This window comes from Streptomyces sp. NPDC093598, from assembly GCF_044764825.1.
Lineage (GTDB): Bacteria > Actinomycetota > Actinomycetes > Streptomycetales > Streptomycetaceae > Streptomyces.
Map to the genome: position 1 here is coordinate 509,283 of NZ_JBIWIV010000001.1, position 56,476 is coordinate 565,758.

Annotated in this window: 51 protein-coding genes (2 of these 51 only partly in view); 34 read left to right on the forward strand and 17 right to left on the reverse strand. The window is 71.0% G+C overall.

The genetic code is table 11. The features are described from left to right. Positions 1-290: the 3' portion of an NAD(P)/FAD-dependent oxidoreductase gene (locus tag ACIRDU_RS02340; RefSeq protein WP_403573226.1), read on the forward strand. Its footprint begins 1,117 nt before the window's first position; 290 of the gene's 1,407 nt are visible here — the last part of the coding sequence; its start codon lies beyond the left edge, outside the window; the stop codon is at positions 288-290. An 84-nt stretch (positions 291-374) separates the two neighbouring features. On the opposite strand, the gene ACIRDU_RS02345 is transcribed toward ACIRDU_RS02340, so the two are convergent. Continuing rightward, complete coding sequence (locus ACIRDU_RS02345; protein ID WP_403573229.1) at positions 375-1,853, reverse strand: regulator; 1,479 nt, start codon at positions 1,851-1,853, stop codon at positions 375-377. 238 nt (positions 1,854-2,091) lie between these two features. Between ACIRDU_RS02345 and lipB the strand changes: the two genes are divergently transcribed. From lipB to ACIRDU_RS02365, 4 genes are all read left to right on the forward strand, one after another. Continuing rightward, positions 2,092-2,892 (forward strand): lipoyl(octanoyl) transferase LipB, encoded by an 801-nt coding sequence (gene lipB / locus ACIRDU_RS02350; protein WP_403573232.1) that lies wholly within the window; start codon positions 2,092-2,094, stop codon positions 2,890-2,892. Positions 2,893-2,993: 101 nt separating this feature from the next. Then, positions 2,994-3,959, forward strand: coding sequence for a lipoyl synthase (lipA, locus tag ACIRDU_RS02355; protein ID WP_403573235.1), 966 nt, complete (start codon positions 2,994-2,996; stop codon positions 3,957-3,959). Between the two features lie 261 nt (positions 3,960-4,220). Next, positions 4,221-4,424: a hypothetical protein gene (locus ACIRDU_RS02360; RefSeq protein WP_403573238.1), complete on the forward strand. Its 204-nt coding sequence runs from the start codon at positions 4,221-4,223 to the stop codon at positions 4,422-4,424. Between the two features lie 75 nt (positions 4,425-4,499). Continuing rightward, the gene (locus tag ACIRDU_RS02365; protein ID WP_390980422.1) at positions 4,500-5,201 is read left to right on the forward strand and encodes a DUF4191 family protein; all 702 of its coding nucleotides are present in this window, start codon (positions 4,500-4,502) and stop codon (positions 5,199-5,201) included. A gap of 69 nt (positions 5,202-5,270) precedes the next feature. On the opposite strand, the gene ACIRDU_RS02370 is transcribed toward ACIRDU_RS02365, so the two are convergent. Next, positions 5,271-5,738 carry an RDD family protein gene (locus ACIRDU_RS02370; RefSeq protein WP_403573241.1) on the reverse strand — a complete coding sequence of 156 codons (468 nt, stop codon included), beginning with the start codon at positions 5,736-5,738 and terminating at the stop codon, positions 5,271-5,273. 210 nt (positions 5,739-5,948) lie between these two features. Between ACIRDU_RS02370 and glnA (ACIRDU_RS02375) the strand changes: the two genes are divergently transcribed. From glnA (ACIRDU_RS02375) to ACIRDU_RS02410, 8 genes are all read left to right on the forward strand, one after another. Beyond that, the gene (gene glnA, locus ACIRDU_RS02375; RefSeq protein WP_403573244.1) at positions 5,949-7,358 is read left to right on the forward strand and encodes a type I glutamate--ammonia ligase; all 1,410 of its coding nucleotides are present in this window, start codon (positions 5,949-5,951) and stop codon (positions 7,356-7,358) included. 109 nt (positions 7,359-7,467) lie between these two features. Then, positions 7,468-7,734 (forward strand): hypothetical protein, encoded by a 267-nt coding sequence (locus ACIRDU_RS02380; protein WP_403573246.1) that lies wholly within the window; start codon positions 7,468-7,470, stop codon positions 7,732-7,734. Positions 7,735-7,791: 57 nt separating this feature from the next. Continuing rightward, a complete protein-coding gene (locus ACIRDU_RS02385; RefSeq protein WP_403573249.1) occupies positions 7,792-9,135 on the forward strand; it encodes a HEAT repeat domain-containing protein in 1,344 nt (447 codons plus the stop codon). 11 nt (positions 9,136-9,146) lie between these two features. Then, entirely contained in the window at positions 9,147-9,518 is a 372-nt protein-coding gene (locus ACIRDU_RS02390) for a signal peptidase I (protein ID WP_403573252.1), read from the forward strand. A gap of 98 nt (positions 9,519-9,616) precedes the next feature. Next, entirely contained in the window at positions 9,617-10,534 is a 918-nt protein-coding gene (htpX, locus tag ACIRDU_RS02395) for a zinc metalloprotease HtpX (protein ID WP_403573255.1), read from the forward strand. Between the two features lie 7 nt (positions 10,535-10,541). Continuing rightward, the gene (locus tag ACIRDU_RS02400) at positions 10,542-11,126 is read left to right on the forward strand and encodes a hypothetical protein (RefSeq protein ID WP_403573258.1); all 585 of its coding nucleotides are present in this window, start codon (positions 10,542-10,544) and stop codon (positions 11,124-11,126) included. A 40-nt stretch (positions 11,127-11,166) separates the two neighbouring features. Then, positions 11,167-12,789 carry an alpha/beta fold hydrolase gene (locus ACIRDU_RS02405; protein ID WP_403573261.1) on the forward strand — a complete coding sequence of 541 codons (1,623 nt, stop codon included), beginning with the start codon at positions 11,167-11,169 and terminating at the stop codon, positions 12,787-12,789. A 75-nt stretch (positions 12,790-12,864) separates the two neighbouring features. Continuing rightward, positions 12,865-14,049 (forward strand): winged helix DNA-binding domain-containing protein, encoded by a 1,185-nt coding sequence (locus ACIRDU_RS02410; protein WP_403573263.1) that lies wholly within the window; start codon positions 12,865-12,867, stop codon positions 14,047-14,049. Positions 14,050-14,145: 96 nt separating this feature from the next. Here ACIRDU_RS02410 and ACIRDU_RS02415 read toward each other — a convergent pair whose 3' ends face one another. Beyond that, positions 14,146-14,799: a TetR/AcrR family transcriptional regulator gene (locus ACIRDU_RS02415; RefSeq protein ID WP_403573266.1), complete on the reverse strand. Its 654-nt coding sequence runs from the start codon at positions 14,797-14,799 to the stop codon at positions 14,146-14,148. 103 nt (positions 14,800-14,902) lie between these two features. Here ACIRDU_RS02415 and ACIRDU_RS02420 point away from each other — a divergent pair, with 103 nt between their 5' ends. Further along, positions 14,903-15,958, forward strand: a complete 1,056-nt coding sequence (locus ACIRDU_RS02420; RefSeq protein WP_403573269.1) for an aldo/keto reductase — start codon at positions 14,903-14,905, stop codon at positions 15,956-15,958. Positions 15,959-16,012: 54 nt separating this feature from the next. On the opposite strand, the gene ACIRDU_RS02425 is transcribed toward ACIRDU_RS02420, so the two are convergent. Continuing rightward, positions 16,013-16,327 (reverse strand): hypothetical protein, encoded by a 315-nt coding sequence (locus ACIRDU_RS02425; protein WP_403573272.1) that lies wholly within the window; start codon positions 16,325-16,327, stop codon positions 16,013-16,015. A 228-nt stretch (positions 16,328-16,555) separates the two neighbouring features. Between ACIRDU_RS02425 and ACIRDU_RS02430 the strand changes: the two genes are divergently transcribed. The 9 genes from ACIRDU_RS02430 to ACIRDU_RS02470 all read left to right on the forward strand — a co-directional run bounded on the left by ACIRDU_RS02430 (position 16,556) and on the right by ACIRDU_RS02470 (position 24,960). Then, positions 16,556-16,915: an arsenate reductase family protein gene (locus tag ACIRDU_RS02430; protein ID WP_175432171.1), complete on the forward strand. Its 360-nt coding sequence runs from the start codon at positions 16,556-16,558 to the stop codon at positions 16,913-16,915. Positions 16,916-17,034: 119 nt separating this feature from the next. Then, entirely contained in the window at positions 17,035-17,724 is a 690-nt protein-coding gene (locus tag ACIRDU_RS02435; protein ID WP_403573276.1) for a hypothetical protein, read from the forward strand. Positions 17,725-18,079: 355 nt separating this feature from the next. Then, positions 18,080-19,111, forward strand: a complete 1,032-nt coding sequence (gene glnII / locus ACIRDU_RS02440; protein ID WP_403573279.1) for a glutamine synthetase — start codon at positions 18,080-18,082, stop codon at positions 19,109-19,111. Positions 19,112-19,278: 167 nt separating this feature from the next. After that, positions 19,279-19,401, forward strand: a complete 123-nt coding sequence (locus tag ACIRDU_RS02445) for a hypothetical protein (RefSeq protein WP_403573281.1) — start codon at positions 19,279-19,281, stop codon at positions 19,399-19,401. 117 nt (positions 19,402-19,518) lie between these two features. Next, complete coding sequence (locus ACIRDU_RS02450) at positions 19,519-20,109, forward strand: winged helix-turn-helix domain-containing protein (protein WP_403573284.1); 591 nt, start codon at positions 19,519-19,521, stop codon at positions 20,107-20,109. Positions 20,110-20,203: 94 nt separating this feature from the next. Continuing rightward, on the forward strand, positions 20,204-21,238 hold the full coding sequence (locus tag ACIRDU_RS02455) for an SDR family oxidoreductase (RefSeq protein ID WP_403573287.1): 1,035 nt from the start codon (positions 20,204-20,206) through the stop codon (positions 21,236-21,238). A gap of 52 nt (positions 21,239-21,290) precedes the next feature. After that, positions 21,291-22,556, forward strand: coding sequence for a sensor histidine kinase (locus tag ACIRDU_RS02460; RefSeq protein WP_403573289.1), 1,266 nt, complete (start codon positions 21,291-21,293; stop codon positions 22,554-22,556). After that, positions 22,547-23,200, forward strand: a complete 654-nt coding sequence (locus ACIRDU_RS02465) for a LuxR C-terminal-related transcriptional regulator (RefSeq protein WP_403573291.1) — start codon at positions 22,547-22,549, stop codon at positions 23,198-23,200. Before ACIRDU_RS02460 ends, ACIRDU_RS02465 begins: the two co-directional genes overlap by 10 nt. 203 nt (positions 23,201-23,403) lie before the next feature. After that, complete coding sequence (locus ACIRDU_RS02470) at positions 23,404-24,960, forward strand: DUF1996 domain-containing protein (protein WP_403573294.1); 1,557 nt, start codon at positions 23,404-23,406, stop codon at positions 24,958-24,960. Between the two features lie 76 nt (positions 24,961-25,036). Here ACIRDU_RS02470 and ACIRDU_RS02475 read toward each other — a convergent pair whose 3' ends face one another. Further along, positions 25,037-25,489, reverse strand: a complete 453-nt coding sequence (locus ACIRDU_RS02475) for a hypothetical protein (protein WP_403573297.1) — start codon at positions 25,487-25,489, stop codon at positions 25,037-25,039. A gap of 162 nt (positions 25,490-25,651) precedes the next feature. Between ACIRDU_RS02475 and ACIRDU_RS02480 the strand changes: the two genes are divergently transcribed. The 3 genes from ACIRDU_RS02480 to ACIRDU_RS02490 all read left to right on the forward strand — a co-directional run bounded on the left by ACIRDU_RS02480 (position 25,652) and on the right by ACIRDU_RS02490 (position 28,933). Then, positions 25,652-26,179 (forward strand): tetratricopeptide repeat protein, encoded by a 528-nt coding sequence (locus ACIRDU_RS02480; protein WP_403573300.1) that lies wholly within the window; start codon positions 25,652-25,654, stop codon positions 26,177-26,179. Between the two features lie 48 nt (positions 26,180-26,227). Next, positions 26,228-28,150, forward strand: coding sequence for a hypothetical protein (locus ACIRDU_RS02485; RefSeq protein WP_403573303.1), 1,923 nt, complete (start codon positions 26,228-26,230; stop codon positions 28,148-28,150). A gap of 93 nt (positions 28,151-28,243) precedes the next feature. Then, positions 28,244-28,933 carry a TetR/AcrR family transcriptional regulator gene (locus tag ACIRDU_RS02490; RefSeq protein ID WP_403573306.1) on the forward strand — a complete coding sequence of 230 codons (690 nt, stop codon included), beginning with the start codon at positions 28,244-28,246 and terminating at the stop codon, positions 28,931-28,933. A gap of 6 nt (positions 28,934-28,939) precedes the next feature. Here ACIRDU_RS02490 and ACIRDU_RS02495 read toward each other — a convergent pair whose 3' ends face one another. The 9 genes from ACIRDU_RS02495 to ACIRDU_RS02535 form a co-directional block, all read right to left on the reverse strand. Continuing rightward, the gene (locus ACIRDU_RS02495; protein WP_403573310.1) at positions 28,940-29,296 is read right to left on the reverse strand and encodes a 5-carboxymethyl-2-hydroxymuconate Delta-isomerase; all 357 of its coding nucleotides are present in this window, start codon (positions 29,294-29,296) and stop codon (positions 28,940-28,942) included. Positions 29,297-29,328: 32 nt separating this feature from the next. Then, complete coding sequence (locus tag ACIRDU_RS02500) at positions 29,329-30,954, reverse strand: SpoIIE family protein phosphatase (RefSeq protein ID WP_403573313.1); 1,626 nt, start codon at positions 30,952-30,954, stop codon at positions 29,329-29,331. A 73-nt stretch (positions 30,955-31,027) separates the two neighbouring features. Then, positions 31,028-36,430: a pullulanase-type alpha-1,6-glucosidase gene (gene pulA, locus ACIRDU_RS02505; protein WP_403573316.1), complete on the reverse strand. Its 5,403-nt coding sequence runs from the start codon at positions 36,428-36,430 to the stop codon at positions 31,028-31,030. Positions 36,431-36,535: 105 nt separating this feature from the next. Then, positions 36,536-37,945: a glycoside hydrolase family 30 beta sandwich domain-containing protein gene (locus tag ACIRDU_RS02510; protein ID WP_403573318.1), complete on the reverse strand. Its 1,410-nt coding sequence runs from the start codon at positions 37,943-37,945 to the stop codon at positions 36,536-36,538. A gap of 196 nt (positions 37,946-38,141) precedes the next feature. Beyond that, positions 38,142-39,515, reverse strand: a complete 1,374-nt coding sequence (locus ACIRDU_RS02515) for an alpha-amylase family protein (protein ID WP_403573320.1) — start codon at positions 39,513-39,515, stop codon at positions 38,142-38,144. A gap of 119 nt (positions 39,516-39,634) precedes the next feature. Beyond that, on the reverse strand, positions 39,635-41,335 hold the full coding sequence (locus ACIRDU_RS02520) for a glycoside hydrolase family 13 protein (protein WP_403573323.1): 1,701 nt from the start codon (positions 41,333-41,335) through the stop codon (positions 39,635-39,637). Positions 41,336-41,480: 145 nt separating this feature from the next. Then, positions 41,481-42,389: a sugar ABC transporter permease gene (locus ACIRDU_RS02525; protein WP_403573326.1), complete on the reverse strand. Its 909-nt coding sequence runs from the start codon at positions 42,387-42,389 to the stop codon at positions 41,481-41,483. Positions 42,390-42,404: 15 nt separating this feature from the next. Then, a complete protein-coding gene (locus tag ACIRDU_RS02530; protein ID WP_403573328.1) occupies positions 42,405-43,409 on the reverse strand; it encodes a carbohydrate ABC transporter permease in 1,005 nt (334 codons plus the stop codon). Positions 43,410-43,527: 118 nt separating this feature from the next. Beyond that, positions 43,528-44,796: an extracellular solute-binding protein gene (locus ACIRDU_RS02535; RefSeq protein ID WP_403573331.1), complete on the reverse strand. Its 1,269-nt coding sequence runs from the start codon at positions 44,794-44,796 to the stop codon at positions 43,528-43,530. 390 nt (positions 44,797-45,186) lie between these two features. On the opposite strand from ACIRDU_RS02535, the gene ACIRDU_RS02540 reads away from it, so the two are divergent. Together ACIRDU_RS02540 and ACIRDU_RS02545 are read left to right on the forward strand one after the other, a co-directional pair. Further along, positions 45,187-46,221, forward strand: a complete 1,035-nt coding sequence (locus tag ACIRDU_RS02540) for a LacI family DNA-binding transcriptional regulator (protein ID WP_403573334.1) — start codon at positions 45,187-45,189, stop codon at positions 46,219-46,221. 93 nt (positions 46,222-46,314) lie between these two features. Continuing rightward, positions 46,315-47,214, forward strand: a complete 900-nt coding sequence (locus ACIRDU_RS02545) for a phosphatase PAP2 family protein (RefSeq protein WP_403573336.1) — start codon at positions 46,315-46,317, stop codon at positions 47,212-47,214. On the opposite strand, the gene ACIRDU_RS02550 is transcribed toward ACIRDU_RS02545, so the two are convergent. Continuing rightward, positions 47,193-50,201 carry a bifunctional [glutamine synthetase] adenylyltransferase/[glutamine synthetase]-adenylyl-L-tyrosine phosphorylase gene (locus ACIRDU_RS02550; protein WP_403573339.1) on the reverse strand — a complete coding sequence of 1,003 codons (3,009 nt, stop codon included), beginning with the start codon at positions 50,199-50,201 and terminating at the stop codon, positions 47,193-47,195. The two genes, ACIRDU_RS02545 and ACIRDU_RS02550, sit on opposite strands and share 22 nt — an antisense overlap. Before the next feature lie 333 nt (positions 50,202-50,534). Between ACIRDU_RS02550 and ACIRDU_RS02555 the strand changes: the two genes are divergently transcribed. From ACIRDU_RS02555 to ACIRDU_RS02565, 3 genes are all read left to right on the forward strand, one after another. Beyond that, positions 50,535-50,981, forward strand: a complete 447-nt coding sequence (locus ACIRDU_RS02555) for a VOC family protein (protein WP_403573342.1) — start codon at positions 50,535-50,537, stop codon at positions 50,979-50,981. 65 nt (positions 50,982-51,046) lie between these two features. Continuing rightward, positions 51,047-51,670, forward strand: a complete 624-nt coding sequence (locus tag ACIRDU_RS02560; RefSeq protein WP_403573345.1) for a glyoxalase — start codon at positions 51,047-51,049, stop codon at positions 51,668-51,670. Between the two features lie 39 nt (positions 51,671-51,709). Then, positions 51,710-52,546, forward strand: coding sequence for a class I SAM-dependent methyltransferase (locus ACIRDU_RS02565; protein WP_403573348.1), 837 nt, complete (start codon positions 51,710-51,712; stop codon positions 52,544-52,546). Between the two features lie 224 nt (positions 52,547-52,770). Here the strand turns inward: ACIRDU_RS02565 and glnA (ACIRDU_RS02570) are convergent, their stop codons facing one another. Together glnA (ACIRDU_RS02570) and ACIRDU_RS02575 are read right to left on the reverse strand one after the other, a co-directional pair. Further along, positions 52,771-54,132: a type I glutamate--ammonia ligase gene (glnA, locus tag ACIRDU_RS02570; RefSeq protein WP_033312643.1), complete on the reverse strand. Its 1,362-nt coding sequence runs from the start codon at positions 54,130-54,132 to the stop codon at positions 52,771-52,773. A 24-nt stretch (positions 54,133-54,156) separates the two neighbouring features. Next, on the reverse strand, positions 54,157-54,564 hold the full coding sequence (locus tag ACIRDU_RS02575) for an Rrf2 family transcriptional regulator (RefSeq protein ID WP_403573351.1): 408 nt from the start codon (positions 54,562-54,564) through the stop codon (positions 54,157-54,159). Between the two features lie 208 nt (positions 54,565-54,772). Here ACIRDU_RS02575 and ACIRDU_RS02580 point away from each other — a divergent pair, with 208 nt between their 5' ends. The 3 genes from ACIRDU_RS02580 to ACIRDU_RS02590 all read left to right on the forward strand — a co-directional run. Further along, positions 54,773-55,441 (forward strand): DUF3105 domain-containing protein, encoded by a 669-nt coding sequence (locus ACIRDU_RS02580; protein WP_403573354.1) that lies wholly within the window; start codon positions 54,773-54,775, stop codon positions 55,439-55,441. Next, the gene (locus ACIRDU_RS02585; RefSeq protein ID WP_403573357.1) at positions 55,438-56,058 is read left to right on the forward strand and encodes a DUF305 domain-containing protein; all 621 of its coding nucleotides are present in this window, start codon (positions 55,438-55,440) and stop codon (positions 56,056-56,058) included. The genes ACIRDU_RS02580 and ACIRDU_RS02585 overlap by 4 nt, the downstream gene beginning before the upstream one ends. Before the next feature lie 169 nt (positions 56,059-56,227). Beyond that, a protein-coding gene (locus ACIRDU_RS02590) for a protease pro-enzyme activation domain-containing protein (RefSeq protein ID WP_403573359.1) crosses the window boundary here: on the forward strand, positions 56,228-56,476 show its 5' portion. Its footprint extends 1,692 nt past the window's final position; only the first 249 of its 1,941 coding nucleotides appear in the window; its start codon is at positions 56,228-56,230; its stop codon lies off the right edge, out of view.

The window sequence follows — 56,476 nt, forward strand, 5'->3', positions numbered from 1 at the left end:
TACGGATGCATCTGGCGCGGCTGTACGGGGTGCCGACGGCCCGGTGGGAGACGCTGGCCGTGCATCACACGGCCGAGGCGGTGCCGGCGATGCGGCCGCCGCATGATCTGCGGCGGCCGGTGCGGTTGCTCGCGGGCCTGTACGTGTGTGGGGATCACCGGGACACCAGTACGGTCCAGGGTGCTCTGCACTCCGGGCATCGGGCGTCGGCGGCGATCTTGGCGGACTTGGGGGCGGGGCGGTCTCTGCATGTCGCCGAGCCTGTGCCGACCGTGCCCAGGGCCGCGTAGGTGATTCGGGCGCGGGTGCGCTGTGGCTTGTCGCGCCCGCGCGGCGGAGCCGCACATCGACACAGCTCCGCGCCCCCGGGCTCCTCAGCCAAGGGCCGCCACCTTGTCGCGGTACGTCCGCACCGGGGCCGCGTCCTTGTACGGCTCCAGTCGTCGCTCGAAGTCCCTCACGTACTCCACCGCCCGTACCGAGCGCATCTCGGCCGCCTGGCCTGCCGCTTCCGCTGCGAGCTGGCAGGCCTGGTCGAGTTCGCCGAGGCCCAGGCGGGCGGTGGCCAGGACGATCCGGCAGAAGAGGCGGCTGCGGGCGTAGGAGGGGGCCCGGAGCTGGAGTGAGCGTTCCGCGTGCTGGGCGGCGGCGCGGAACTGCTGCAGGTCGCGGTGGCAGTGGCCGAACTCGTCGGCCAGCTGTGCCTCGTCGAAGAACTTCGCCCAGTGCGGGACGTCGTCGCCGGGCCGGGCCGTCTCCAGGGCGCGTTCGGCGCGGACCAGGGCCGCGGTGCAGGCCCGGACCTCGCCGAGCACCCCGTGCCCGCGCGCCTCGGAGGCGTGCAGCAGGGCCTGGACGACGGGCGGGCCTGAGGTGCCGACGCCCTGCTGGGCCACCCGGGCGAGCTGGACGGCCTCCCGCCCGTGCCCGAGGTAGACGGCCTGGCGGCTCATGGTGACCAGCACATAGGCCCCGTACGTCCGGTCCCCGGCCGCCTGGGCGAGCCGCAGCGCCTGCACGAAGTAGCGCTGGGCGAGTCCGTGCGCGGCGATGTCGTACGACGTCCAGCCCGCGAGCCGGGTCAGGTCGGCCGCCGCCGCGAACAGCCGGCGGCCGGTCTGCTCGCCGTAGGTGCCGCGCAGCATCGGCTCGCACTCGTGCTCCAGGTAGCGCACCAGGGCCTGGCGGGCATGGCCGCCGCCGTAGGCGTCGTCGAGGGTGCGGAACAGCTCGCCGACCGAGCGCAGGGCGGCGATGTCGCCGGCGGTGACCTTCTGGCCGGGGCCGCGTTCGGCCTGGCCGCGCCCGCGGGGCAGGGACGGCACGCCCTGTCCGGCCGGGGCCGTGGGGCGCAGGGCGGGGCGGCCCTGCGCCGGGATCCGCGCGGCGGGCTGCTCGCCCCGGGCGACCTTCTCGTCGGCCCGGCCGATCAGCCAGTCGCGGCTGGGCACCACGAGCCCGGCCGGAGTGAAGGCGATCTTGCGGAGCTCGGCGTGGCTGCCGGAGTCCTTGCGCCACAGCCCGCTGACGATGTCGACGGCCTCCTCGGGGGTGGCGGCGAACTCCAGCCCCGCGTAGACGGGGGCGCAGGCGTCCAGGCCGAGGTCCTGGGCGGTGAGGCGGCGGCCCAGGCGCCGGGTGAAGACCTCGGCGATCAGGGCGGGTGTGGTGCCCCTGGGCTGCTGACCGCGCAGCCACCGGGTGACGGATGTCTTGTCGTATCTCAGATCCAGCCCGTGTTCGAGACCGAGCTGGTCCACGCGACGGGCGAGTCCCGCGTTGGAGAACCCCGCTTCTGCGATGAGCGCGGCGAGCTGTCGGTTGGGGGTGCGCTGCGCGGGTCGTTCCGTCATCTGTGGTGCGGTCTCCTGCCTTCCGGCCTTCGTGATGTGCGCGGATTGCCTGTGAGCAGGCCTTATGCCTTACTGAACGGCGCGAATGTAGCGGAGAGTAAACACCCCATCACACATTTTCGCGGACATTCATCCGATCGTGTGAGGATTGGCCCCGGGACTGACGTGTGCGGGCCGGACGTACAGTGGCTTGGGCGCGCTACGTGCCTGATACACCCGTCCGAGGGAGGCGCTTGCCGTGAGTGAGTTGCGGTTCGTCCGCATGGGGTTCGGTGACGAGGCCGTCGAGTACCAGGAGGCGTGGGACGAGCAGCGCCGGGTGCACGCGGCGCGTTTCGCGGACGAGATCCCCGACACCGTCCTGCTCCTGGAGCACCCTCCGGTCTACACGGCCGGGCGGCGTACGGCGGACAACGAGCGGCCCCTCGACGGCACGCCGGTCATCGACGTGGACCGCGGCGGCAAGATCACCTGGCACGGCCCCGGGCAGCTGGTGGGCTACCCGATCCAGAAGCTCCCGCGTCCGGTGGACGTCGTGGCGCACGTACGCCGCCTCGAAGAGGCCCTGATCCGCGCCTGCGCCGAGTTCGGCCTGGAGACGAGCCGGGTCGAGGGCCGCAGCGGCGTGTGGGTCCTGGGCGACCCGGTCGACGAGCGCCCCGCGCTCGGCGGGCTCTCGCTGGACTTCGATCCCCGGCTGCACGACGAGGAGTTCGACCCGCGCATGAACGGCCCGGAGTACGCGCCGTCCAACGCGGGACAGCGCCGGGAGGACCGCAAGATCGCCGCGATCGGCATCCGCGTGGCCAAGGGCGTCACCATGCACGGCTTCGCGCTCAACGTGAACCCCGACAACAAGTGGTTCGACCGGATCATCCCGTGCGGCATCCGCGACGCGGGGGTCGCGTCGCTCGCCGGAGAGCTCGGCCGGGACGTGACGATCGAGGAGGTCCTGCCGGTGGTCGAGCGGCATCTGCGGGAGGTCCTGGAGCACGCGGAGCTGAAGCCGCGCGAGATCGAGAAGACGCCGGCGGCATAAATCGGCCCGTGGAGGAGCTGGAGGGGTAGCGCCACACAGGCATTCAAATCAACGGGCGTACCCTTGAGGACGCCGAAGAATCAATCGCTAGGGAGCCGGTCGTGTCCGCAGTCGCACCCGACGGACGCAAGATGCTGCGCCTGGAGGTCCGCAACAGCCAGACCCCCATCGAGCGCAAGCCCGAGTGGATCAAGACCCGGGCGAAAATGGGCCCCGAGTACACCGCGATGCAGAAGCTCGTGAAGAGCGAGGGCCTGCACACGGTCTGCCAGGAAGCCGGCTGCCCCAACATCTACGAATGCTGGGAGGACCGCGAGGCGACCTTCCTCATCGGCGGCGACCAGTGCACCCGGCGCTGCGACTTCTGCCAGATCGACACCGGCAAGCCCGAGGCGCTCGACCGCGACGAGCCCCGCCGGGTCGGCGAGTCCGTGGTCACGATGGACCTGAACTACGCCACGATCACCGGCGTCGCCCGCGACGACCTGGAGGACGGCGGCGCCTGGCTGTACGCCGAGACCGTGCGTCAGATCCACCAGCAGACCGCCGGGCGCGAGGCCGGCCGTACGAAGGTCGAACTGCTGGCCCCGGACTTCAACGCCGTCCCCGAGCAGCTGGAGGAGGTCTTCTCCTCCCGGCCCGAGGTCTTCGCGCACAACGTCGAGACGGTCCCGCGGATCTTCAAGCGCATCCGCCCCGGCTTCCGCTACGAGCGCTCCCTGAAGGTGATCACCGAGGCCCGCGACTACGGGCTGGTCACCAAGTCGAACCTGATCCTCGGCATGGGCGAGACCCGCGAGGAGGTCAGCGAGGCGCTGAAGCAGCTGCACGAGGCGGGCTGCGAGCTGGTCACCATCACGCAGTACCTGCGGCCCTCCGTACGCCACCACCCGGTGGAGCGCTGGGTCAAGCCGCACGAGTTCGTGGAGCTGAAGGACGAGGCCGAGCAGATCGGCTTCTCCGGCGTGATGTCCGGGCCGCTGGTGCGCTCCTCGTACCGCGCCGGGCGGCTCTACGGGATGGCCATGGAGAAGCGAGACGGGCACATCGCGGCGCAGGCCGTCTGACGGACCGTCACCGCCCTTCCCACCCCAGGGCGAGACAAGCGTGTGAATTCGCGCACAAGAGACTACCCACCGGTAGTGACCGATTTGACGCGGTCCTGACCGTCCTCGCAGATGAGGGCACATGTCAGGACCGCGTCGGCGTTCCACCACTTCCCGCCAGGGCTTCATGGGTGTTTGACCGGTCGGTCACGCCCTGGTAACACCAATCAGTGACGCTGAACTCACAGCACGTACACCCGTACCCGAGGGGGGACCTCACCCATGCAGGCCGCGCCGCCCGTCCGCGCCACCGCGATCCCGTCCTTCACGACCGCACTGCGTGCCGTCGAGTCGCTGCTGATGAGCAGCGGTCAGCGCACCGCCCGCCGCAACGCCTGGACCTCCGTACTGGAGGACCGCCGTCGCGCCAAGGACCGGGTCGAGGCGCAGCGCGTCATCGAGCAGTCCCTGTCCGTCCGCTCCTGACCCCCGGCCCTCCCCCAGGGGCCTCCGCGGGCACTGCCGTCGTCGGCGCTCGTGGGGCCACGTAGACTTCGGGGCATGGCGAGGAAGGAACCCGCAGCGGACGCTGCGAACCCCGGGCGACTGAAGCAGATCGCTCTGACCTACAAGATGACCCGCAGGGCCGACAAGAAGATCGGTCTTGTACTCGCGGCAGTCGGAATCGTCACCTTCGGTGTCTTCCTCGCGATCGGTTTCTTGATCGGTCACCCCATCTATCTCGGCATCCTGGGCCTCCTGCTCGCCTTCCTCGCGTCGGCGATCGTGTTCGGGCGCCGGGCCGAGCGGGCCGCCTTCGGGCAGATGGAGGGGCAGCCCGGTGCCGCGGCGGCGGTGCTCGACAACATCGGCCGGGGCTGGACGACGACCCCCGCGGTGGCGATGAACCGCAACCAGGACGTGGTGCACCGAGCGGTCGGCAAGGCCGGCATCGTGCTGGTCGCCGAGGGCAACCCGAACCGGGTGAAGACCCTGCTGGCCGCCGAGAAGCGGAAGATGAACCGCATCGTCGCGGACGTCCCGGTGCACGACCTGCTCGTGGGCACGGGCGAGGGCCAGGTCGAGCTGAAGAAGCTGCGGACGACCATGCTGAAGCTCCCGCGCGTGCTGACCGGCCCGCAGGTCACGGCCACCAACGACCGGCTGCGCGCCCTCGGTGACCTGATGAGCAACATGCCACTGCCGAAGGGCCCGATGCCGAAGGGCATGCGGCTGCCGAAGGGCGGGCCCAAGGCTCGCTGACACTCCGCACACGACATGCACGAGGGGCGCCCGGTTGATCCGGGCGCCCCTCGTGCATGTCGCTGCGTGTCAGATGCGGACCTCGACCGTGCCGGCCAGCCGGTCGTGCAGGCCCCGGCCGTCGCGGTCCCAGATCAGGGCCGGGATCGCGAGGAAGAGCAGGACCGTGCGCAGGGCGGCGCGCCAGGGGCTGACCCGGCCGGTGTCCAGGGCGAGCACCCGCAGGCCGAGCAGGCGCTTGCCCGGGGTGAAGCCGACCGTACCGAGCGTGAGGACCATCAGCGCGAACATGATCAGCGGCGCCCAGAGCTGGGCCGCCTCGTTGTAGCTCTGCGTGATGAGACCGTATGCGATCAGGAGGCACAGGCCCCAGTCGACGGCGAGGGCGCCCAGCCGGCGGCCCGGACGGGCGATGGAGCCGGGCCCCTCCTCGGGCAGACCGAGCTGCTCGCCCCGGTATCCGAAGTCGACACCGGCCTCTTCCGCGGCCGCGCGGGGCCCGGAGAGCCAGGATCCGAGTGCTTGCCTGTTGTCCACCCGTCCACGGTACTGCGCCCGTAAATGACCAGGGCACGGCGGGGTGTGTCCGGGCTACGGTGGAGAGGGAGCCGGTTAACTTGTGCGAAACAAATGGGTCACGCCAGAGAAATCACCCGTCCCTAGGGTCGAGGTCAGCGTGTGCCACCCGCACTGGCCGCACGAACGAACTACCACCCCGGCGGGACGGTCGGGAGTAGGAGGAGCTGGATGTTCCAGAACGCCGACGAGGCCAAGAAGTTCATCGCGGACGAGGACGTCAAGTTCGTAGACGTCCGGTTCTGCGACCTCCCGGGCGTGATGCAGCACTTCACGGTGCCTGCGGAGGCGTTCGACGCCGACGAGGAGCTCGCCTTCGACGGCTCCTCGATCCGGGGCTTCCAGGCCATTCACGAGTCCGACATGGCGCTGCGCGCGGACCTCTCGACCGCCCGGGTCGACCCGTTCCGCCGTGACAAGACGCTGAACATCAACTTCTTCATCCACGACCCGATCACGGGCGAGCAGTACTCCCGTGACCCGCGCAACGTGGCGAAGAAGGCCGAGGCCTACCTCGCGTCGACCGGCATCGCGGACACCGCGTACTTCGGTCCCGAGGCCGAGTTCTACGTCTTCGACTCCGTCCGCTTCGCGACCAGCGCGAACGAGTCCTTCTACCACATCGACTCCGAGGCCGGCGCCTGGAACACCGGTGCCCTCGAGGACAACCGTGGTTACAAGGTCCGCTACAAGGGCGGCTACTTCCCGGTCCCGCCGGTCGACCACTTCGCCGACCTGCGTGCCCAGATCTCCCTGGAGCTGAACCGCGCCGGCCTGCAGGTGGAGCGCCAGCACCACGAGGTGGGCACCGCCGGCCAGGCCGAGATCAACTACAAGTTCAACACGCTGCTCGCCGCCGCGGACGACCTCCAGCTCTTCAAGTACATCGTGAAGAACGTGGCGTGGCAGAACGGCAAGACCGCGACCTTCATGCCGAAGCCGATCTTCGGCGACAACGGCTCGGGCATGCACGTCCACCAGTCGCTGTGGCAGGGCGGCTCCCCGCTCTTCTACGACGAGGCCGGCTACGCGGGCCTGTCGGACACCGCCCGCTACTACATCGGCGGCATCCTCAAGCACGCCCCGTCGCTGCTGGCCTTCACCAACCCGACGGTGAACTCGTACCACCGTCTGGTGCCGGGCTTCGAGGCGCCGGTGAACCTGGTGTACTCGCAGCGCAACCGCTCCGCCGCGATGCGTATCCCGATCACGGGCTCGAACCCGAAGGCCAAGCGCGTCGAGTTCCGCGCGCCCGACGCCTCCGGCAACCCGTACCTGGCCTTCTCGGCGCTGCTGCTCGCCGGCCTGGACGGCATCAAGAACAAGATCGAGCCGGCCGAGCCGATCGACAAGGACCTGTACGAGCTGGCTCCCGAGGAGCACGCGAACGTCGCGCAGGTCCCGACCTCCCTCGGCGCGGTCCTGGACCGCCTGGAGGCCGACCACGAGTTCCTGCTCCAGGGCGACGTGTTCACCCCGGACCTGATCGAGACGTGGATCGACTTCAAGCGCGCGAACGAGATCGCGCCGCTGCAGCTGCGTCCGCACCCGCACGAGTTCGAGCTGTACTTCGACGTGTGATCGACGCCTGATCGAGGCATGACGCCCGCGCCCCCGCTGTTGTTCCGACAGCGGGGGCGCGGGCGTATGTTCTATTCTTGGGGCAGGACCACACGGGGGTGGAGCGGGAATGCCCGAGCACGAACAGGACGGCCAGGAGCGCGAGTTCGACCTCAGATGGGCGGACGGAGCCGAGCACAAGGAGCCCTCGGCCCGGGCCCGTATGCTCGCCGCGCGCTGGAAGCACAACCCACCCGGCCCCGTGCCGTTCCGCGCCGCCCCGGAGCACGTCTCGTCCCACCGCCGCTCCTCGTGGATCTCGACCGCCGTGGTGCTCGGCTGCGTGGCCGCGGTGATCGTGCTGCTGGGGTACGTCAACTTCAGGGCGCCGTACTAGCCAGCTCGCGACAATCCGCGTGCCGGTCGCTGTCCGTGCGCCTTACGATCCCCCGAAATGGCAGGTCGAACGGGGGCGGGCGTGAACGAGGACATCCGGGGCGGAGAGGCGGCCGCGGCGCGGCTGGCCGAGGGGACGCCTCTCGACGAGGTGCTGGACGTCGCTGATCCGGCCGCTTGGACCGGGCTGGACGCGGGTGTCCGGGCGTGGGGCTGGTACGGGATCAGGGACCTGCCGGACAAGGCGTGGGTGGACGGGCTGGACGGGGCGGCCCGGTCGAAGGCGCTCGGAATCGGGCGTTGGGTGTTCCGGTCGTCCCGGTGGCGTGCGGAGGCCGCTCACGGGCCCTCGGTCGAGCCCCGGCTCGCCGTGGCGCTCTGCCACCCGGACGGCCACACCCGTGAAGCGGCCCTCGCCCGGGTCGCGGACCGCCCCGCCCTGCTGCCCCTGGTCGTCATACGCGCCGCGGACTGGGCAGCACCGGTGCGCGACAGGGCCCGGGAACTGCTGCGGGCGGGCCTCGACGCGCTCAACGGCATCGCGCTCGCACCTTTGATCCTGCGCATCGGCCGACGCGAGCGGGGAGCGTACGGCGTGGAACTGCTCGGCGCGCTGCTGCGCCGTGCGCCGCACGGACCGCTCTCCACCCTCTTCATCCACCCCGACCGCACCGTGCGACGGTTCGCGTACCGGCTGGCCGCCGAGGAGTCGCTGCTCTCCCCCGCCCGGCTCGCCCGTACCGCCGCCCGGGACGACGACGTCGTCGTGCAGGACCTGTGCGCCGGGGCGGCCCTGGCCGCCCTGCGCGAGGACGGCGACTTCGACGACGTGCTCGAACCGCTGCTCGCCGCCCGCTACCCGCGTGCCCGGTCCGCCGGCGTCACGGCACTGCGGCGGGCCGGGCAGCCCGAGCGGGCACTGGAGTTCCTGGCCGACCGGTCGGCACTGGTGCGGGCCTGTGCGCGGTACGTCGTACGGCAGCACGGGACCGACCCCCTGCCCTGGTACCGGCAGCGATGCGCGGAGGCGGACGATCCGGCACTGCCGGCCGGTGCGGTCATCGGACTGGCGGAGTGCGGGGAGCGATCAGACGCCGAGTTGCTGCGGCCACTGCTCACCCACCGCGTGCCGACAGTGCGGGCCCGGGCGGTTGCAGGCCTGCGCACGCTGGACGTGACGGTCGTGGAAGAACTGCGGCCCCTGCTCGACGACCCCGCCCCCGGCGTCGTGCGAGAGGCAACGGTCGCCTTGTTGCCGTCCGCGGCGCTGCTGCCGCAGGCGTGGCTGGCGGAGCGACTCGCGGCGGAGCGGCCCCGGCACGTCCGGATCGCCGCGCACCGGTTGGTTGCGGCGCGAGGCTGGGTCGCGGGGGTCCCCGTCGGTCCGGGGCGCCGCTGCTAGCGTCCGGCCCCGTGAGCGACAGTGTCTACGTGGGTAACGCCGGGGACGACGCCGCCCTGGACCAGGGGTGGATCCTCGGGCATTTCAAGGACGTCGGGGATCCGCGGCGCAGCGAGGACGTGGAGATCAAGTGGGGTGTGCATCCTCGCGGGGATGAGCGGGCCGAGTGGGTGCGGGGCGAGGAACGTACCGCGCTGCTCGTGCTCGTCAGTGGGCGTTTCCGGGTCGAACTGCCCGGGCGCAGTGTGCTGCTGGAGCGGCAGGGGGACTACGTCGTGTGGGGGCGCGGCGTCGATCACTCGTGGCGTGCGGAGGAGGAGTCGGTCGTGCTGACCGTGCGGTGGCCGTCCGTGCCGGGGTACGCGGTGGCCCGGGGCGGCTGACGGCTTTTGCCGCTCCTGGGGCCGATCGCGACCCGTTCATGGGGAGGGCCGGGTGCACACTGGCTGTGGGACGAGTGCGTGACTGCGAGGTGATGCAGATGCACAGCCGCTTCCGGAGCGATCGGCGGTTGACCACCCGTATGGGGGTCACGCTGTTCCTGCTCGGGTTGTTGTACGTGGGGTTCGTCGCCGCGTTGATCGTGCTGCTCAAGTCGTGGGTGCTGGTCGTGGTGATCGCGGCGGCGCTGCTCGGCGCGCAGTACTGGTTCTCCGACCGGATCGCGCTGTACGCCATGCGCGGGCGGGTCGTGGAGCGGGAGGAGTATCCCGAGCTGCACGCGGTGATCGACCGGCTGTGCGCCCTGGCCGACATGCCGAAGCCGGTGGTGGCGGTGTCCGGTATGGACATGCCGAACGCGTTCGCGACGGGGCGGAACCCCGATCACGCGGTGGTCTGTGTGACGACCGGACTGCTGCGGCGGCTGGAGCCGGCCGAGCTGGAGGGCGTGCTCGCGCACGAGCTGTCGCATGTGGCGCACAAGGACGTCGCCGTGATCACCGTCGCGTCGTTCCTCGGCGTGATCGCAGGGCTGATCGTGCGGTTCGCCTTCTACTCGCAGCTGTTCGGCGGGGGCAGGAGGGACCAGAACACCGCTGCCGTCTTCGCCGCGGTGATGGGCGTGTCGGCCGCCGTCTACGCGATCAGCTTCCTGCTGATCCGGGCCCTGTCCCGGTACCGGGAACTGGCCGCGGACCGGGCGGCCGCGCTGCTCACCGGCCGGCCCTCGGCGCTGGCCTCCGCACTCACCAAGGTCTCCGGCGACATCGCCCGCATCCCGACCAAGGACCTGCGCACGGCCCAGGCCTTCAACGCCTTCTACTTCACGCCGGCGCTGGGCCGCGAACCCGGCGTCGCACGGCTCTTCTCGACCCACCCGAGCATGGAGCAGCGGCTCGACCAGCTGGGCCGGATCTCCGCCGAGCTGGGCGAGGCGGCGGCACCCGGAGGGGTGTGAGCGGGACATGGGGCTGCTGGACATCCTGCTCGGCCGGACGAGACCGGTCGTGGCGGATCTCGACCGGCTCTTCGCGCTGCCCTCGGCGGCCGTGACGCTGGAGGCGGCCGCGGGCTTCACGCCGACCGGGCAGGGCGCGGTGTGCTTCGCCACCGTCGAGGGCGCGGCCTTCGAGCAGTCCCACCGCGAGGTGCAGGCCCTGCTGGACGCCGACACCGACCGCGACGGCCCGCCGGTGCAACTGCGGCAGGACGACTACGGCTACTCCTGGCTGGTCTCGCGCCGCGCCCCCGACCAGCTCTCCGCGCTCGTGAACGATCTGCACGCCGTGAACAGCCAGATGGAGGTCAACGGGTTCGGCCCCCAACTGCTGTGCTCCCTGGCCGGGTTCGAGGACCTCTCCGGTCGGCGGCTCGCGCTGGTCTACCTCTACAAACGCGGCACGTTCTACCCGTTCGCGCCCCTGCCGGACGGAACGCAGCGGCGCGACAACGCACTCGAACTCCAGGTGCGGGCGGCGCTCTCCGGCGAGCTGCGCATCGAGCAGGACCTGAGCCGCTGGTTCCCGGTCTGGGGAGCGCCGGGACTGTGACCGCCCCGCAGGGGCGCGGGCCGCATGAGTGAATGGCCGTATGAATGAGCTGATCCCTTTCACTCACGTCATCGGCGGCGAACGCCTCAGCGGACTGTCCACCGGCGCCGGTGAGCCGGCCCGGGCGACCGCCGTCCTGCTGCACGGCGCGGGCAACGGCAGCAAGGAGCGGCTGGTGCCGCTGCTGGCGGAGTTCGCCGCACACGGCTGCCACGCCCTCGCCTTCGACTTCTCGGGGCACGGGGAGAGCACCGGCCGGCTGCGGGAGCTGAGCCTGCGCCGCCGCTTCGAGCAGGCCGTCTCCGTCATCGACGCGCATGCGCGCCCGGACGGGCCGCTGGTCCTGGTCGGGTTCAGCATGAGCGGCCAGACGGTGGCCGATCTCGTCGGGCACTACGGGGACCGGGTGGCGGCCCTGGGGCTGTGCGCGCCGGCGGTGTACGCGGCCGAGGCGTGGGACGTGCCGTTCGGCGAGGGTGACGGGCGGTTCAGCGAGATCATCCGCAGGCCCGGGAGCTGGCGCGAGGCGCCCGCGCTCGATGTCCTGCGGGCGTTCGAGGGACGGGCGGTGCTCGCGGTGCCCGGCACGGACGAGGTCATCCCGCCCGCCGTGACGGAGGCCTGCTCACAGGCGCTGGCCCGGCGCGCGCAGTTCACCCACCGGGAACTGCCGGAGGCGGAGCACCGGTTGGGCCTGTGGTTTCGCGACCACCCCGAGGACCGGCGGGAGTTCGTCACCGCCGTTCTGACCGGGCTCGGCGAGCAGGGCTGGACGGCGACCCGCGCATGGGTGGCCAAGCAGCTCCCGGAGGACCGTACGGTGGCCACGTCGACATTTCTGAGCGGTGGCTGGAGCGCCCAGATGCGGCGGCTCACTCTCGACGACGGCACCGAGCTGGCGCTGCGGACGTTCGTGAAGCCCTTCTTCCGGCGGCACGCGCCCGGGCTGCTGGCCCGCGAGGCGGAGATTCTCACGCTGCTCGCGGAGCAGGAGGGTGTGCCGGCCCCCGAGTTGATCGGCGTGGACGCGACCGGCGAGCACTGCGACCATCCGTCCCTGTTGATGTCCGTACTGCCGGGCCGGGTCCGCGTCGACGAGGAGGAACTCGACGCGCGGGTGGATCTGCTGGCGGCCCAGCTGGCCCGGATCCACCGGGTCGTCCCCCGGGAGCGTCCGCGCGCGTACCAGCCGTGGACGTCGCCGGCGGCGGTCCCCCCGGGGTGGGAGCGGGCCGTGGACGTCATCCGCCGCCAACCCCCGCCCTACGACGGCTGCTTCCTGCACCGGGACTTCCATCCCGGCAACGTCCTGTTCACGGGTTCGGGGGCCGGCCTGCGGGTCAGCGGTGTCGTCGACTGGGTGGAGACCTCGTGGGGGCCTGCCGACCTCGATGTCGCCCACTGCTCGACGGCGCTCGCGCTGCTGCACGGGCCGGAGTACGGCCTCGGTTTCCGGGAGCGCTACGAGGCCCTGGGCGGGCGGCGCCCGGCCGACGGCCCGGAGCACCTGTACTGGCGGCTGCTCGACGCCCTGGCCTACGTCCCCGACGCGGCGAAGCTGGCGGGGCCGTGGCGGGAGCTGGGCCGGACCGATCTGACGCCCGAGGTGCTGGGCGAGCGGCTGGAGGTGTACGTGGCGGAGCTGCTGAGGCGGTACTCCTGAGGGTTGACGACCTGATTGTCAGTGGCGTCCGCGATGATGCAGTCGGGTCGGGGGACGTGACGAGTGGAGGCCGTCATGGGTGCACAGCGGTTCATCGGCGTGGCGGAGCGGCGGGCCCGGCTCGCGCTGCGGCAGCGGCTGGCCGGGCAGGCCCGGGCGGAGGCGCCCGAGGAGGTCGCCGGTGCACTGGTCGCGCTGCACGGCACGGACCCGGCGACGGTGTATCTGGCCGTGGGCGCGCGGCTCGCGGACCCTGCCGAGACCGTGGAGGAGACCGGGCGGGCCCTGTACGAGGACCGTTCCCTGGTGCGGATGCACGGCATGCGGCACACGGTGTTCGTGTTCCCCACCGAGCTGACCGCCGTCGTGCACGCCTCGACGGGTCTGGCGGTCGCCGCCCGGGAGAGGGCCGCGCTGCTCAAGCACATGGCGACGGCCGGGGCGCCGGACGCGGCCTGGCTGAAAGAGGTCGAGGAGTCGACGCTGGCGGCGCTCGCCCGGCGCGGGCAGGCGACGGCGGCCGAACTCGCCCAGGACGAGCCGCGCTTGCGCGAGCAGTTCGTGTACGCGGCCGGGAAGAGCTACGAGGGGACGCACACGGTCTCGACCCGGCTGCTGAAGGTGCTGGGCGTCGAGGGGAAGGTCGTGCGCGGCCGGCCGCTCGGCTCCTGGACGTCCAGCCGGTTCCGCTGGGCCGTGGCACCCCACCATGCCGAGCTGGACACGGCCGGGGCGCAGGCGGAGCTGCTGAGACGGTGGCTCGCCGCGTGCGGTCCGGCGACCGAGGCCGATCTGACGTGGTGGACGGGGTGGCGCGTGACGGATGTCCGCAGGGCCCTGGCCGCGATCGGGGCGGAGCCGGTGTCGCTCGACGGGGGCCCGGGGTACGTGGCCGAGGGCGACACCAACCCGGTTCCCGCGCCCGACGAGCCCTGGGCCGCGCTGCTGCCCGGACTCGACCCTACGGCGATGGGGTGGCGGCAGCGCGACTGGTATCTCGCCCCGGAGCTGCGGCCCCGGTTGTTCGACGGCAGCGGCAACGTCGGGCCGACGGTGTGGTGGAACGGACGGGTGGTCGGCGGCTGGGCCCAGCGGCCGGACGGGGAGATCACCTGGCGGATCCTCGACGAGGAGGGCATCGGCCGGGAGGCCCTCGCCGCGATCGAGGCGGAGGCGGAGCGGCTGGCCGGGTGGCTGGGGACGACCAGGATCACGCCGCGTTTCCGCACGCCACTGGAGAAGGAGCTGGCGGCGGGCTGAGGAGCGGCGGCAGGCGCCGAGGACGCTGAAGGCCGCCCTCGTCGGCATCGCCCGGCCGCCGCTCGGCCGGCCGGCGTCCGGGACGGGCGACGCCGGTCACGCCCGCCGTGGGCCTCCGTTCCTCAGCCGGGGCTCGCCCGCGTTCCGCACGTACACCCCCGCGCTCGCGGCCGTCGCCGCCGCCTCGGCGGCCCGGTCGGCCGTGGCCTCGTCGAGCCGGCCGCCGCTGATCAGCAGGTGGTAATAGAGAGGGGCGGAGACAGCGCGGACCACCTCGTGCGCGTCGGTGCCCTCGGGCACCTCGCCCCGGTCGACGGCCTGCCGGACACAGGGGGCCCACTCCCGGACGCGGATGTCGTAGAAGCGGTGCAGCGCTGCGGCCGTCTTCCCGTCACCGGTGGCGGCGGCGATCAGCGCCTTGAACAGCGGCCCCTGCCGGGGGTCCGTCAAGGTCCGCTGCACGAGCCGGGCGTTGGCCGTCAGGTCGCCGAGCAGTGAGCCGGTCTCGGTGCGCGGCGCGGACTGCTCGGCCATGTCCTCCAGGAGGTCCGCCACCAGACCGGTCACGGTTCCCCAGCGCCGGTAGACGGTCGTCTTCCCCACCCCGGCGCGGCGCGCGATGTCGGCCAGGTCGAGCCCGGTGAAGCCCTGCTCGGTCAGGGCGTCCTCGGCGGCCCGCAGCACCGCCTCCCGCACCCGCGCCGTGCGCCCACCGGGCCGGACGGTCCCCGGCTCCCCTCCATCAGCCATAACGGCACTCCTGTTCCATTAGCGGCTCCGCCCTGCTACCTTAGTGACAGCTAACAGAACCATAGACCCGTTAAGGCGGGATCACTCCCGAAAGGGGCCCGAGATGGAATACAGGCGGTTGGGCGCGTCCGGACTCATGGTCCCCGCGCTGAGCTTCGGAGCCGGCACCTTCGGCGGGCGGGGCCCGCTCTTCGGCGCCTGGGGCACGACCGACGCGCAGGAGGCGCGCCGGCTGGTGGACATCTGTCTGGATGCGGGGATCACGATGTTCGACACCGCCGACGTCTACTCCGCCGGCGCGTCCGAGGAGGTGCTCGGGGAGGCGATCAGGGGCCGTCGTGACCAGGTGATCGTCTCCACCAAGACGAGCCTGCCGATGGGCGACGGACCGGGTGACGCGGGCTCCTCCCGCTCCCGCCTGATCCGCGCCTGCGAGGCCGCGCTGCGCCGGCTGGGCACCGACTACCTCGACCTGTTCCAGCTCCACGCCTTCGACGCCGGGACACCGGTCGAGGAGGTGCTGGCCACGCTCGACTCGCTGGTGCGGGCGGGCAAGGTGCGCTACACCGGCGTCTCCAACTTCTCCGGCTGGCAGGTGATGAAGTCCCTCGCGGCCGCGGAGCGGCACGGTCACCCGCGCTATGTGGCCCACCAGGTGTACTACTCCCTCATCGGCCGCGACTACGAGTGGGAGCTGATGCCGCTCGCCCTCGACCAGGGCCTCGGCGCGATCGTCTGGAGCCCGCTCGGCTGGGGGCGCCTCACCGGCAAGGTCCGCCGCGGCACACCGCTCCCGCCCGACAGCCGCCTGCACCGCACCGCCGACTACGGCCCGCCCGTCTCCGACGAGCACCTCTACGGCGTCGTCGACGCACTGGACGAGATCGCGGAGGAGACGGGCAGGGCGGTGCCGCAGATCGCCCTCAACTGGCTGCTTCAGCGGCCGAGTGTGTCCTCCGTCCTCATCGGCGCCCGCGACGAGCGGCAGTTGCGCCAGAACCTCGGCGCCGTCGGCTGGAGCCTCACTCCCGAGCAGGTGGCGAAGCTCGACGCGGCGAGCCACCGCCCGGCGCCGTACCCCTACTTCCCCTACGAGCGGCAGGAGGGCTTCGCCCGCCTGAACCCCTCGGTGCTCGCGGCTCCCGGCCGGGCGGCATGAGCGAGCGCCGGGCACCCCGCGGTTCGGGGCACCCGGCGCTCGGCTCGGAGGGGCTCAGCGGGCGTAGCGCATGAACGCCCGCACCATGTGGCACGTCGTGTCCGACGGCGGGTGGACGCCGATCAGTTCCGCCGCGTCGCGGATCGTCTCGTTGCGGGCCTGGTTCGGCATGTAGACGCCCGAGTCGAGCAGGGCGATGGCGAGGCGCATCGCCTTGAGGCGGCGGTTGTGCGTCACGTACCACTCGCGGGGCCGGCCCGGCGGCAACGGCCGCTTCTCCACGGGCACGTAGGGCAGGTCGAGCAGGACGGGACGCTTCGCGGTGGACTGGGTGGGCAACGGCTTCGACTTCAGGGCGGCAGCGGGCACAGGCATCCTCCTGTCGCGGTCGGGCGGCTCACCGAAGACGTCGGCATCTTCGGCGCCACCCTCGAACACTGCTTACAGTTTACCGCCCGGCACTGACAACGGGGAGTGCGAAGAGGCCGACAAACGCGCAGGTAGATCTGGGAATTGACATTGCGTCACGGCAGGTCCGCCAGGGGCGGGAGGGACACCAGGAAATCGAACAAGACGGTCGGTGCGTACCGTGTGCACATGGAGATCTGGATCAATCCCGCGTGTTCGAAGTGCCGCAGCGCCCTGACCCTGCTCGACGCCGAGGGCGCCGACTACACCGTCCGTCGCTACCTGGAGGACGTGCCGAGCGAGGACGAGATCCGCGGCGTGCTCGAGCGCCTCGGTCTCGAACCCTGGGACATCACCCGCACCCAGGAGGCCGACGCCAAGGAGCTCGGGCTCAAGGAGTGGCCGCGGGACGCCGGTTCGCGCGATCGCTGGATCACGGCGCTCGCCGAGCACCCGAAGCTGATCCAGCGCCCGATCATCACCGCGGACGACGGCACCGCGGTGGTCGGCCGCACCGACGAGGCCGTGCGGGACGCCCTGTCGCGCTGACGGTGGGACATCCCCCCTGTGGCGCAGGTCACTTCAGTGACTCCTGTAACCGCTGAGTAACCTCGTTCGGTATCTCGTACATAGCGGCGTACGCTCCCCTACCTCTTCAGGAGGCGCGCATGTCGCGCAGGAGAACTCTCGGCACGAAGAAGAAGATCGCGCTGCTGGTGAGCGCGGCGACGGTGGCGGGAGGCGGGGCCTTCGTCATGGCGAGCACGTCGAACGCCGCGCCGACCCCCAAATCGGCGTCGGAGTCGACGGTCTGCCTGGGCCTGGCCACCGCCCTCGGCAACAACCAGAAATTCATCGCGGACCAGCGGGCCAACCCGGACGCGCAGTCCGGGGCGCGGATCGCCAACCGCGAGGCGGTCGTCGCGGAGATCAAGCGGAAGCAGGAGGCGTCGGGGTGCGCTGTCGGGGAGTCGGCTCAGGACTCCCAGACCGCGCAGCCGTCGCAGCCCGCCCAGCCGGCTCAGCCTTCGGATCCCGCACAGCCGGCGCAGCCCTCACAGCCCCCCGAGTCCGCCCCCGCGGGGAACCAGGGCGGCGGTGCGGCCTCGGGCCAGCAGGTGTGCAACGGCTCCACGGTCACGCTCTCCGGCGAGGGCGGTGCGCCTGCCGCGTCCAGCAACCAGTTCCCGGCCGGCACGAAACTGAAGGTCACCAACCTGGACAACAACAAGTCCACGACGGTGGAGGTCACTTCGGTCTCCGGCAGCTGCGCGCTGCTCAACAACGCGGCCTTCGAACAGGTCCGTGAGCCCGGCAAGTTCCTGATCCGCCGGGCCCTGATCGAGAAGGTGGGGTGAGGCGTACGACCGAGTGAACAGCTAGAGGAGGCGGCGGCCACCCCCTCGGCCGCCCCTCGTACGTGTCACCGGTCCTGCCGCCCCCGGCCAGGGGCGGCAGGACCGGCGCGTCCGGGCCGTGCGGCGCCGGTCACCGGCTCGACGGAGGGGAGCCGGTGACCGGCGCCGCACCGGCAGCACCTCCTCACGGCGTGAAGTGCGGCACAGCGTCACCAGGTAACACGGGGTTCACATTCGAGCAATGGCCGGGAAATCGCCTGTTGCCAGGCTGCCGGGCAGCAGACGCGGCGCATCGGTGCCGCAGCGCCGCAGCACCCGCGATACGCGCCCAGACACACCCCGAAGGATGTGGCCCGTGACCTTCAAGGCTGAGTACATCTGGATCGACGGCACCGAGCCGACGGCCAAACTGCGTTCCAAGACCAAGATCATCGCGGGCTCCCCCGCCGGTCTCGACGCGCTGCCGATCTGGGGCTTCGACGGGTCGTCCACCAACCAGGCCGAGGGCCACTCCTCGGACTGCGTCCTCAAGCCGGTCTTCACCTGCCCGGACCCGATCCGCGGTGGCGACGACATCCTGGTGCTCTGCGAGGTCCTGAACATCGACCTCACCCCGCACCCCAGCAACACCCGTGCGGCGCTGGCCGAGGTCGCGGAGAAGTTCGCGGCGCAGGAGCCGATCTTCGGCATCGAGCAGGAGTACACGTTCTTCAAGGACGGCTACCCGCTCGGCTTCCCCAAGGGCGGCTTCCCGGCCCCGCAGGGCGGCTACTACTGCGGTGTCGGCGCGGACGAGATCTTCGGCCGTGACGTCGTCGAGGCCCACCTCGACAACTGCCTGAAGGCCGGGCTCGCCATCTCCGGAATCAACGCCGAGGTCATGCCCGGCCAGTGGGAGTTCCAGGTCGGTCCGGTCTCCCCGCTGGAGGTCTCCGACCACCTGTGGGTGGCCCGCTGGCTGCTCTACCGCACCGCCGAGGACTTCGACATCGCCGCCACCCTCGACCCCAAGCCGGTCAAGGGCGACTGGAACGGCGCCGGTGCGCACACCAACTTCTCCACCAAGGCGATGCGCGAGAGCTACGACGCGATCATCACCGCGGCCGAGTCGCTCGGCGAGGGCTCCAAGCCGCTCGACCACGTCAAGAACTACGGCGCCGGCATCGACGACCGCCTGACCGGTCTGCACGAGACCGCCCCGTGGGACAAGTACTCCTACGGCGTCTCCGACCGCGGCGCCTCGGTCCGTATCCCGTGGCAGGTCGAGAAGGACGGCAAGGGCTACATCGAGGACCGCCGTCCGAACGCCAACGTCGACCCGTACGTGGTGACCCGTCTGCTCGTCGACACCTGCTGCTCGGCGCTGGAGAAGGCCGGCCAGGTCTGACTCCCGCACGTTCCCGACGAGGCGCTCACCGTTCGCGGTGGGCGCCTCGCTTCGTCTGCCGCGACGTCGTGGCTTGTCGCGCAGTTCCCCGCGCCCCTGACGGGGGCGGTTGTCCAAGCAGTGAGAGGAGGGTCCCCGTGCGGGATCAGCTCTGCTTCAATGGAGCCATGGCCAGCTACCGGAAGTGCACCGCGACGGGTCGCCATGACCTCGAGCCCTTCTGGCCGTCCCGCCAGGACCACGACTTCGACCGGGTGTGTTGCCGCGCGATGAACGCGCCGGCCCTCTAAAGCCGTACACCCGGCCTTCGGCCAGCGCGAACCGCGTACGTCCCTCGGCGAGCCCGACCACGAATCGCGGCCGTCGACCTCCCCGACGAACTCCTCGCGCGAAAGAGCTGACCTCTCATGGCGACCACTCGTTCCCTGTCCACCGCCACTCCCCTCGACTCCCCCGTGCCGCAGAGCCCTCGGCATCGGCTGCGTGCCGTCGACCGGGACGAGGTGGTGACGGTCGCGGACCTGCTGCCGCCGGGTGCCACCTGGCTGCCGGCGCCGCAGCACACCCTGCCCGTCCTGCCGGGGCAGCCGCCGATGATCGGCTACCTGGTCCTCGTACCGGCCGACCAGCAGCCGCCGTTCCCGGTGTCGGCGCCGGACCGGCCACAGGCCGTCGGCCCGGAGCCCCGGGCCGAGCCGGGCGGCGAGCCGCTGATCCGCGTCGACACCGTGCAGCGCACCGCCCAGGTGGCCGGGCGGCCGCTCGACCTCACCTACCTGGAGTTCGAGCTGCTGGCCCACCTGGTGGCGCACCCGGGCCGGGTGCACACCCGCGACCAGCTGGTCGGCACGGTGTGGGGCTACGGGCACGTGGGCGACGGCCGCACGGTCGACGTCCACGTCGCCCGCCTGCGCCGCAAGCTGGGCGTGGAGCACCGCGACACGATCCGCACCGTGCGCCGCGTCGGCTACAAGTACGTGCCGCCGAAGGCGCACTGAGGCCCGCCCCCGCCCCGCCCCGCCCCCTCGCGTCGCGTCTGCTGACAGCAGATCCACGTTCCGTCCCCTGGCCCCATCGGGCACAGTCACCGGCATGAGGCTTCTGATGCTGGGTGGGACGGAGTTCGCGGGGCGGGCCGTCGTGGAGGCGGCGCTGGGTCGGGGCTGGGAGGTGACCGTCTTCCACCGGGGGCGGCACGACGCGCCGCCGGGCGTGCGGTCGCTGCTCGGCGACCGCACCGCACCCGGCGGCCTGGCCGCCCTCGCCGACGACCCGGGCGAGTGGGACGTCGTCGTCGACACCTGGTCGGCGGCGCCCCGCGCGGTGCGGGACACGGCGCGGCTGTTGCGGGGCCGCGCCGACCGGTACGTGTACGTGTCGAGCTGCTCGGTGTACGCGTGGGCCCCGGCCGCCGGGTACGACGAGGACGCGCCCCTGGTGGAGGGGGCGTCGGCGGACGCGGAGCAGACCGCGTACGCGCAGGACAAGCGGGGCGGTGAGCTGGCCGTGCTGGACGCCTTCGGCGCGGACCGGTCGGCGCTCGTACGGTCCGGGCTGATCCTCGGCCCGTACGAGAACGTCGGCCGGCTGCCCTGGTGGCTGGGCCGGACGGCGCGCGGGGGGCCGGTGCTGGCGCCGGGCCCGCGTGAGCTGCCCCTCCAGTACGTGGACGTCCGTGACCTGGCCGAGTGGATCCTGCACGCGGCCGAGCGGGAGCTGAGCGGGCCGTTCAACCTGATGAGTCCGCAGGGGCACGCCACCATGGGCGAGTTGCTGGACGCCTGCGTACGGGTCACCGGCGGTGCGGCCGAGCTCCGGTGGACCGAACCCGACGTGATCCTCCAGGCGGGCATCGAGCCGTGGACCGAGCTGCCCGTGTGGGTGCCGCCGGGCAGCGACCTGCACGACGCCCTGCACAGCGCGGACGTCTCCCGGGCGGTCGGGGCCGGACTGGTCTGCCGGCCCGTCGAGGAGACCGTCGCGGACACCTGGCGGTGGCTCCAGGACATCGGCGGCACGGCACCCCAGCGCCCGGACCGGACGCGGAAGGGGCTCGCCCCGGAGGTGGAGGCGAGGGTGCTCGCGGCCGGCCGGGGTGGGAACGGTGTAGCCAGCACCACCCCCTGACCGGGGTGGCCGGCCCAGTGACCCGCGCACTGCGCTCGGCGAGACTGACGCCATGACCATCGACACCAAGAGCGGCAACGGGCGGACGACAGGGCGGGGCATCGGGCTCGCCGCGGTGCGGGGGCTGGCGCTGGCCCTCGTCTCGCTGCCGGGGGCGGTGCTGTGCTTCTGCCTGTCCCTGGTCTCGATCGCGCTCATCCCGATCGGGGTCGGGCTCGTCACCACCCCGTACGTGCTGACGGGGGTGCGGGCGTTCGCGAACTGGCGGCGGGTACTCGCCGCGGAGTGGGGCGGGGTGCGGATCCCCCCGGCGTACCGGCCGCTGCCGAAGGGCGCCAACCCCTGGACACGTACCTTCGGGATGCTGAGCGACCCGGCGACGTGGCGGGACCTGCGGTGGCTGCCGGTCGACATGACCGCCGGGTTCGTCACGGCGCTGCTCCCGGCGGTGCTGCTCCTCTATCCGCTGGAGGGGTTCGCGATCGCGGCCGGGCTGTGGCGGGTGTTGGACGGTGCAGACGGGTACTGGTACGGCTTCGTGCGGGTCCACGACCAGACGTCCGCGTTCGGCGCGGCGGCCCTGGGCCTGGTCCTGCTCTTCTTCGCGCACTTCCTCACCCCGCGCCTGCTGGACGTCCACTTCCGGCTCACCCGGGCCGTCCTCGGCTCGAACCAGGGCGAACTGGCCGAGCGGGTACGGGTGCTGACCGAGACGCGGCGGGACGCGGTCGACACCTCCGCCGCCGAACTGCGGCGCATCGAACGGGACCTGCACGACGGTGCCCAGGCCCGCCTGGTGGCGGTCGGCATGGACCTCGGCACCATCGAGGCGCTCCTCGACAAGGACCCGGCCCGGGCCAGGGAGCTGATCGCGCAGGCCCGGAAGTCCTCGGTGGAGGCGCTGTCCGAACTGCGCGAGCTGGTGCGGGGCATCCACCCGCCGGTCCTCGCCGAACGCGGCCTGGCAGACGCCGTACGGGCGCTGGCGCTGCGGCTGCCGGTGGCCACCGAGGTGAGCGTGGACCTGCCCGGGCGGGCCGGGGCGCCCGTGGAAGCGGCCGTGTACTTCGCCGTGAGCGAGGTGCTCACCAACGCCGTGAAGCACTCGGGCGCCGACCGGATCTGGATCGACCTGCACCACACCGACGGCATGCTGCGGGCGACCGTCACGGACAACGGAAAGGGCGGTGCGGAGATCGGGGCCGGCTCGGGGCTGGCCGGGGTCGAGCGGCGACTGGGTACATTCGACGGCGTCCTGGCCGTCAGCAGTCCCGCGGGCGGCCCCACCATGGTCACCATGGAGATCCCTTGCGCGTAGTCCTGGCCGAAGATCTCTTCCTGCTGCGCGACGGACTCGTCCGGCTGCTCCAGGCGCACGGCTTCGAGATCGCGGCGGCCGTCGAGTCCGGACCCGAACTGGCCGCCGCGCTGGCCGAGCTGGACCCGGACGTCGCCGTGGTCGACGTCCGCCTGCCGCCCACGCACACCGACGAGGGCCTGCAGTGCGCGCTCGACGCCCGCCGGAAGCGGCCCGGGCTGCCGGTGCTGGTGCTCTCCCAGCACGTGGAGCAGCTGTACGCGCGTGAGCTGCTCGCCGACGGCAGCGGTGGGGTCGGCTACCTGCTGAAGGACCGGGTGTTCGAGGCCGAGCAGTTCGTGGACGCCGTACGGCGGGTCGCCGCCGGTGGTACGGCGATGGATCCGCAGGTCATCCAGCAGTTGCTGGCGCGGCAGTCGGGCGACGACCGGCCGCTGGCGCGGCTGACGCCCCGGGAGCGGGAGGTGCTGGAACTGATGGCGCAGGGCCGGTCCAACGCGGCGATCGCCGGGAAGCTGGTCGTCACGGAACGGGCGATCGCCAAGCACACCGCGAACATCTTCGCCAAACTGGGACTGGAGGTCTCGGACGACGACAACCGCCGCGTGCTGGCGGTTCTCGCCTATCTCGACCACGGCCGGTGAAACCGGACCCGCCCCTTCACCCACCGTGGGTGATCCAGAACTCCCGGTGCCACAGGGGCTGTTGAGGACACGGAGTCCTCACGAATCTCGCATCAATTTCCAGGACCTCTGAACACCCGTGGGACGGCCTCCGTATGGAAGGGAGCCGCTTCACTCCTGTCGGGCGCCTCGATGCCCCCGAAAAAGGAAGTCAGAGGAGTTCCATGGGACGCAACACAAGAAAACGCCGTACGCCGCTGGCCACCAAGGCCATTGCCGCATCGGCGGCCCTAGCGCTCGGTGGGGGCGGGCTGATCTGGGCAAACTTCTACGCCTCGGCGCACGAGGAGAACTCGGCGAACCAGACGAAGTCCGCGGGCGCGCAGATCGCCACGATCCAGTGCCCGGACGTGGGACAGAAGCTGACCGACGTGCCGGACGGTGCTCGCCAGGGGGTGGACAAGGAGCTGGCCAACCTCGACAAGCAGATCAGCGAGGCCTACACCCGTCTGGCCTCCACGCGCCAGGCCCAGGCCGGTGACCCGGGCTTCGTCAACAACGCCATCCTCGGCCCGCTGAAGTCGAAGCGGACCGCGGTCATCGACCGGATCGGCATCAACATCCGGCGGGTGGGCGGACAGGCCCCGGGCAATCTCGAGCAGCTCGCCGAGTGCCAGGGCATGGCAGCCGACGTCGACACCAACGACGGCCAGGCCGGGGGCGGACAGAACAACGACGGCCAGAACGACGGCGGTCAGGACCAGGGTCAGGACAACGGCGGCCAGGACCAGGGTCAGGACAACGGCGGCCAGGACAACGGGCAGGGCCAGGGCGGCGGCAACGGCGGGCAGGCCGGCAACGGCCCGGTGGCGGACGACTTCATCAACATCGAGGACGTCCAGCCCAACTCCCGCAACCTGCCGAACGGCCTCGCCGCGAACGGCGACGGCGGTTCCACGGGTACGTTCACCACGAACTGCGGCACCAACGAGAACGAGAACCGCAACTCGGACAACGTGATCGTGGCGCCCGGTGTCTCCAACGGTGCTCAGCACCAGCACGACTACGTCGGCAACCAGAGCAACAACGCCTTCGCGAGCGACGAGGACCTGGCGAACGCCGACACGACCTGCCAGAACCAGGGCGACAAGTCCTCGTACTTCTGGCCGGTGCTCCGTATCCAGGACGGTTCGAACGACATCGACGCGGGTCAGCCCGGCGGTGGCCAGGACGGCAACGTCGGCAAGATCGTCGAGCCGGCCGAGGCGCAGCTGAAGTTCGTCGGCAACCGCACCAGCGACGTCGTCGCGATGCCGAAGGCCCTGCGCATCATCACCGGTGACGCCAAGTCCCTCACCAACGGCCTGAACAACGCCAACACCTCGTGGAGCTGCACCGGCTTCGAGGACCGGCAGGTGACGGACAAGTACCCGCTCTGCCCCGAGGGCAGCTCCGTGGTCCGGACGTCCAACTTCCAGAGCTGCTGGGACGGCCAGAACATCGACAGCGCCAACCACCGCACCCACGTGGACTTCGTGGAGGCGGACGGCAGCTGCTCGAACGGCTTCAAGGCCATCCCCCAGCTCCAGGTCCGCCTGGTCTACGACGTCCAGGCGCCGCAGATCAACAACGGGCAGGTGCAGAACGCCTTCGCGGTGGACTCCTTCCCGGAGCAGCTGCACAAGGCGATCACCGACCACAACGACTTCATCAACTTCTTCGACGAGAACCTGATGAACGAGATGGTCCAGTGCATCAACAACGGCGAGGACTGCCAGTAGTCCCGGTCCGGTAGAGCGGCGGAAAGCCGGCGGTGGGAATTCCACCGCCGGCTTTCCGCTGCTCCGGGCCGCGCGCTCAGCCGTGGTGGCTGCCGCCGCCGTCGTGAGGGCCCTTGTTGTGGCTGCCACCGGGGTTCATGTGCTCGGAGCCCTCCTCCATGGTCCCGCCGAGGGTGCCCTGCAGCGCCGTGACCGTCTTCTGCTGTCCGACCGCGACCCACTTGCGGCCGACGAGGTAGTAGCCGCCGTAGTCCTTGGCGCTGTTCAGCCACTCGCGCTGGCCGCGGTCGGTGGCGAAGGTGGCGAGGACGTACTTCTCCTTGCCCTTCTTGCAGAGGGCCTGGCGGATGGTGTCCGCGTCGGTCTGCATGTTCGGCTTGCAGTCGGCCTCGGCCGCGATGTGCTCCAGGCTGCCCGTCACCGCCTCGGGAACGGCCGCCTCGTCCTTGTCGCCGGCTCCGCCGCAGCCGGTCAGCGCCAGTATCGCCACCGCGCCGCTCAGCGCGAGCATCGGTCGGGTCACCCTCATCTGTTCCTCCGGTCCTTGTCACGGCACGGTCCTTGTCACGGCACGGTCCGGACGCATGCCGCACGGAGCCCCGGCAAGAGCTCTCGCCTTCGATACGGCTGCGGGGCCCTGCGTGCTCAAATTCCGCTGCCGCGGTGTGCACTCCTGTGCGAAGGTGGGTTGGTGGATCAGGACTGGGAAGACCGTGTGGCCGCCCTGTGGGACCGCTTCGACGACTACGCCGAGACGGAAGAGGACGAGGCCCGCTTCCGCGCCGACGTCGACGCCCTCGTCGCCGAGCTGCCGGAGGGCAGTCCGCACGGCCCCTTCGAGCAGGCCTGCGCCTGGGATTCCACGGGCCGCTCCGACAAGGCGGTCCCCCTCTACCAGGAGGCGCTCAGACTCGGCCTGGCCGACGTCAGCCCCTACAAGGCCCGCCGGACGAAGATCCAGCTGGCCAGCTCGCTGCGGAACATCGGGCGGGCCGAGGAGGGCGTCGCCCTGCTGACACCCGAACTGGTCGCGCCGTCCGACGAGCTGGACGACCCCGTACGCGCCTGCCTCGCCCTGTGTCTGTCGAGTCTCGGCCGCGACCGGGAGGCCCTGGCGCTGGCCCTGGGGGCCCTGGCCCCGCATCTGCCGCGCTACCAGCGGTCCATGGCGAACTACGCCCGTCTGCTCGTGGAGCCCGGGGAGCACCCGGGGGCGTGACGCTCCGCTTCCAGGTGACCATCCACCGATTCGCTCGTTCTGCTGAACGTGCAGTCACAGGATGTCGCCCAGCGCCCCGCACCCCCCTCCCCCGCCGGCCCGGTCGTCGACGTCGAGCAGGCCGAGGCCGCGCTCGTCGAGCACTACCCGCGGCTCGTCCGGCTGGCCTACCTGGTGCTGCCACCCGGACTGGGCCGCAGCCGCCGCGTCCTGACCGCGCACGCCCTCACCCAGCGGGCACTCCCCCGCAACCGCACGCCGGCCCCGGTGATCCCGGCCCAGTCCACCGGCCGGGACGGCGATCCGGGCTACGCCCTGGTCCGTCTCCAGGTGCTGCGCACGGCACTGGAGGCCGGTCTGCCGCTGAAGGCGAAGGCATGGCCCAAGAGGTCCCAGCTGCCGCCGCTGCTGCCGCAGGTGTGGGGCCTGAAGCTGTTCCCGCGCTCCGGCGGCGCCGACGAACTCGCCCTGGACCAGCGGCTGTCCACCCTGTCGGGCCCGGCCCGCGCCGCGTACGCGCTGCGCGGGCTGGAGCGGCTCACGGACGACGGGGTGTGCAAGGTACTCGCGGCCGCGGGCGTCGCCGACCCGGAAGGTGCGGTGCTGGAGGCCGACGGGGTCCCCGCCCGGTACGGGCTGCTCGACTCCCCCGAGTTCGACCCCTGCTCGCTCCAGGCCCGGCCCACCGACCTGATGCGCCGCCGCCAGCACCTGAAGGCCGCACTGGCCGCCGGTGCCGCCCTGCTGGTGTGCGGGGCGCTGCTCGGCCTGCCCGGTGAGGGCTGGGGCCCCGACGGCGCCGCGGCACCCCCGTATGCGCAGAACCCGGCGGCGCAGGCCGCCCTGGACCCGGGGAAGCTGACCCGGGTCCCCCCCGCCGCGTGGCGCGGCTCGGCGCGCACCGACTTCTCCGTGTGGCCGGCCCGCGGCGACCGCACCGGCGACAAGGAACTGCTGCGCCGCGCGCTGGCCGTGTGGGCCCGCCCCGGCGAGACGGTGCAGGTGTCGGCGACGCCCGGCACGCCCTCCGGCGGCCCGGCCGGACCGCCCCAGCTGCTGTACGCGGGGACGGTCGACGCGGCGCGCGTGGTGATCCTCCACGACGGTCTGCGCATCGCCCGGTACGCCGAGCCCAAGGACGGCACGCAGGGCGCCGCCCTGGACTTCGCCCGGGTCGACGGCGCCGACCGGGCCGAGGCGGGCGCGGTGGTCCTGAGCCGGTCCGACGGCAACGTCCGGTACCTGACGGCGCCTTGGGTGGAGAAGGCGGGCGAGCGGGACCTGATGAAGCCGGGCTCCGGCGCGATGGACCTCACGCTCACCGACGGTGTGACCGCACCGCTGGCCAGTCCGGCCCTGCGGTCCGGCCCCTGCACCTCGTGGAACGTGCTGCACCTGACCGACGGCACCGGGACACGGCTGCTGACCGACCTCGGCGAACTGGTCCCGGCCCGGCTCACCACCGGACGGCCCGGCTCCCCCGGCGAGGTGTCCGGTGCCGCGGCGCTGCGCACCTGGCGGCCGTTCGCCTGCTCGCTGGGCACGCTGCGCTCGGCGGGGGTGCGGAGCGTCAACGCCTGGGCGTTCAACAGGCAGCCGCTGCCCGACGCGAGCGGCTCGGCCGCGTGGGTGTGCACCCGGGCCGAGACCTGGCGGGGCGGCGGGGCGCGGGTGCTGGCGCAGTTCCACACGCCGGGCGGGGCGTACGGGGCGGTGGCGGCCAAGGCCCAGAACGTCCCGGCGTGCGGGGCGCGCGACCCGCATGTGCTGGCCGGGGTGCTGTGGAAGTCGAAGGGCGGCGACTGGTACCTGCTGGCCGCCGGCAGCCGCGGGACCGCGTCGATCCGGGCGACGGGCGCAGTGGACGGGGCCTCGCAGAGCAGTCTGCTGACCGTGCCGGCCGAGCAGGGAGCGCAGGCTCAGCTCAAGGGCACCCTGAAGGACGGGCGCTCGCTCGGCGGGCTGCGCTGACGGGCGGTTGACGTGCCCGCCCGGCGGCCTCGGGTGGACCCTCGCGATCGATCCGGCCCGTTCGAGGCCGGAATCGATCGGTAAGGTGTTCGTATGACTACCGGGGTTCGCCGCAGGATGGGAGTCGAGGAGCGGCGGCAGCAGTTGATCGGCGTCGCCCTCGAACTGTTCAGCCGCCGCTCTCCCGACGAGGTCTCCATCGACGAGATAGCGTCGGCCGCGGGCATTTCACGCCCATTGGTCTACCACTACTTTCCCGGCAAACTCAGCCTGTACGAGGCCGCGTTGCAGCGGGCCTCGGACGATCTGGCGGCCCGTTTCGTGGAGCCGCACGAGGGTCCGCTGGGGGCGCGGCTGCTGCGGGTGATGCGCCGCTACTTCGACTTCGTGGACGAGCACGGGCCCGGCTTCTCCGCCCTCATGCGCGGCGGCCCGGCGGTCGGTTCGTCGACGACCAACGCGCTCGTCGACTCCGTACGGCAGGCCGCGTATGTCCAGATCCTTTCGCACCTGGGTGTGACCGATCCACCCCCGCGCCTCGAACTGGTCGTGCGGTCCTGGATCTCGCTCGCCGAGTCGACGGCGCTGATCTGGCTGGACGGCCGGCGTATCCCGCGCGAGGAACTGGAGCCCCAGCTCGTCAACGACTTCGCCGCCCTCACCGCGGTGAGCGCCGCCTACGACGAGGAGATGGCCGCGTTGCTGCGCGACATCGTCAAGGACGAGCCGGCCGACGGCCCGTTCGCGCACCTGGCAGGCCGGCTCATCGCTCTGGCGAGCTGAGCGGGCTCAGCTCTCGAACTTCGCGTACGACGGGTCCAGGTCACGGACCTCGGCGGAGGCGTGCAGCGCCAGCCCCTCGGGCTGCTTCAGGTACGTCCGCAGCAACTCCAGCGCGGCCTCGGTGAGCCGGGCCTTGGTCTCGTCGGAGCGGCCGGCGAGCAGCGCGATGTGGATGTGCACATGGGCGTGCCCCTCGGCCTCGGGGCCGACCACGACGGACTCGGTCGGGCGGAACCGGCTCTTGCAGGCCGGCGGCTTCGCGGCCGCGATCTCGACCGTCGCCTCGTGCAGCGCCTTGGCGAATCCGGGCCGGTCGAAGTCGTCCGCGAGGTCGGCGGAATAGTCGACGGTGATCTGCGGCATCAGTACTCCTGTTCTAGGCCTGTGGGCTCACCTTAGACAGGCCCCAACCGCAGGGCCAGCATCGCGATGTCGTCCTCGCGGTCGTGGCCGAAGCAGCCCAGCAGCACGTCACAGAGGGTGTCGAGGCCGGCCGGGGCGTCGGCGGCGGCCGTGCGGAGCTGGTCCATGGAGGTCGTGATCGGGATGCCGCGGGTCTCGATGAGACCGTCGGTGACCATGAGCAGGCGGTCGGTGCGGTGCAGACGGCACTCGGTCGCCGGGGGCCGCCGCAGTCCCAGCCCGAGCAGCGGGCCGCAGGCGTCGGCGTACTCGGCGTCGCCGCCGTCGCGCAGGATCAGCGGCGGGATGTGCCCGGCGTTGGCGATCCGTACCCGCCCGCTGCCGGGGTCGACCAGCGCCAGGCACACGGTGGCCGTGACGTCGGGGTGGTACTGCTGGAGCATCCGGTCGAGCCGCGTGGCCAGCACGACCGGGTCGCTCTCGTCGACGCAGTAGGCGCGCAGGGCGTGGCGGATCTCGACCATGACGGTGGCCGCGTCCAGCGAGTGCCCGACGACGTCCCCGACCGCGGTGAGCACCCCGTCACGGGTGCGCAGGGCGGCGTAGAAGTCCCCGCCGATCTCGGTCTGCTCACAGGCGGGCACGTAGCGGACGACGATGTCGACGCCGGGCAGGTGCGGCAGCTTGTGCGGCCGGGGCAGGAAGCTGTGCTGGAGGGTGAGCGCGACATGCCGCTCCACCTGGTACATCAGCAGCGGTTCGGCGGCGAGCACGGTGGCCTGGGCGAGGCGGGCCGGCAGCCCGTCGTCCGCGGGGTCGCCGATCGCCGTACGCCGTACGGGCGTGGCGAGGCACACGGTGGTCCGGCCGTCCTGGGCCGTCGCCACGGTCAGGCGGGCGTCCTCCTCGACGCCCGGCCGGAAGATCCCGGCCGGCCACAGCGGCGCGGGGACGACGGTGGTGTGCACGCCGGTGCGGCCCTCCGCGAGCCGGGTGACCAGCCGTACCGCCGCCTGGTGGGCGCCGTCGTCCGCCGCCCCGGGGCGGCCCCGGGCGGTGCCGCGGTGCCACTCGCCGTCCGGGCCGATGACGAACACCACGGCGGGCGAGGCGGTGAGGGCCGCGGTGCCGTCGGCGGCCGCGGTGGCGAGTTCCTGCGGGCAGCGGGCCGCCTGCACGGTGATGACGGCCTCGGCCAGCAGCGTCAGCCGGTGGACGACGGTCTCGGCGCCCGTGGTGCGGCGCGCTCCGCGCACGGCGGCCCGGACGACGGCCTGGATCTCCAGCGGTTCGGCGGGCACGGTCAGATACGCGTCCCCGCCGGCGTCCAGTCCCCGGCACCGGTCGCCGGGTGCGGTGGCGGCGGCGGAGAAGTGGACCACGGGCAGCGCGGCCATGGGCGGTCGGGCCCGGACCCGGCGGCACAGTTCGAAGCCGCTCATGTCGGGCAGGCCCACGTCGACGAGGGCCACGTCGGGCAGGGTGCCGTCGCGCACCCGCACGTCGAGCTCGATGAGCGCCTCGCCCCCGCTGGCGACGGGCACGATCCGGTGGCCGGCCCGTTGCAGCACCGCGCCCATGGCGTACCGGCTGGCCGCGACGTCGTCCACGACCAGCACGGTGGTGCCGGGGCTGTGCTGTGTGCCGCTGGCGTCCATGTCGGCGGCCCCTCGGGGACGTACGGGGTGGGACGGGCCGTGGGTCACGGCCCGCCCCACTCAACGTAGTGCGCTATCCGGCGGTCCGGGTGAAGACGGCGACGGTACGCCCCGGAACGGCGAACGTGCCCGATTCAGCCGCGTAGGAGGAGGACTTGACGGTAGAGTCCGCGCCCGCCGCCTGCACCGGGTGCAGCCGGTAGGCGGTCCCGGCGACTGCGGGGACGCGCTGTTCCTGCCGCTGCGGCGTGGCGTTGAAGACGACGACGAGGTCACCGAGCCGCATGGTGATCACGCCGGGTGTCTCGTCCTTGCCGGACAGCGGGAAGGAGAGCCGGGACTGCACCTGCTCGGCCGTGCCGAGGGAGAAGTCCTTCTCGGTGCTCCGGATCCGCAGCAGGTCGCGGTAGGCCGCCGAGGTGCCCTCGATCTGCTCGCAGCCCACCGTGACCTTGCTCAGCAGGGGCTTGGCGTACGGCCACTTGGACGCGTTGTCGGCCGCCATGGGCAGTCCGCGGCCGAAGCCGTTGCCGTCCTCGCACCTCCAGTGGACGGCGTTGAACCAGTCGCCGCTGTCGTAGGAGTTGCGGTCCAGGGACTTGGAGCGCAGCAGGTCGGTGCCCGCCTGGGAGAGGGCCGGGCCCTGCGAGAGGGTGGCCGTCGCCATGGCCAGGACCTGCATCCGGGCCCGGTCGGACGCCGTCGTGTCCGCCGGCAGCTTGAAGGCGAGCGCGTCGAACAGGGACTCGTTGTCGTGCGCGTCGGCGTAGGCGAGGGCGTCGCCCGGGGCGTCGGCGTATCCCGCGGGGGCGCCGTTGTAGTCGACCTCGGAGCCCTTGACCTCCTTTCCGCTGGTGTCCGTGAACGTGAAGGCGCCCAGGTTGCCGGCCAGGCCCACCTTGACGAGGTCCTGGTAGTGCAGCAGGCGGGCCTTCTGCTCGGCCGGGGTGCCGTTGCTCTTCGAGGAGTTGGGTTCGGTGTACAGACCCGAGGCGAAGCCCTGGACGCCGGGGTCCTCGTCGAAGGGGCCGCCGCCGCGCACGGCGTCGCGGGCCCGGTCGGAGAAGGTGGCGATGCCGGTGCCGGCCATGTTCTTCTGCGTGGCCTGGACGAACCGGGCGTCGTCGGCGACCTCGCCGAAGTTCCAGCCCTCGCCGTACAGGATGATCTTCTTGCCGTCGACGCCGTCCTTCGCCGGGGTCAGCGCGTCGAGGGCCTCGCGGACCGCGAGGATGTTGGCCTTCGGGTGGTGGCCCATGAGGTCGAAGCGGAAGCCGTCGACCTTGTACTCCTTGGCCCAGGTGACGATCGAGTCGACGACCAGCTTGCCCATCATGGCGTTCTCGGTGGCGGTGTTGGCGCAGCAGGTGCTGTTCGCGACCGAGCCGTCGGCGAGGAGCCGCTGGTAGTAGCCGGGCACGATCCGGTCCAGGACGGAGGTGTCCGCCTGGCCGCTCGCGGCGGTGTGGTTGTAGACGACGTCCATGACGACCCGCAGGCCGTCGTCGTTCAGCGCCTTCACCATCCTGCGGAACTCGACCGTGCGGGTCGTGCCGTCCGGGTCGGTGGCGTAGGAGCCCTCGGGGACCGTGTAGTGGTACGGGTCGTAGCCCCAGTTGTAGGCGTCCTTCGCGGCGATCTTCCCTACGCACTCCTGCTGCTTGTCGGAGTCGGCCGGGTAGGAGGCCAGGTCGCACTCGGTCTTCGCCTGGTCGCCCTTCTTCTCCGGGATGGTGGCGATGTCGAAGGCGGGCAGCAGATGGACGTACGAGGTGCCCGCCTTCGCCAGCTCGCGCAGGTGCTTGGAGCCGTCACTGGCCTTGTCGGTGAAGGCGAGGTAGGTGCCGGGGTGCTTCGCCGTCCGGTCCTCCACGGAGAAGTCCCGGATGTGCAGCTCCTGGATCTGCGCGTCCCGCAGCGGCACGGCCTTCGGCTTGGTGTACGACGACCAGCCGGGCGGCTTCAGCGCCTTGTCGTCCAGGTCGGCGACGAGGCTGCGCTCGGAGTCGGCGGTGAGGGCGAGGGCGTAGGGGTCGGTGACCTTGTTGGTGACGATCTTGCGGACGCTGGGGGCCCAGACCTTCACGACGTACCGGTAGGGCTTGCCCTTCCAGGACTTCGGGCCGGTGACGGACCAGACGCCGGTGCCGGCGTCGCGCTTCATCGGGGCGGTGGAGCCACCGATCTCCAGGGACACCTGCTGCGCGGTCGGCGCCCACACGGACAGTGTGGGGCGGCCCTTGGGGAACGTCGGCCCCAGGTCGGCCTTGGTGGCGTCGTACAGGTCGTCGAGGACACCGGCGATCTGGACGCCGGTCGCCGCGAGCACAGCCCCGTTCGCGGCGTGCTGGGTGGCGACGACCTGGCCGCGCAGGGCCTCGCGGACCCGGTCGCGGTCGCGGGGGTCGACGGTCCAGGCGGTGTACTCCTTCAGATGCGGGAACTTCGCCTTCTGGGCGTCGGTCAGCTCGCTCTTCGACAGGCGCAGCCACTTCGCGTCACCGGTCAGGGCGCCGTCCCGCACCGCGATGGAGCCGTCGCGGGCGTAGAGCAGCTGGGTGGAGGCGGCGGCGTCGGAGCCGTTCCAGGCGAGGGTGTTCCGGTCGATCCAGACCGCCTTGGAGGTGGTCAGGTCGAGTGCGGCCGCGGAGCCGGCGGGCTGCGGGAGCAGGTACTTCTCCTGGCCGCTCACCAGCCACACCTCGTGGCCGTTCGCCTCGAGGTCGAGCGACTGGTCGGTGGGCAGGTCCTTCTCGTCGCCCTTGTGCAGGATGTAGCTGAGGCTGGTGGCTCCGTCGGTGAGCGGTACCTCGAAGACTGCGCCATAGGAATCAGTCTTGACCGGCTTCAGGGGGTTCGACCAGTCGGTGGGGTCGGCGGCGCCGGTCCAGACGTGCAGGCCCCAGCCGTCGTAGTTCCCGTCGGCCCGGTGGTAGTGCAGGACGGCCTTGCCCTTGTCGGGTGCCGGGTGGTCGGGGCGCTCGGTGGTGACCGTCTCCTTGCCCTGCTCTATCCAGATCTCGCCGGTCCTGGTGACGTCGATCGTGCGGTCGGCGGCGACGTCCTTGTTGCCGTCCTTGTCGATGACGAGGAAGCCGACGTTCGAGGCGCCGGGCTTGAGCTTGACCCAGGCGAAGGCGCCGTAGGCGTCACGGCCGGTGAAGGGGTGGCTCTCGGGCCACTCGGTGGCCTCGCCCTCGGCGAGGTCGCCCCAGGCGTACAGGCCCCAGTCGGCGTAGTCCCCGTCGGTGCGCTTGTAGTGGACGATGGCGTAGTCGCGGGAGGACGCGGTGGGCGGCTGAGGGGCGGGCGGGGTGCCGGTGGTGGAGGTGGCCAGGGCGCTCGTGGTGCGGCCGGCCGAGTCGATGACGACGGCCTTGTAGCGCAGGGCCGTGCCGGGCGCCACGTTCTTGCCGATGGTGTGGGTGACCTTGTACGGGGCGTGGTCGGCTGAGCCGAGGACCTGCCACTTTCCGTTGCCGGTCTGGGCGGCGAAGACGACCCGGTTGAGCTGTCCGCCGTCGACGTCCGCGGAGACCTCCGCCGTGCCGGTGGCGCCGGCGGCCGGGGCCTTCAGGGTGAGCTTCGGCGCGGTGGCGGGCTCGGCGAGCTTTCCGGACGCCTTGAGGACGATCGCCGAGCGGGCCGGGACGGTGACGGTGAGCTTCTTGTCGCCGTCGCTCTTCAGGGTGGCGTCGGTGCCGTGGACGCCCTTGAAGGTCATGCCGGCCGAGCCGGTGGGGAAGGTCGCGGTCTTCTTCTCGCCGGCGTTGTTGAAGGCGACGACGTACTCGGTGCCGGTCTTGGCGTCCGTGCGGGAGAAGGCGTAGACGCCCGGGCCGTCGGCCGCGTACCGCTCCTGCTGGACGCCGTCGGCGAGGGCCGGGTTGGCCTTCCGCAGCTTGGCGAGAGCGCTGATCCGGCGGTAGAGCGGCGCCTGCGTGTCGTAGGCGTCCTCGGCGTGGGTGCGGTCGGTGCCGATCCGGTCGTCGTCGAGATAGTCGGCGGTGCGCGAGGCGAACATGGTCTGCCGGGCGTCCTTGTCACCGCCCGGGCCGGCGAAGCCCTGCTCGTCGCCATAGTAGACGACGGGGTTGCCCCGGCTGAGGAACATCAGCTCGTTGGCGAGCTTGTCCTTGGCGAGGATCTCGGCGTCGGTGGCCTTGGGGTTGTCCTGCTTCAGGAACGCCCCGATCCGGCCCATGTCGTGGTTGCCGAGGAAGGTGACCTGCTCGTACGCGTTCGCCTTGCCGGTCGTGTACTTGTGGTCGTCGCCGAAGACACCCGCGAGCTTCCGGGCGCTGCCGCCCTGCGAGGCGTACTGGCGGGCCGCCTCCTGGAAGGGGAAGTCGAGGGTGGCGTCGAGCCGGCCCTGGGTGACGTAGGGGGCGGTGACGGACGTGTCGGCCGAGTAGACCTCTCCGAACATGAAGAAGTCGTCCCGGCCCCGCTGGGCGGCGTACGCGTCGAGGGCGGTGGCCCACTGCGTCCAGAACTCCATGTCGACGTGCTTCACGGTGTCGATCCGGAAGCCGTCGATGTCGAAGTCCCGCACCCAGCGCTGGTAGATCTTCTCCATGCCGCTGACGACCTCGGGCCGCTCGGTCCACAGGTCGTCGAGCCCGGAGAAGTCGCCGTGGGTGGAGCTCTCACCGGCGAAGGTGGAGTCGCCGCGGTTGTGGTACATCGCCGGGTCGTTGAGCCAGGACGGGACCTTGACGTTCCTCTTCGCCGCGGGGACGGTCGGCGTACGCGGGAAGGAGCCTTCGTCGACCGGCGGGAACCGCTTCGTGCCGTCCGCGTGGTCGGCGTCGTCGAAGGGCACGCCGTCCTTCGTCAGGTACGGGAACGCCCCCTTGGAGAGGTAGTCGTACGACTTCTCCTCGTAGTCGACGACGTCCGCCGTGTGGTTGGTGATGACGTCGAAGAAGACCTTCATGCCCTTGTCGTGGGCCTTGTCGATGAGGGTCTCGAGGTCCTTGTTGGTGCCGAAGTGCGGGTCGACCCGGGTGAAGTCGGTGATCCAGTACCCGTGGTAGCCGGCCGACGCGTTCGCCCCGGTGCCCTGCACGGGCTGGTTCTTGAAGATCGGGGCCATCCACAGGGCGGTGGTGCCCAGGCCCTTGATGTAGTCGAGCCTCTTGGTCAGGCCCTTGAGGTCGCCGCCCTGGTAGAAGCCCTTGTCGGTGGGGTCGTAGCCGGTGGTGAGGCGGGAGCCGGTCAGGCCGCCCTTGTCGTTGCGCGGATCGCCATTGGCGAAACGGTCCGGCAGGACGAAGTAGAACTGCTCACGGGTGGCGTCGTGCCGGGCTGGCTCGGCTGCCAGCCTGGCGTCGGACGGAGGCGCCGGCGGGGTGGCCGCCCCGGCGGCGAGCGGCTGGACGAGTGCTGCGGTCAGCGCGGTCGCCATGACCGCAGCGACCCGTCCGGCACGGGCGGTTCGGCGCCTTGCGGGCGCACGCCATCTCGGTATCACTGACGTGGACTCCTTGCATTGCGACTCTCTCGGGTCCGACCCCGCGCGACCGTATCGCCGCCGAAACACTTACAGCAAGAGTCCTGAAACTGTTGGTAAGAACTTTCAACAGTCCGTCAGCAGGTCGCTCCCCTCACGCGTGAGGGTGTAGGTGACGAGCGAGCGGGCCGGGACCGTGGCCTCCAACGACCCACCGGTGACCGGCAGGGCGGACTGCCGGGTGGTGCTCTGCGAGCCGTTGGTCAGGTACGGGGTCGCCGTTTTGGTGGTGAAGCCGATGTTCCGCAGGCTGAACGACACCGGGGTGGCGCTGGTGGCCGCGTTGAGGGCCACGACCGTCACGGTTCCGTCGGTGTTGCGGAACGCCGACAGCTTCAGGTCGGTGCCCGACGTGGTGGCGCCGACGCGGGTCGCCCCGGGCCGGATGAAGCGGCTGTAGTTCGCCGGCGCCCACAGGCGTTTGGAGACGTGGTAGTTCTCCCCGTCCATCCGGATCAGGCCCCGGGTGGCACCGACCGAGGCCCCGTACCAGTACACGTAGCCACTGGTGTTGCCCTTGGTGAGTGCGTCGTGCACGGCGGAGGCGACGGTGAACCCGTCGTAGCAGCTGCCGTCGTCCCAGGCCTCGTTCCAGGTGGTGCCGTTGGGTGACCACTCCGACATCCAGGTGCGCTTCCGCGTCGGCAGCGGGCCGTCGACGGGGCTGGCGCAGGTGTGGCCGGCGTGGGTGTCGACGTGGCCTCGGGCCGTGGCGTCGGCCTCGATCGCGCCGGTGCAGTTCTTCTGCTGGTTCCAGCCGAAGGAGTCACAGCAGACGACCTTGTATCCGCCCGCCCTCGTCACGGGCCCGAAGACCTTGGTGAACTCGGCCGCCCGGGCGGGAGTGAGCCGCATGGAGTCGTACGTGGCCGTGTAGTCCGGCTCGTTGACGAACCCGAGGTCGGTGATCCGGATGCCCTCCTGGGCGTAGAACTTCGCGTACTGGACGAGGTAGTTCGCGTAAGCCCTGCGCCAGTCGCCGCTCGCGCAGGTGGCGCCGGTGAGCCCGCACAGGGTGCCGCCGTTCGCGTCGGTGCCGTTGGTCTTCATGTAGCCGGGCGCGGTCCAGGCGTCGGCGTAGAAGCGGTTCACCCCGTACGCCTCGGCCTGCTGGGCGAGCCACACCTGGCCCTTGTCGTCGCGGTCCCACACGTACGTCGGGGTCGCGCCGGGGCCGCCGGGGTCGGCCGGCTGGATGCCCGAGTCGATGCCGAGGCGCAGGATGCTCAGCCCGACGCCGGTGGTCCTGCTGAACAGCAGGTCGAGGATCTCGCGTTGACGCTGGGCGGGCAGGCCCTGCGAGCCCCGCATGATCTCGGCCCGGCCGAAGTGCTCGGAGATGCCGAAGCCGTCGATGGGCTGGTGCCGGGTGGAGCCGTTGATGGTCGCGGACGTGTCCGCCCGAGGTCCCCCGGCGACGCCTCGGCGGTGGCTCCGGCGGTCGTCAGCAGCACCGCGAGGGAGGTGACCGTCCACGTTCTGATCCTGCGCAGCGTGATCCGTCCCGTCACGGGAGCGCTCCCAGTGGTATGCGGTCGCTCGCCCCTCGGGGTTTCCGAGGGGCGAGTGTTCGAGGCGCGAACAGGGTTCAGGGAGTTGCCACTGCGGAGGGAACGTAGGGCAGCGTTCCGCAAGCGTCAATCCCGCCCGCACCGCAACCGGGTATCGGCGGCTAGCAGTTGGACTTCCCCGCATAGATCGCCAGGGCCGTGTTCGAGCCGAGGGTGGCCGTGATCTGACCGCTGCTGTTCACGGTCACCCGCGTGCTGTTCTGCACGTTGCAGTACGTCCCTGCCGGCAGCGAGGTCTGGTACGTCCGGGTCAGGGAGCCCGACTCGTGGTTGATGGCCACGAAGCCCTTGCCGCCCCGGCCGAAGGCGATGGCGTCGCCGCCGTTGTCCCACCAGTTGGTGACGGCCTGGCCCCGGGTGGCGTTGCGGAAGCCGACCATGGACTTGATCTCCGGCCAGTTGTGCTGGCACTTCCAGCCGTCCTGCCAGCAGGCGTTCACCTGGCCGCCGTTGGGCGGGCCGGCGTCGTGGTCGGTGAACTCGTAGCCGGAGTTGACGTCGGGGGCGCCGTAGGGCCAGGCCAGCATGAAGACGTTGGCCAGGGTGTAATCGGCGTTGTCCTTGTAGCTGAGGGTGGAGCCGTTGCGCTCGGTGTCGTGGTTGTCGACGAAGACACCGGAGGCACCGCTGCTCATGTAGCCCCAGCCCTCGCCGTAGTTCTTCAGGTAGGCGAGGTTCTCGTTGTTGAAGACCCGCTTGAGGTCGTAGGCGTACCGGAACTCCTGCACGTCGCCGTTGCCGGTGTACTCGGTGGGCTGGACGGCCTCGCCGGCGCCGTAGATGACCTCCTGCTTCCAGTACACCGACGGATTGCTCAGCCGGGACTTGATGTTCGCCAGGTCGGCGGCGTCCATGTGCTTGGCCGCGTCGATACGGAAGCCGTCGACGCCGAGGGAGAGCAGGTCGTTCATGTAGCCGGCGATCGCGCCGCGGACGTGGTTCTCGCCCGTGTCGAGGTCGGAGAGGCCGACCAGTTCGCAGTGCTGGACGTTCCAGCGGTCCTGGTAGTTGCCGATCTGACCGGTGCAGTCGTCGAAGTCGGGCGCGGAGTAGAGGCCGGGGTAGGTGTACTTGCTGTACGACGAGCCGCCGGTACCCGTGCCGCTGCCGGCTGCCATGTGGTTGATGACGGTGTCCGCAACGACCTTCACACCGGCTGCGTGACACGTGTCCACCATGTTCCGGAAGGTCGTGCGGTCGCCCAGCCGGCCGGCGATCTTGTAGCTGACCGGCTGGTACGAGGTCCACCACTGCGAGCCCTGTATGTGCTCGGCGGGCGGGGAGACCTGGACGTAGCCGTAGCCGGCGGGCCCGAGGGTGGTGGTGCATTCGCGGGCGACCGAGGCGAATGTCCACTCGAAGAGGACGGCGGTGACGTCCTTGGTGCCAGGTGGGGAGGCCTGCGCACCAGTCGGGGTCATGACAACCGAAGCCGCGGCGAGCGCGACGGCGGTGGCGAGGAATCTGCGTGCCATGTGGGGTTTCCTTCTTCGTTGAAGGTTCTTGCTGCAAGGTTCAGAAACCTTGCGGTGACGCAGATGGTAAGGGCCCGCCACCCGAAAGGGCAGCGGGCCGTACGAAATTCAAAGGAAAATCAGGCGCGGGACCCCTCGGTCGCGGTGGTCCACCACACCGTGGTGTCGGCCGGCACCTTCGCCTCGTCGTCGACCTCGACGATCTCCCCGCTCGCCACCAGGACCCGGCCGTACGCCGGCATCGCCACCGACTCGCCGGTGGTGTTCGCGACGCACACGAACTCCCCGCGCCGGAAGGCCAGCACGCCCTCGGGCGCCCGCAGCCACTCCACCGACGTGCCGGCACCGAGGTCGGCCTGCTCGCGGCGCACCGCGAGAGCGGCCCGGTACAGCTCCAGGGTCGAGCCGGGCTCGCCGGTCTGCGCCTCGACGCTCAGCTCGCCCCAGCCCTCCGGCTGCGGCAGCCAGCTGCCGCCGTTTCCGAAGCCGTACGACGATCCCGTCCGGGTCCACGGGATCGGCACCCGGCAGCCGTCGCGGAAGCCGTCCTGGCCCGCGCCCCGGAAGTACGCCGGGTCCTGGCGCACCTCGTCGGGCAGGTCGACGACGTCGGGCAGGCCGAGCTCCTCGCCCTGGTAGATGTAGGCCGAGCCGGGCAGCGCCAGCATCAGCAGGCTCGCGGCCCGGGCCCTGCGCAGCCCCAGTTCCCGGTCGCCGGCCAGGCGGATCTGGGTGCCGAGGCCGGGCGGGTTGGCGAACCGGGTGGCGTGCCGGGTGACGTCGTGGTTCGACAGCACCCAGGTGGCGGGGGCGCCGACCGGGCGCATCGCCTCCAGGGTGCGGTCGATGACCTCGCGCATCTCCGCGGCGTCCCAGTGGGTGCTGAGGTACTGGAAGTTGAAGGCCTGGTGCAGCTCGTCCGGGCGGACGTAGTGGGCCGTGCGCTCGATGGTCGGCGTCCAAGCCTCGGCGACGAAGATTCTCTCCCCCGCGTACTCGTCGAGGATGAGCCGCCACTGCCGGTAGATCTCGTGCACGCCCTCCTGGTCGAAGAACGGCATGACATCGTTGCCCAGCAGCTTCACCTGGTCGTGGGATCCAAGGTCGGGCAGCCCCTCAGCCTTCACCAGTCCGTGGGCGACGTCGATGCGGAAGCCGTCGACGCCCATGTCCAGCCAGAAGCGCAGGATGGAGCGGAACTCGTCGCCGACCGCCGGGTGCTCCCAGTTGAAGTCGGGCTGCTCGGGGGCGAAGAGGTGCAGGTACCACTCGCCGGGCGTGCCGTCGGGCTCGGTGACGCGGGTCCAGGCCGGGCCGCCGAAGATCGACTCCCAGTCGTTGGGCGGCAGTTCACCGTTCTCCCCCTTGCCGGGGCGGAAGTGGTAGCGCTCCCGCAGCGGGGAACCGGGGCCCTCTGCGACGGCCCGCTTGAACCACTCGTGCTGGTCGGAGGAGTGGTTCGGGACCAGGTCGACGATGATCCTCAGGTTCAGCCGGTGGGCGTCGCGGATCAGCGCGTCGGCGTCCAGGAGGTTGCCGAACATGGGATCGACGGCACGGTAGTCGGCGACGTCGTAGCCGGCGTCGGCCTGCGGCGAGGCGTAGAAGGGGCTGAGCCACACGGCGTCCACGCCGAGGTCGCGCAGGTACGGCAGACGGGTGCGGACACCCTCCAGGTCGCCCATGCCGTCACCGTTGCTGTCGGCGAAGCTGCGCGGGTACACCTGGTAGATCACCGCGTCCCGCCACCAGTCGCGGCGCTTGGCGACGGCCACGGCGGACGTGGGGGTGGGGGCAGGTGCAGCTGAGTGCTGGCTCATGTCGTCCTTGATGCGTAACAGGAGGTCGGTCATGGAAGGCGTGGATGGGGTGACGAGGCGGCCGCGGCACAGCGGGGTCGGATGGGCACCGCGGCCACCTCGGGCTTGAGAAGTGCGGTTCGGCCGTGCCCCGAGGGGCACGCGGTCACCCCTTCGTGCCACCTGCGGTGAGCCCGGTCACCAGGTTCTTCTGCACGAGGTAGAAGAACAGGGCGGCCGGTATCGCGATCAGCACAGCCGTCGCGGCCATCAGGTTGCGCTGCGCGTCGTGCTCGCTCACGAACGTCTGCAGGCCGACGGCGAACGTGTAGTTGTCGTCGCTCAGCATGAACGTCGAAGCGAACGCGACCTCACCGAAGGCCGTGAGGAAGCTGTAGAACGCCGCGACCGCGAGGCCCGGCTTGGCGAGCGGCAGGATGAGCCGCGCGAACGTGCCGAAGGGGGTCAGCCCGTCGACGCGGCCGGCCTCGTCGATCTCGAACGGAATGGTGTCGAAGTAGCCCTTCATCAGCCAGGCGCAGTACGGCACGATCGTGGTGCAGTTGACAAGGATGAGACCAAGGTAGCTGTCGATGAGCTGGAGATCCGAGAGGATCTGGTACATCGGCACGATCAGTACTGCGATCGGGAACATCTGGGTGACCAGCAGCACCCACATCAGCTTGCGGTAGCCGGGGAACCGCATGCGGGAGACCGCGTAGCCGGTGGACGCGGCGACGACGACGCCGATGAGCGTGGTGCCCAGCACCACGACCAGCGTGCTCTTCAGCCAGTCGAAGAAGCTGGTGTCCTGAAGGACGAACGCGTAGTTGTCGAGCGTCATCTTGCCCCAGATGCGCCCGGGGTGGAGGTAGTCGTCCTTGTCCGGGCCGAGGGACAGGAAGACCAGCCAGGCGACCGGGAAGAGCGCGGTCAGGCTCGCGCCGATCAGCACGGCGTGCGAGGCGAGGGAGGCCCCGCGGCTGCGTTCACCGCGGCCGCGGACCTTGCCGGGGGTGTTCGCGGGGCGCCGCTCGGTCGCCGGGGCGGAGCTCTCGACGGTGGTCGTACTCATGGGGAGACTCCTGCCTCAGATCGCGAGCTGCTGCTCGTTGCGGTTCAGCCAGCGGCGGTAGAAGGAGGTGAAGACGATCAGGATGGACAGCAGCAGGATTCCGTAGGCGGCGGACTGGGCGTAGTCGCGCGGCTGCTGCCCGAAGCCCAGCTGGTAGGCCCAGGTGACGAGGATCTGGGCGTCCGGGGCGGTGTTGCCGAACAGCAGGAAGATGATGGCGAACTGGTTGAAGGTCCAGATCACACCGAGGAGTACGACCGTCGTGCTGACGGACCTCAGGCCGGGCAGGGTGACGTAGCGGAACCGCTGCCAGGCGTTGGCGCCGTCCATCTCGGAGGCCTCGTACAGGCTCGCGTCGATCGACTGCAGGCCGCCGAGCAGCGAGACCATCATGAACGGCACACCGCACCAGGTGTTGACCATGATCGCGGCGAACCGCTGCCAGAAGGTGTCCTCCAGCCACAGCGGCGTCGGCAGGCCCAGGCCTTCCAGGGCGGTGTTGATGACGCCGCCGTCCGCGAGCATGAACCGCCAGCCGAAGACGGTGACGAAGGTCGGCACCGCCCAGGGAAGCACCAGCAGCATCCGGTAGAGGGTGCGGCCGCGCAGCTTCTGGTTGAGCAGCAGAGCGAGGCCGAGGCCGATGCCGTAGTGCAGGGCGACACAGGCCGCCGTCCAGAAGACCGTCCACAGGAAGTGCGCCCAGAAGCGGTCGTACGCCGTCGGGCCCCACAGGATGTCGGCGTAGTTGTCCAGGCCGATGAACTTGTAGGTGGCGTCGATGTGGTTGACGCCGATGGTGCGGGCGGTGTTGAGGCTGGTGGCGTCGGTGAGGGTGAGGTACAGGCCGTACACCAGCGGATACACCACGAGGACGCCGAGGACGACGGCCACCGGGGCGATCATCGCGTAGGCGTACCAGTGCTTGTGGAAGCCGTTCTTCAGCCGCTGGGCCGGCCCGGGTCGCGGTTCCCGCTCACCGTGCCGCTTGCCGGTCGCTCGGTCGATGGCGACTGTCATGGTTCGACACCTTCTGGAGGTTCAAGGAGGTCAAGGGAGGCTGCCCGGGCGCAGGCGCGGGCCGGTGGCCGCCGGGTCCCCTCCCCCATGACAGGGGGACCCGGTGGCCACGCGGCGGTCACTTGGTGAAGTCCGGCACCAGCTTGGCGATGGCGGTCTCGGCGTTGCCGAGGCCCTTGTCCAGGGACTCCTTGCCACCGGCGATCTTGATGAGCTCGTCGTCGAGCGGGCCCCAGAGGGAGCTGTACTCGGGCAGCGCCGGGCGCGGCTGGGCGGAGGACAGCACGCCCTGGTAGCCGGCGATGCCGGGGTCGGCCTTGACCTTCGCGGTGTAGGCGTCCTCGCGCGTGGGGAGCGTGGAGTTCTTCAGCGCGATGGTCTCCTGGGCCTTCGCCGAGGTCATGAACTTCACGAACTTCAGCGAGGCCTCCTGGTGGGCCTTGTCCGAGCCCGCGTACACGGAGAGGTTGTGGCCGCCGGTCGGGGCGCCGGCCTTGCCGGTGGAGCCGGCCGGGACGGTGGCGATGCCGAGGTTGTTCTTGTCCTTGAAGGCCGAACCCTTGTAGAAGTTCGTGATCTCCCACGGGCCCTGGACGATCGAGGCGACCTTGCCGTTGACGAACGCGTCCTGGATGTGGGCGTAGGCGTCGGCGGTGGTGTCGGCCTTGTGCAGGCCCTTGCCCTTGAACAGGCCCTGCCAGGTGCCGTAGGCCTTCTTGGCCTCGGGCGAGGTGACGGTGATCTTCTTGGCGTCGGCGTCGACCGTGTCGGTGCCCTCGCCGTAGAGGAAGGACTGGGCGTAGTAGGCCTGGGTGGAGCCCCAGTAGCCGTCGACGCCGGTCTTGTCCTTGATGGTGGCGGCGGCCTTCTTCAGGTCGTCCCAGGTCTTGGGGGCCTCGATGCCGGCCTTCTTGTACAGGGCCTTGTTGTAGACGAGGGCGAGGGTGTCCGTGGTGAAGGGGACGCCGTAGGTCTTGCCCTCGTACTTGGCCTGCTCGATCAGGCTGGGCTGGAACTTGTCCTGCTCGGCGAGGGCCTCGGTGCCGTCCAGCGGCGCGAAGAAGCCCTTCTTGGCGAAGGCGGGGGTCCAGCCGACCTCGGAGCGCAGCACGTCCGGGGCGCCCTTGGAACCGGCGGCGGTGTCGAACTTGACCTGCGCCTGGTCGAAGGGGACGTTGACGTACTTGACCTTGATGTCCTTGTTGGCGGCCTCGAACTCCTTGACCAGGGCCTGGTACGTCGGCGCCTCGTTGGTCGCGTTGGAGGTGTCCCACCAGGTGATGGTGACCGGGCCGCCGGCCTCGTCGCCGCTGTCGCTTCCGCCGCAGGCCGTCGCCGCCAGGGCGAGGGACGCCACCAGCGCGGTGGCCGCTATGCCACGCCGCATGAGTTCTCCTTGAGGGTGAAGCCCGTTCGTGCTGCCGACTGCGCCGTTGGCGGCCGGGCGTCGGTGAGATTAGCCGCGCTGCAACGAGTTGCGAAAGACCTTGCAGCAAAAAGTTGCAAGAGGTGCGGATGGTTATCCCGCCGTGACTTCTCCTCGATCGCCCTGAAGCCTTGATTTCCGCCGGTTCGGCAGGCAGTCGGACGGTTGTGCAAGACTCTGCAAGCACTTGCCATCCGTTTCCGTCGGGGGAATCATCCGTTGCGGATCGGACGCCGACCACGACTTCGAGGGATCGCGATGACCCAGCAACGCGCAGCGGGCCGTGCGACGGCGCGCACCCGGCGTCCCGTCGGTGTGCAAGGAGAACCCCGGCCGCTACAGTCCAGTGCTGTGACCACACGGCTTGCCGACATCGCTGTGCAGGCGGGGGTGAGCGAAGCGACCGTCAGCCGCGTCCTCAACGGGAAGCCGGGCGTCGCCGCCACCACCCGCCAGTCCGTGCTGGCCGCTCTCGACGTGCTGGGCTACGAACGCCCGGTGCGCCTGCGCCAGCGCAGCGAGGGGCTGGTCGGGCTGATCACCCCGGAGCTGGAGAACCCGATCTTCCCGGCCCTGGCGCAGGTCATCGGCCAGGCGCTGACGCGGCAGGGCTACACGCCGGTGCTGGCCACCCAGACCCCGGGCGGTTCGACCGAGGACGAGCTCACGGAGATGCTCGTGGACCGCGGGGTCGCCGGCATCATCTACGTCTCCGGACTGCACGCCGACACCACCGCCGACATGCAGCGCTATGACCGGCTGCGCGCCCAGGGCGTGCCCTACGTGCTGGTCGACGGTTTCTCGCCGAAGGTGCAGGCGCCGTTCATCTCCCCGGACGACCGTGCGGCGATGAGCCTCGCGGTCACGCACCTGGTGTCCCTGGGGCACACGCGGATCGGTCTGGCCCTCGGGCCCAAGCGGTTCGTGCCGGTGCAGCGCAAGATCGAGGGGTTCGTGCGCTGTATGCAGGACCAGTTGGGCCTGGGTGCCGGGACCGTGGAGACGGAGCTCGTGCAGCACTCGCTGTACACGCTGGAGGGTGGTCAGGCGGCGGCCACGGCGTTGATCGGACGGGACTGCACGGCTGTGGTGTGCGCCAGCGACATGATGGCGCTGGGCGCGATCCGGGCGGCCCGGCAGCTCGGTCTGGACGTGCCGAAGGACGTCTCCGTGGTCGGCTTCGACGACTCCCCGCTGATCGCCTTCACCGACCCGCCCCTGACCACGATCCGCAAGCCGGTCCCGGCGATGGGCCAGGCGGCCGTGCGCACGCTGCTGGAGGAGATCGGCGGGACGCCCGCGCCGCACAGCGAGTTCGTGTTCATGCCGGAACTGGTGGTGCGCGGTTCGACCGCTTCGGCCCCTGGGGATCGCGGTCGCTCCTGATCCCGGTGGCCTGATGTCGCCGTAGGACATGCGGCTCGGGCCGGGCCGCGGGATGATCGGTGGAGAAGTCCTCTTCTGGCAGACTTTGCGCCTATGGGTGAAACGACCGTGACGAAGCCGGAGGGCCTGGCAGCGGCCCTCCCGGATCGCGTTGCGGCCGAAACGGAGCGTGGTCAGCTGCGCCGGCTGCGCACCCCGCGCCGGCCCCGGTTCTGGTTCGAGATCCTGCTGATCGCGGTGAGTTACTGGACGTACTCGCTCGTCCGCAACGCCGTGCCGGAGCAGAGGGCCGAGGCGCTGCGCAACGCCGACTGGATCTGGCGGGTCGAGCACCATCTGGGCATCGCCGTCGAGGAGTCGGTCAACCACGCCGTGAACTCGGTGCATTGGCTTATCGTCGGGATGAACTACTACTACGCCACACTCCACTTCATCGTCACACTGGGTGTTCTGGTGTGGCTGTACCGTCGCCATCCCGGCCGCTACGCGGCGACCCGCCTGACGCTGTTCGCGACCACGGCCGTGGCCCTGGTCGGTTACTACCTGTATCCGCTGGCGCCCCCGCGGCTGATGAACGGCGGCGCCTTCATCGACACGGTCATGGTCCACCAGACCTGGGGTTCGATGGCGTCCGGCGACCTGAAGCACATGTCCAACCAGTACGCCGCGATGCCGTCGATGCACATCGGCTGGTCCGTGTGGTGCGGGCTGACGATCTTCGCGCTGGCGACGGTTCCCTGGGCGCGGGTGCTGGGCCTGCTGTACCCGGCGCTGACGCTGGTGGTCATCGTCGCCACGGCCAACCACTTCTGGCTGGATGCCGTCGGCGGCGTGCTCTGCCTGGCCTTCGGGTTCACGGTGGCGCGGCTCTGGTACGGGAGGCAGCCCTACGCGCTGCCGAAGGTGGTGCCGACGCGCAGGCCGGACGAGTCCCGGCCTCCGGCCCGGGTGGAGCGCACCCGTGGGGGGTGTCAGCGCTCGGAGATGCCGTAGAAGAGTTCCTCCACCACACCGCGCGCCCGGCGTGCCGTCCTCCGGTACGCGTCGAGCATGTCGCCCGCGTGGCCCGGGCCGTAACCCAGATACCTGCCCACGGCAGCCAGTTCCCGGGGCTCGGTGGGGAAGGTGTCGCCGGCCCGGCCGCGGACCAGCATCACCGCGTTGCGGACGCGGGTCGCGAGGACCCAGGCCTCGTCGAGGGTCGCCGCGTCCTCGTCCGTGATGAGCCCGGCCGTGCGGGCGGCGGCCAGGGCCTCCCGGGTGCGGGTGGTGCGCAGGCCGGGCTCCGCCGCGCCGTGCCGCAGCTGCATGAGCTGCACGGTCCACTCCACGTCGGACAGGCCGCCCGGTCCGAGCTTGGAGTGCAGCTTGGGGTCGGCGCCGCGCGGCAGCCGCTCGGACTCCATGCGGGCCTTCAGCCGCCGGATCTCGCGGACGGCGTCGTCGGCGAGTCCGTCCGCCGGGTAGCGCAGCGGGTCGATCAGCTCGACGAAGCGGCGGCCCAGGTCCTCGTCGCCGGCGACGGGCTCGGCCCGCAGCAGCGCGTGCGACTCCCACGTGAGGGCCCACCGGCGGTAGTACGCCTCGTACGACTTGAGGGTGCGCACCAGCGGCCCGGACTTGCCCTCCGGGCGCAGGTCGGCGTCGATGAGCAGGGGCGGGTCCGCGCTGGGGATCTGCAGCAGGCGGCGCATCTCGGAGACGACCTTGCCGGCCGCCTGGGAGGCCTCCCGCTCGTCGACGCCGTCGCACGGCTCGTGCACGAACAGCACGTCCGCGTCGGAGCCGTAGCCCAGCTCGTGGCCGCCGAACCGGCCCATGCCGATGATCGCGAACCGGGTGGGCAGATCGTCCCCCCAGCCGTCGCGCACGACCGCGCGGAGCGTGCCGGCCAGGGTCGCGGCGGTCAGGTCCGACACCGCCGCCCCGACCCGGTCCACCAGGGCGCCCTGGTCGGCCTCGGCGGGCTGCTCCTCGGTGCCGTAGGAGCCGACGATGTCGGCGGCGGCCGTGCGGAACAGCTCGCGGCGGCGCACCCCGCGGGCTGCCGTGACGGCCTGGGCGGCACCGTCGGCCCGGCGCACGGCGGCGAGTATCTCCTGCTCCAGGTGGGCGCGCGGCCGGGGTTCCAGGCCGCTGCCGTCGCCGTCGCCGAGCAGTGCGACCGCCTCCGGGGCGCGCATCAGCAGGTCGGGCGCGAGACGGCCCGCGGACAGCACGCGGGCGAGGTTCTGCGCGGCGGCGCCCTCGTCGCGGAGCAGCCGCAGGTACCAGGGGGTCTTGCCGAGCGCGTCGGAGACCTTGCGGAAGCCCAGCAGGCCGGCGTCCGGGTCGGCCGAGTCCGCGAACCAGCCGAGCAGCACGGGCAGCAGGGTGCGCTGGATGGCGGCCTTGCGGGTGACGCCGGAGGCCAGCGCCTCCAGGTGCCGCAGGGCGGAGGCCGGGTCGGCGTAGCCGAGGGCGACCATGCGTTCCCGTGCCGCCTCGGTGCTCAGCCGGGCCTCGCCGGTGGCGAGCTGGGCGACCGCGTCGAGCAGCGGCCGGTAGAAGAGCTTCTCGTGCAGGCGGCGTACGACACCTGCGTGCCGCCGCCACTCGCGGTGCAGGTCGGCGACCGGGTCGGCACGCAGCCCGAGGGAGCGGCCGATGCGGCGCAGCTCGGCTTCGTCCTCGGGGACGAGATGGGTGCGTCGCAGCCGGAACAGCTGGATGCGGTGCTCCATGGAGCGCAGGAATCGGTAGGCCTCGTCGAGCTGGGCCGCGTCGGACCGGCCGACGTAGCCGCCGGCGGCGAGGGCCCTCAGCGCGTCCAGGGTCGTACCGCTGCGCAGGGAGGTGTCGGCCCGACCGTGCACCAGCTGGAGCAGCTGTACGGCGAACTCGACGTCCCTGAGACCGCCCGGGCCCAGCTTCAGCTGGCGGTCGACCTCGGCGACGGGGATGTTCTCCACGACCCGGCGGCGCATCTTCTGCACGTCGGGCACGAAGTTCTCGCGCTCGGCGGCCTTCCACACCAGGGGCTGGACTGCGGCGACGTACTCCTCGCCGAGGTCGGGGTCGCCGGCCACCGGGCGGGCCTTGAGCAGCGCCTGGAACTCCCAGGTCTTGGCCCAGCGCTGGTAGTAGGCGAGATGGCTGGAGAGCGTCCGCACGAGGGGACCGTTGCGGCCCTCGGGCCGGAGGTTGGCGTCGACGGGCCAGATGGAACCCTCGACCGTCGTCTCGGAGCAGATCCGCATCATGTGCGAGGCGAGCCGGGTGGCGGCGCGCACGGCCTTGGTCTCGTCGGTCCCCTCGGTGGCCTCCCCGACGAAGATGACGTCCACGTCGGAGACGTAGTTCAGCTCGTGGCCGCCGCACTTGCCCATCGCGATGACCGCGAGCCGGCACAGGGCGGCGTCCTCGGGCGCGGCCGCCTCGGCGATACCGAGGGCGGCGCGCAGGGTGGCGGTGGCGAGGTCGGCGAGCTCGGCGGCTGACTCGGCGACGCCGGTGGTGCCGCACACGTCCCGGGCGGCGATGGACAGCAGGCAGCGCCGGTAGGCGACGCGCAGGGAGACCGGGTCGGTGGCCTGGGCGAGACCGGCTTCGAACTCCTCCACGCCCGGGTGCAGGTCCCGCGCCTCGTAGGTGACGAGCGCCTGCCAGTCGTCCGGGTGCCGGGTGAGGTGGTCGGCGAGGGCGGTGGAGGCGCCGAGCACGCCGAGCAGCCGGTCGCGCAGCGGCTTGGCCGCGATCAGGGTGTCGAGCAGTTCCCGGCGGGCGCCTGGGCCCTGCTGGGCCTCCAGCAGCCGGACGAGTCCGAGCAGCGCGAGATCGGGGTCGGCGGTGCCGCCCAGCGCCTCCAGCAGCACCGGGTCGTCGCGCAGGGGCGCGAGCTCGAGGCTGTCCAGAAGCCGCTCGGCGGCGGACGCGTCGGTGAATCCGTGCCGCAGCAGCCGTGTGAAGGTACTGCTCCTGCGCCCCGGCGCCGCCGTCATCCGGGCCTCCCTCGCACTGTTCCTCGGACGTCCATCGGATCAAGGTCGTACGGCTTTGAGCCTAACGGCACGGGCCGGTGGAAGCGCTGGTGAGTTCGGCAGGCGGACGGGGCGCGCGTGGCTACGGGGACTGGCCGCGGCGTGGGAGGCGAGGTACGGCGTTTTCCGGCAGCACGGGAGACGACAGGGCCATTTCCACCACGGCACGGTTCCCGCGGCCGTCTACTCGGTGGCGCCGCACACCGTTTTCGGCTTCGGTGAGGGGGAGCCGTTCAGCCGGCTTCAGCCGGACGAGGTCGCGGTTCTCATGAGGCCGGACGAAGGAGTCACGCCATGGACATCACTCTCGAAGTCATCCCGCTGCCCGTGACCGACATCGACCGCGCCCGGGACTTCTACCGGGACAAGGTCGGCTTCCACGTGGACATCGACCAGGAGGTCATGCCCGGGATGCGGATCGTCCAGCTGACCCCTCCGGGTTCGGGCTGTTCGATCGCCCTGGGCGAGTCGATCTGGCAGATGGCCCCCGGCCCCACCCCGGCCCCGGGCTCCTACCAGGGCCTGCAACTGTGCGTCGCCGACATCAAGGCGGCCCACGCGGAGCTGGTCGCCCGCGGCCTCGACGTCTCCGAACCGGTCCAGTACTCGCCGGACGACGGCGCCACGTTCATGCACTTCCAGGACCCGGACGGCAACGGGTGGGCGGTGCAGGAGTACCGGCGCAGGGCCACGGAGCCGCTGCATCAGCTGCTGGCGGACCTGAAGCGGCAGCAGGCCTGAGCACCCGGAGAACCCGGTCAGGAATCGAGAAGCAGGGGTGCTCGGGCGCGATTAGCGTCGTAGTCATGACTTCCATCGCATCCGTCACTCTCGAGGTGGCCGACCCCGCCGCCGCCGATCGCTTCTACTCGACCGCCTTCGGCCTGGGCGACCGGCTGCGCCTGGCCGCCTCGGAGGCGCCGACCACCGGCTTCCGCGGGTTCACGCTGTCGCTCGTGGTCTCCCAGCCGGCCGATGTGGACGCCCTCGTCGAGGCGGCGGTGCAGACCGGCGCGACGACGCTGAAGCCCGCCGCGAAGTCCCTGTGGGGCTATGGGGGCGTCGTGCAGGCCCCCGACGGGACGATCTGGCAGATCGCCTCGTCGTCGAAGAAGAACACCGGCCCGGCGACCCGGCAGGTCGACGAGTTCGTCCTGCTGCTCGGCGTCGAGGACGTGAAGGCCAGCAAGCAGTTCTACGTCGAGCACGGTCTGGCCGTGGGGAAGAGCTTCGGCGGCAAGTACGTCGAGTTCGCCACCGAGGGCCCCGTCAAGCTGGCCCTGTACAAGCGCCGCGGCCTCGCCAAGGTCGCCGGCGTCTCCCCCGACGGCACGGGTTCGCACCGCCTCACCATCGGCGGTGACGCCGGACCGTTCACCGACCCGGACGGCTTCGCCTGGACGACGGCTTCGGAGAACGCGTCGGTGTGAGCGCCGTGCCTGCAGTGGGGCTATTGCCACACTGCAGGCATGAATGGAAAGCCGCTCGATGATGAGCTCGCCGCGAACCGTGCCCTCTGGGATGTCCTCGCCCGGGCACACGGCACGACTCCCAATGACACGTTCTACGACGTCGATTCGTTCCTGGCCGGCCGGCAGACGCTCTACGGAATCGAGCTGGAGCTGGCGGGTGATGTGACCGGCCAGGACGTGCTGCATCTGCAGTGCCACTTCGGCATGGACACACTCAACTGGGCACGTCTGGGCGCCAGAGTCACCGGTGTCGATTTCTCGTCGACGGCGATCGTCCGGGCACGCGAGCTTGCCGAGCGCGCCGGGCTGACCGCCGAGTTCGTCGAGGCGGACACACAGAACCTGCCGTCCGACCTGGCGGACAGGTTCGACCTGGTGATCGCCACCTACGGGGTGCTGGAGTGGATCGGAGACCTCGATGCGTGGATGCATGGTGCGGCAATGGCGCTGCGGCCCGGCGGCAGGCTGGTACTGGTCGACCTGCACCCGGCGTTCCAGACACTGGCCACCTACGAGCCGCTCGTGGCCGACTGGCCCTACGGCGGCGGTCAACCCCAGCGTGAAGCCGTGACGGGCACGTATGCCGATCCGGACCTGCCGATGGCATCGCGGGAGGTGGTCCAGTACCCGCATTCGGTGGGCGAGATCGTGACGGCGGCCGCCGCGGCAGGGCTGATCGTGGACCGGCTCGGCGAGCACACCGAGGCCGACTTCAACGGACGCCGCATCCTGCCCAAGGGACCCGACGGCACCTACCGGTTCCCGTTCAGCGACACCTGTCTCCCGATCCTCTACTCGCTGCGAGCGGTGTCACCTCAAACGACCGCAGCGTGACTGCTCGCCCCAGCCCTCACCGACAGAACGTCTCCCATACACACCTGTCACGCAGCGTGAGCACTGGCGGCCCGACGGTGGCCGTGGTGCCCTCCGGGTGCCGTCCGACGAGGGGGCCGCACCGCGACGAGACGGCCCGGCGCCCGCGAGACGCAGTGGGGCCGACGGTCCGCGACCGTCGACCCCAAGGGATCATTTCGGCGGGAACCCGCCCTGAGCTGCGCCTACAGCGCCGGAAGGTTCTTCCGCAGCTCGAACGCGGTGACCTCGCTGCGGTACTCCTCCCACTCCTGCCGCTTGTTGCGCAGGAAGAAGTCGAAGACGTGTTCGCCGAGGGTCTCGGCGACGAGGTCGCTGCGTTCCATGAGGGTCAGGGCCTCGCCGAGGTTCTGGGGGAGCGGCTCGATGCCCATGGCGCGGCGCTCCGCGTCGGAGAGGGCCCAGACGTCGTCCTCGGCGCCCGGCGGGAGCTCGTAGCCCTCCTCGATGCCCTTGAGGCCCGCGGCCAGCAGCAGCGCGTACGCCAGGTACGGGTTCGCGCCGGAGTCGAGGGAGCGGACCTCGACCCGCGCCGAGCCCGTCTTGCCGGGCTTGTACATCGGGACGCGGACGAGCGCCGAGCGGTTGTTGTGGCCCCAGCAGATGTACGAGGGGGCCTCACCGCCCGCACCCGCCGTGCGCTCAGCGCCGCCCCAGATGCGCTTGTAGGAGTTGACCCACTGGTTGGTCACCGCGGAGATCTCCGCCGCGTGCCGCAGCAGGCCCGCGATGAAGGAGCGGCCCACCTTGGAGAGCTGGTACTCCGAGCCCGACTCGTAGAAGGCGTTGCGGTCGCCCTCGAAGAGCGACAGGTGCGTGTGCATGCCGCTGCCGGGGTGCTCGGAGAAGGGCTTGGGCATGAAGGTCGCGTGCACGCCCTGCTCCAGCGCCACCTGCTTCATGACGAGGCGGAACGTCATGACGTTGTCGGCGGTGGACAGCGCGTCGGCGTAGCGGAGGTCGATCTCCTGCTGGCCCGGCGCGCCCTCGTGGTGGGAGAACTCCACCGAGATGCCCATCGACTCCAGCATGGTGATCGCCTGGCGGCGGAAGTCCATGCCGACGTTGGTCGGGGTGTGGTCGAAGTAGCCGGAGTTGTCGGCGGGCGTGGGACGGCTGCCGTCCAGCGGCCGGTCCTTCAGCAGGAAGAACTCGATCTCCGGGTGGGTGTAGAAGGTGAAGCCCAGGTCGGAGGTGCGGGCCAGGGCGCGCTTGAGCACGTAGCGCGGGTCGGCGAAGGACGGGGAGCCGTCCGGCATGAGGATGTCGCAGAACATGCGTGCCGTGCCCGGGGCCTCCGCACGCCAGGGCAGGATCTGGAAGGTCGACGGGTCCGGCTTGGCGATCATGTCGGACTCGTAGACCCGGGCGAAGCCCTCGATCGCGGAGCCGTCGAAGCCGATGCCCTCGTCGAAGGCCTGTTCCAGTTCGGCCGGGGCCACGGCGACGGACTTGAGGAAGCCCAGCACGTCCGTGAACCACAGGCGTACGAACCGGATGTCGCGCTCCTCCAACGTCCGGAGCACGAACTCCTGCTGCTTGTCCATCTTCCGCTTCCCCATCCTTGCTGGTCAGGCCGCCTTCTCTTCCGTACCACGGGAGGCGGTCGGGCACCTGAGCATCCCACCACACCACCGTTTCGAACGCGTTGCGGACCATGATCGCCCGGCCGACCCGGGGTCGAACGCCTCACGCACGGCAGGTGAACTGCTCTTCCGCCCATAGTGCCTGCTCTCCCCGACATCCGTAACGGCCGGTTCCTCTCGCTGCGCCACACGCTTGATGTGCAGGCCGCCGCCGCGGCCGCGGCGGGCCGCGAGCAGGCCCAGGTGCTGGAGCTCGGCGACGACCTTCGCCAGGTGGGTGTACCGCACGTCCATGCCGCCCGCGACCTCCCGGGGCGTCGGTATCGACCCGCCCGCGACGGCGAGCCGCATCAGGACCCGCAGGGCGAGGTCGGTGGAGCGCAGCAGCCGCATGCGGGCAGCGTAGGTAATGGGAATCCGCGGTTCAAACGATCCGGCGTGAGATCGGCGCCGAGATCGGTCGCCGGGGCCGGTGAAGCTGTCGTCCCGCTGTCGGTGCCGTATCGATTCGGCCCATTCCGGCGGCCGCTCTTCGGGACGCCCCGTCTCCCCCATTACGATCAGCGCACCCGACCGTCACTTTTCCCACGAAGGACACCTCATGGGCTCCGCCAAGAAGAGCAGCACGGACCGCAAGGCGCGAATAGAGGAGATGCGGCGCGCCGAGCAGGCCCGTGAGCGCCGCAACCGGATCCTCACCATCGCGGCCAGCGTGGTGATCGTCGCCGGTCTCGTCGTCGGCGGCGTCGTGCTCGTGCGGTCCCAGGACGACAAGGGCAGTGACACCGCGGCGGCGAGCGACTCCTCGGGCAAGGGCAAGTTCGTGACGGGCAAGGACGGCGTGAAGACCTGGGAGGGGAAGCTGGCCCGCAACCACGTCACCAAGGCCGTGAAGTACGCCTCCGAGCCGCCGGTCGGCGGTGACCACAACCCGGTCTGGATGAACTGCAACGGCGACGTCTACACCGAGCGGCTGAACAACACCAACGCCGTGCACTCGCTGGAGCACGGCGCGGTGTGGGTGACGTACAACGCCGACGCGAAGAAGGCCGACATCGACGCGCTCGCGGCGAAGGTGAAGAAGACGCCGTACACGCTGATGAGCCCGATGGACGACCAGAAGGATCCGATCATGCTCTCGGCGTGGGGCCACCAGCGCACGGTGACGGGCGCGAGCGACCCGAACGTGGACAAGTTCTTCGAGAAGTTCGTGCAGGGCGAGCAGACCCCCGAGCCGGGTGCCGCGTGCACGAACGGGCTGTCGAAGTGAGGCACGCCGGTCTGATCGCCGGGGCCGCGGCGGCGGCGCTCGTCGCGGCCGGCGCGATCACCTACGCGGTCGCCGGGGACGACGGCAGCGGCAGGACGCCGTCCGCGGAGTCCGCGGACGCCGGGTTCGCGCGGGACATGGCGGTGCACCACCAGCAGGCCGTGGAGATGTCGTACATCGTGCGCGACCGCACCGAGGACGAGGAGGTCCGGCGCCTGGCGTACGACATCGCCCAGACGCAGGCCAACCAGCGCGGCATGATGCTCGGCTGGCTCGACCTGTGGGGCCTGCCCAAGGTGTCCTCCGAGCCGCCCATGACCTGGATGGACATGGGCGGCATGGCCTCCGGCAAGGACGGCGCGCTGATGCCGGGCATGGCGACCAACTCCGAGATGAAGAAGCTCGGCGAGCTCAGCGGGAAGCAGGCGGAGGTCTTCTACCTCCAGCTGATGACGGACCATCACCAGGGCGGCGTCCACATGGCCGAGGGCTGCGTGGACAGGTGCACGGTGGGGGTGGAGAAGCGGCTCGCGCAGGGCATGGTGGACGCGCAGCAGTCGGAGATCTCCTTGATGGCGGACATGCTCAAGGAGCGGGGCGCGGCGCCGCGGTCGTAGGAGCCGTGGGCACGTAAGCCTCAAATCGCCCTGCGTTGCGGTCTCTTGGGCTCTTCTTGGCCTCCGTAGGGCGCTTCTTGGGCTGCGCAATTCCCTGGCATGAACGGTTCATCGCGAGAGTGGCGAGACGTCGAGTGATCCACTCGCGACGAACCGCACAGGGGGTTCCATGAGATCCAACCGCGCCAAGGTGCGCGCCGTGAGCATGGCAGCGACACTGCCGATGCTCGCCGGTGCGCTGGCGCTCGGCATACCCGCGGCGCACGCCGCCGACCACCCGCTCCGCGACCTGCTGGCCGGGACCCGGCCCGCATGGGCCACGGCCAAGGCGGACAAGGGCGCCACCTCCGACGGCGCCCAGGTCACAGCCCGGGTCTACCTCGCCGGCAAGGACGCCGCCGGCCTCGCCGCCTACGCG

Bases quoted from the DNA above. Each gene is read 5' to 3' on its own strand.
- ACIRDU_RS02345 (WP_403573229.1), bottom strand. From the start codon at position 1,853: ATGACGGAACGACCCGCGCAGCGCACCCCCAACCGACAGCTCGCCGCG.
- ACIRDU_RS02360 (WP_403573238.1), top strand. From the start codon at position 4,221: ATGCAGGCCGCGCCGCCCGTCCGCGCCACCGCGATCCCGTCCTTCACG.
- ACIRDU_RS02365 (WP_390980422.1), top strand. From the start codon at position 4,500: ATGGCGAGGAAGGAACCCGCAGCGGACGCTGCGAACCCCGGGCGACTG.
- glnA (WP_403573244.1), top strand. From the start codon at position 5,949: ATGTTCCAGAACGCCGACGAGGCCAAGAAGTTCATCGCGGACGAGGAC.
- ACIRDU_RS02380 (WP_403573246.1), top strand. From the start codon at position 7,468: ATGCCCGAGCACGAACAGGACGGCCAGGAGCGCGAGTTCGACCTCAGA.
- ACIRDU_RS02385 (WP_403573249.1), top strand. From the start codon at position 7,792: ATGGCAGGTCGAACGGGGGCGGGCGTGAACGAGGACATCCGGGGCGGA.
- htpX (WP_403573255.1), top strand. From the start codon at position 9,617: ATGCACAGCCGCTTCCGGAGCGATCGGCGGTTGACCACCCGTATGGGG.
- ACIRDU_RS02400 (WP_403573258.1), top strand. From the start codon at position 10,542: ATGGGGCTGCTGGACATCCTGCTCGGCCGGACGAGACCGGTCGTGGCG.
- ACIRDU_RS02405 (WP_403573261.1), top strand. From the start codon at position 11,167: ATGAATGAGCTGATCCCTTTCACTCACGTCATCGGCGGCGAACGCCTC.
- ACIRDU_RS02410 (WP_403573263.1), top strand. From the start codon at position 12,865: ATGGGTGCACAGCGGTTCATCGGCGTGGCGGAGCGGCGGGCCCGGCTC.
- ACIRDU_RS02415 (WP_403573266.1), bottom strand. From the start codon at position 14,799: ATGGCTGATGGAGGGGAGCCGGGGACCGTCCGGCCCGGTGGGCGCACG.
- ACIRDU_RS02420 (WP_403573269.1), top strand. From the start codon at position 14,903: ATGGAATACAGGCGGTTGGGCGCGTCCGGACTCATGGTCCCCGCGCTG.
- ACIRDU_RS02430 (WP_175432171.1), top strand. From the start codon at position 16,556: ATGGAGATCTGGATCAATCCCGCGTGTTCGAAGTGCCGCAGCGCCCTG.
- ACIRDU_RS02435 (WP_403573276.1), top strand. From the start codon at position 17,035: ATGTCGCGCAGGAGAACTCTCGGCACGAAGAAGAAGATCGCGCTGCTG.
- ACIRDU_RS02445 (WP_403573281.1), top strand. From the start codon at position 19,279: ATGGCCAGCTACCGGAAGTGCACCGCGACGGGTCGCCATGACCTCGAG.
- ACIRDU_RS02450 (WP_403573284.1), top strand. From the start codon at position 19,519: ATGGCGACCACTCGTTCCCTGTCCACCGCCACTCCCCTCGACTCCCCC.
- ACIRDU_RS02455 (WP_403573287.1), top strand. From the start codon at position 20,204: ATGAGGCTTCTGATGCTGGGTGGGACGGAGTTCGCGGGGCGGGCCGTC.
- ACIRDU_RS02460 (WP_403573289.1), top strand. From the start codon at position 21,291: ATGACCATCGACACCAAGAGCGGCAACGGGCGGACGACAGGGCGGGGC.
- ACIRDU_RS02470 (WP_403573294.1), top strand. From the start codon at position 23,404: ATGGGACGCAACACAAGAAAACGCCGTACGCCGCTGGCCACCAAGGCC.
- ACIRDU_RS02475 (WP_403573297.1), bottom strand. From the start codon at position 25,489: ATGAGGGTGACCCGACCGATGCTCGCGCTGAGCGGCGCGGTGGCGATA.
- ACIRDU_RS02490 (WP_403573306.1), top strand. From the start codon at position 28,244: ATGACTACCGGGGTTCGCCGCAGGATGGGAGTCGAGGAGCGGCGGCAG.
- ACIRDU_RS02495 (WP_403573310.1), bottom strand. From the start codon at position 29,296: ATGCCGCAGATCACCGTCGACTATTCCGCCGACCTCGCGGACGACTTC.
- ACIRDU_RS02500 (WP_403573313.1), bottom strand. From the start codon at position 30,954: ATGGACGCCAGCGGCACACAGCACAGCCCCGGCACCACCGTGCTGGTC.
- ACIRDU_RS02515 (WP_403573320.1), bottom strand. From the start codon at position 39,515: ATGGCACGCAGATTCCTCGCCACCGCCGTCGCGCTCGCCGCGGCTTCG.
- ACIRDU_RS02520 (WP_403573323.1), bottom strand. From the start codon at position 41,335: ATGAGCCAGCACTCAGCTGCACCTGCCCCCACCCCCACGTCCGCCGTG.
- ACIRDU_RS02525 (WP_403573326.1), bottom strand. From the start codon at position 42,389: ATGAGTACGACCACCGTCGAGAGCTCCGCCCCGGCGACCGAGCGGCGC.
- ACIRDU_RS02530 (WP_403573328.1), bottom strand. From the start codon at position 43,409: ATGACAGTCGCCATCGACCGAGCGACCGGCAAGCGGCACGGTGAGCGG.
- ACIRDU_RS02535 (WP_403573331.1), bottom strand. From the start codon at position 44,796: ATGCGGCGTGGCATAGCGGCCACCGCGCTGGTGGCGTCCCTCGCCCTG.
- ACIRDU_RS02545 (WP_403573336.1), top strand. From the start codon at position 46,315: ATGGGTGAAACGACCGTGACGAAGCCGGAGGGCCTGGCAGCGGCCCTC.
- ACIRDU_RS02550 (WP_403573339.1), bottom strand. From the start codon at position 50,201: ATGACGGCGGCGCCGGGGCGCAGGAGCAGTACCTTCACACGGCTGCTG.
- ACIRDU_RS02555 (WP_403573342.1), top strand. From the start codon at position 50,535: ATGGACATCACTCTCGAAGTCATCCCGCTGCCCGTGACCGACATCGAC.
- ACIRDU_RS02560 (WP_403573345.1), top strand. From the start codon at position 51,047: ATGACTTCCATCGCATCCGTCACTCTCGAGGTGGCCGACCCCGCCGCC.
- ACIRDU_RS02565 (WP_403573348.1), top strand. From the start codon at position 51,710: ATGAATGGAAAGCCGCTCGATGATGAGCTCGCCGCGAACCGTGCCCTC.
- glnA (WP_033312643.1), bottom strand. From the start codon at position 54,132: ATGGACAAGCAGCAGGAGTTCGTGCTCCGGACGTTGGAGGAGCGCGAC.
- ACIRDU_RS02575 (WP_403573351.1), bottom strand. From the start codon at position 54,564: ATGCGGCTGCTGCGCTCCACCGACCTCGCCCTGCGGGTCCTGATGCGG.
- ACIRDU_RS02580 (WP_403573354.1), top strand. From the start codon at position 54,773: ATGGGCTCCGCCAAGAAGAGCAGCACGGACCGCAAGGCGCGAATAGAG.